The sequence below is a fragment of the Streptomyces akebiae genome, from assembly GCF_019599145.1.
Classification (GTDB): Bacteria; Actinomycetota; Actinomycetes; order Streptomycetales; family Streptomycetaceae; genus Streptomyces; species Streptomyces akebiae.
In genome coordinates this window covers 6,427,704-6,484,247 of sequence record NZ_CP080647.1, presented here as the reverse complement: position 1 = coordinate 6,484,247, position 56,544 = coordinate 6,427,704, and the positions used below count along the sequence as shown (strand labels likewise).

Sequence of the window (56,544 nt, the reverse complement as noted above, 5' to 3'; positions counted from 1 at the left end):
CGCGACGATCTTCGAACGGATCGAGGCGGACCTGAAATACCGGGCGGTCGCACCGCCGGAGCTCACGCTCAGGCAGCTGCGCCGCATCGTCTACGGCTGAAACGGGATACGTATATATGTGCGGGATTGTCGGTTACATCGGCAAGCGCGACGTGGCGCCGCTGCTCCTGGAGGGCCTGCAGCGCCTGGAGTACCGGGGCTACGACTCCGCGGGCATAGTCGTCACCTCGCCCAAGACGGCCGGCCTGAAGATGGTCAAGGCCAAGGGCCGGGTCCGGGACCTGGAGGCCAAGGTCCCCGCGCGCTTCAAGGGCACCACCGGCATCGCCCACACCCGCTGGGCGACCCACGGCGCCCCGTCCGACGTGAACGCCCACCCGCACATGTCGGCCGACAACAAGGTCGCCGTCGTCCACAACGGCATCATCGACAACGCCTCCGACCTGCGGAAGAAGCTCGAAGCGGACGGCGTCGAGTTCCTCTCCGAGACCGACACCGAGGTCCTCACCCACCTCATCGCCCGCTCCCAGGCCACCACCCTGGAGGAGAAGGTCCGCCAGGCGGTGCGCATCGTCGAGGGCACGTACGGCATCGCCGTCATGCACGCCGACTTCAACGACCGCATCGTCGTGGCCCGCAACGGCTCCCCGGTCGTCCTCGGCATCGGCGAGAAGGAGATGTTCGTCGCCTCGGACATAGCCGCTCTGGTCGCCCACACCCGCCAGATCGTCACCCTCGACGACGGCGAGATGGCCACCCTCAAGGCCGACGACTTCCGCACCTACACCACGGAGGGCACCCGCACCACGGCGGAGCCCACCACCGTGGAGTGGGAGGCCGCCTCGTACGACATGGGCGGCCACGACACCTACATGCACAAGGAGATCCACGAGCAGGCCGACGCCGTGGACCGCGTCCTGCGCGGCCGGATCGACGACCGCTTCTCCACCGTGCACCTCGGCGGCCTCAACCTGGACGCCCGCGAGGCGCGCCAGATCCGCCGCGTCAAGATCCTCGGCTGCGGCACCTCGTACCACGCGGGCATGATCGGCGCCCAGATGATCGAGGAGCTGGCCCGCATCCCCGCGGACGCCGAGCCGGCGTCGGAGTTCCGCTACCGCAACGCGGTCGTCGACCCCGACACCCTCTACATCGCCGTCTCCCAGTCCGGCGAGACCTACGACGTGCTGGCGGCCGTCCAGGAGCTGAAGCGCAAGGGCGCCCGTGTCCTCGGCGTGGTGAACGTCGTCGGCTCGGCGATCGCCCGCGAGGCGGACGGCGGCATCTACGTGCACGCGGGCCCCGAGGTCTGCGTCGTCTCCACCAAGTGCTTCACCAACACCACGGTCGCCTTCGCCCTGTTGGCGCTGCACCTGGGCCGCACCCGTGACCTCTCCGTCCGCGACGGCAAGCGGATCATCGCGGGCCTGCGCAAGCTCCCCGCCCAGATCTCCGAGATGCTGGAGCAGGAGGAGGAGATCAAGAAGCTGGCCGAGCAGTACGCCGAGGCCCGCTCGATGCTCTTCATCGGCCGCGTGCGGGGCTACCCGGTGGCCCGCGAGGCCTCCCTGAAGCTCAAGGAGGTCTCCTACATCCACGCGGAGGCCTACCCCGCCTCCGAGCTCAAGCACGGCCCGCTGGCCCTCATCGAGCCCGCCCTCCCGACGGTCGCCATCGTCCCCGACGACGACCTGCTGGAGAAGAACCGCGCCGCACTGGAGGAGATCAAGGCCCGCAGCGGCAAGATCCTCGCCGTCGCCCACCAGGAGCAGGAGAAGGCCGACCAGACGATCGTCGTCCCCAAGAACGAGGACGAGCTGGACCCGATCCTCATGGGCATCCCGCTCCAACTCCTCGCCTACCACACGGCCCTGTCCCTGGGCCGCGACATCGACAAGCCCAGGAACCTCGCCAAGTCGGTCACGGTCGAGTAGGGACACACCCCGGTCTCAAGAGGACGGACCCCCGCGTGATGCCAACCATCACGCGGGGGTCCGTTCGGTACGCCGGGGTCGCCCAACCCCGACGCCGCTGCCAACTACCCGTGGCCGTCACACCACTCCGTCCGGCATCACGCGGGTTATGCCCTTCACAAAGACACAAACACCCCTACGCGCCAGTAGACTTACGCGTTTCCGAAAGCGGCGCGGACCGCCCGGAAAGGCGGCGGGGGATGCGCGAGGGAACGACGACGACCGGCCGCCGCGCGGTCAGGGAATGACGATGACCGGCCGCTGCGCCCGCTTGGCGAGGCGCCCGGCGACGGACCCGAAGATCCGCCCGACGATCCCGTGCGTCGACCCGACGACGATCGCGTCGGCCTCGTACTCCCGGCCCACCTCTTCGAGTTCGTGGCAGATGTCACCACCGCGCTCGACGAGGATCCAGGGCACTTCGACGAGATAGTCGGCGCAGGCGAGCTCCAGTCCGAGGACCTCGGTGCGGTGATCGGGGACGTCGACGAAGACGGGCGGCTCACAGCCGGCCCAGACGGTCGTGGGCAGCCGGTTGGCGACGTGCACGATGATCAGGCCCGAACCGGAGCGGCGGGCCATGCCGATGGCGTACGCGAGGGCACGCTCACTGGACGTGGAACCGTCGAAGCCGACGACGACGCCGTGCTTGAAGGCGGGGTCGCAGGAGGGGCGTGCCTCTTCCGCCGCAAGGGGCTCTGCCGCCGCGTGATCGGCGACGGGCCGCCGCTTGCGGTCCGCGGAGTCGAAGAATTCGTGACCGGCCATGGGTGTCTCGGCGTTCGGATCCTCGTGGATGGGACGACGTGGATGGGACGTCGGTGCGCGGCGGAGCCGTGTCCGGGAATCATCTTCCCAACCCCATACCCCCAAGGGTACGACCGCACGCCTCCTCCGCCCAGATCCCGCACCGGCTGCGCGGGGTTCCAGGGAGCATGCACGAGCACCGCCCCGTAACGCAATGGTTGCTGCCACGTACAGCCGGTTTCCACAGGAAGGTGGGCCGGGCCGCCCCGGAGGGCGGCACGACAGCACTCCAGGACCGCACCCCCACGGCAACCCGATCAAGCAGCACCAGTGACCGACGGGTCGAACACGCGTTGAACCCCCGTAAGCCGATCCCGAGGGAGCCAGGAGGGAGCCCGCAGTGCCCGCCCACCGCACAGCACACCGGACCGCACCCCGCACAGCACCCCGCACCGCGCCCCCGTCCGACTCCGCCCCCGCCCCCACCCCCGCCCTCGAAGCCGCACCCGACAACATCCCCCCGGCCACGCCCCCGCCCCCGACGCCCGCCGACACCGCCACGGACGTGGTTCGCTGGGCGGCGTTCAGCTGCGTCCTCGTCCCGATCGTCCTCGTCTGGTACGGCACCTCGCTCGCCGGCGCCACCGGCGCGGCCCTCGGTCTCGCCGCGGTCACCGGCGTCTGCCGCGTCCTGCTCCGCCAGTCCGAGCGCGGAGCGGCCCGCGCCACCGCCGCCCGTTCGATGGCCGAAGATCGCGCCTCCTCGCGCGGCCGGCGCGGACGCTCCCCCTCCGGGGCGCACGGGGGCGGACGGAACTCCGGCCCGAGTACGCCGGTCGACTGACCGGTTTCCGCGCACACCCCCGTATCTTTTCAGCCAACTTCGGCCACCTGCACGTCCCTTGGTCGAACACCCCTCCACCCCCCGTTCGACCTGCACTGAAAGGGGTCCAGAGCCCGCGCGCACCCTACGTGGACCGGCCACTGGGACAAGGCGCACTTCCCTGCACGGCCCACGAGTGCAACGCTTCGTGATCGAATGCTTTACGCCAAGTTGCCATGTCGACAATGTGCCGGTTGGCGATCTGGTCACGCCGGCACCACGGGACACAGTAGATTCGATCATGACTGTCTTACGGCGGGGGACTCGTGCAGGACCAAGGGGAAACGTGCAGGAGCGACACAACCGAGGAGCCGCGACCACCGAGGGGGGCTTAGCAGTATGAGCCACGACTCCACCGCCGCGCCGGAAGCCGCGGCCCGGAAGCTGTCCGGGCGACGCCGCAAGGAGATCGTCGCGGTGCTGCTGTTCAGCGGCGGCCCCATCTTCGAGAGTTCCATACCACTGTCGGTGTTCGGGATCGACCGCCAGGACGCCGGCGTACCGCGCTACCGCTTGCTGGTGTGCGCGGGCGAGGAAGGCCCGCTGCGGACCACAGGGGGCCTGGAACTCACCGCACCGAACGGCCTGGAGGCGATCTCGCGTGCGGGCACGGTGGTCGTGCCCGCATGGCGTTCGATCACCTCACCGCCACCGGAGGAAGCGCTCGACGCACTGCGCCGAGCGCACGAAGAGGGTGCCCGCATCGTCGGCCTGTGCACCGGCGCGTTCGTGCTGGCCGCCGCGGGCCTGCTGGACGGCCGGCCCGCGACGACACACTGGATGTACGCGCCGACGCTGGCCAAGCGCTATCCGTCCGTCCACGTCGACCCACGAGAACTCTTCGTGGACGACGGGGACGTACTCACCTCGGCCGGCACCGCGGCCGGAATCGATCTCTGTCTGCACATCGTGCGGACGGACCACGGCAACGAGGCGGCAGGGGCCCTGGCCCGGCGTCTCGTCGTGCCACCACGTCGATCGGGCGGCCAGGAGCGCTACCTCGATCGGTCTTTACCCGAGGAGATCGGCGCCGACCCGCTCGCCGAGGTCGTCGCCTGGGCGCTGGAGCACCTCCACGAGCAGTTCGACGTGGAGACGCTCGCGGCACGGGCGTACATGAGCCGTCGTACGTTCGACCGCCGGTTCCGCTCGCTCACCGGGAGCGCTCCCCTGCAGTGGCTGATCACTCAGCGCGTACTGCAGGCGCAGCGTCTCCTGGAGACGTCGGACTACTCGGTGGACGAGGTCGCGGGGCGGTGCGGCTTCCGTTCGCCGGTGGCGCTGCGCGGGCACTTCCGGCGGCAGCTGGGTTCGTCCCCGGCCGCCTACCGGGCGGCGTACCGGGCACGGCGGCCGCAGGGCGACAAGCCCGGTGACCACCACGACGGCCCGCACGGTGTGCCGGGGCCGTCCCCGATGGCGCCGGAGCACGCGCCGGTGCCGCTCCAGGCCCGACGCACGGCCGCGGCGAGCGCCCTGGCGCCGTCGGCGTCCCTCTCCACGGAGGGCGCCAAGCCGGAGCTGTACGCGACGGGCCGCCTGCCGGGCCAGCGCAGCGCGCCGTAGCGGTGTAGTGCTCACGGCTCGTACCGGCCCTGCGGCCCGGTCCCGCACCTGATCACCCCGTGATCACCCTGGTGCAGGACCGGGCCGTACGGCTGTCACGGGCCGTAAGGTGAGACACATGAACGATCGCATGGTGTGGATCGACTGCGAGATGACCGGCCTCTCGCTGTCGGACGACGCGCTCATCGAGGTGGCCGCCCTCGTCACCGACTCCGAGCTGAACGTGCTCGGCGAAGGAGTCGACATCGTCGTCCGCCCGCCGGACTCGGCGCTGGAGACGATGCCGGAGGTGGTGCGCGAGATGCACACCGCGTCCGGCCTGCTCGACGTGCTGGCCGGCGGCACGACGCTCGCCGACGCCGAGGAGCAGGTCCTGGCGTATGTACGGGAACACGTGAAGGAACCGCGCAAGGCTCCGCTGTGCGGCAACTCGGTGGGCACGGACCGGGGATTCCTCCTGCGGGACATGCCGGCGCTGGAGGAGTACCTCCACTACCGCATCGTGGACGTCTCCTCGATCAAGGAGCTGGCCCGCCGCTGGTACCCGAGGGCGTACTTCAACAGCCCGGAGAAGAACGGCAACCACCGGGCCCTCGCCGACATCCGCGAATCCATCGCCGAACTCCGCTACTACCGCGAGGCGATCTTCGTCCCGCAGCCCGGCCCCGACTCGGACACGGCCCGCACGATCGCCGCGAAGCACGTCCTGCCCGCGGGGTAGCCCGCGCCCCGGGGCCCGTCCGGCCCCGGAACCGCCCCCACCGAAACGTGTGCGCGGGCACCCCTCAGGACCCTGTACACTTTTTCTCGGCCGGTCGGTGAAACCTTCGGATGAACCGCCGGTCATGGTGGGTGTAGCTCAGCTGGTAGAGCACCTGGTTGTGGTCCAGGATGCCGCGGGTTCGAGTCCCGTCACTCACCCTGAGGAACAAGCCCCGATCTGGGAACAGATCGGGGCTTGTTCGTGTGCGGTCGGTCACCCGCCGCGGGCTCAGCAGTCGTCGTAGCGCCAGACCCTCGCCTCACGGGTCCACGGCTCCTGTTTCTGGATCTCGAACCGCTTCACGTCCTTCGGCTCGGAGTCCCCGATGGCCCGCCCGGTCTGCTCGGCCCGTTCGGTCAGCACGGCCATGCCGGCGCGCGTGATCTGCTTCCGGCAGCGCGCGGACAGCATCCCGAAGGTGGTGTCGGGCTCGTCCGCGAAGTACGCGGCGGGCCTGGCCCCCGACTCCCTCACGGCGAAGGACCTCAGCTACGCAGCCACGCTCCCCTGAACTCCCTCACGCCGGCGAAGCGTTGAGCCGGGTCGGGGTGCGTGGCCCGCTCCAGGACCGCCAGTTGGGCCGCCGTACCCCGCCAGGCGCTCTCCTCGTCGCCCGCGTCGAGCAGCAGCCGTGCGGTGCGGCCCAGCGCGTGGACCGTGGTGCGGGAGTCGATGGTCGCACCGCGTTCGAACTCCTCCGGCGCCATGAAGCGCGTGGAGCCCGGCAACCGCTCGGCGTCCAGCACGAAGGGGCCGGGACGGTACTCGTCGAGGTCGACCAGACGCATCTTCGCCGCCGCGAAGTCGTACAGCAGGGCCCCGTCGTAGAGGTCCACGGCGACGTACCCGGCGGCCTCGACAGCGAGATGGGCGTTCAGGACGTCAGCGAAGGCCGCCTCGATCCGGTCGACGGGCAGGGAGCGGAAGCGTGCCATCGGGCTGCCGGGGCTCGTACGGTCCCCTCGGCCGCGCTCCGCCGGGTCGTACAGCACCTCGCCGTCCCGCCAGGGCATGACCACGGCCGTCCCGTCCCGCAGGGCGATCCGATGCACCTGCGGGACGATCACCGGGTGCCGCACGGCCCGGTGGAAGCCCCACGCCCGCTCCAGCGACCGTCGGCCCACGGCAGCGATCGCCGTCTTCACGAACCACCGCTCGCCGCGGTCCGGCAGCCGCACACCGTAGGCCACGCACCCCGAGTCCTGTTTGCCGAACACCCGGAAGACGTCGCCGATCCGGGCCAGGTACGCCCCCAGGGGCTCCTCGACCCGGTCGACGTTCAACAGCGGATGACCGCCCGCGCTTTCCCCACCACCGAGCTGCTCCATGAAGGCCAGGCTGCCGGACGCACGGCCCGGCGTGCGAGGCCGCCGCTACAACTGCTCCCCTCTCGACCGTGCGTTGCTCCGGGCGACGCCTTCCCTCAGCGCCTCGGACCGAGTCACCGGCCTGAGCCCTTCCAGCAGGGCGTCCCATTCCCGGCCGCCGCCGACCGGCCGCAGTTGGACGTACGGGCCGACGAAGCCCATCACCCTGCCGATCCGCCCGCTTCGCGCGTCCCGAACGGTGTCACCGAGGTCCACCCCCAGCGGGTCGGGGCGGCGGGGAGGTTCACAGACGCTCATCACGCCACCGCCTTCGCCACCGCGCCGACCACATGCTCATCGAGGTCGATACCGAAGTCCGCCGCGAGCACCAGGGCGAGCCGCCGCCGGGACTGCCGGGCCTGTTCCCGCTCGGACTCGACGACGTAAGGCCGGACCATGACGGTGGCGCCGCCGTCGAGCGGTCCGTGGAGGCCGTACGGGGATCGCTGGGCCGGGAGTCGTCGCGGGGCAGGGGGCGACGCATCCGTTCGTGGGGGCGGAGGGGATCCGGCGGTGCCGCCGGGAAGCACGGCCCGGCGCCTGCCGGTGCCGGGGGCGAGTACGCCCAGGGCCCACCGCAGGAACGCGTGGATAATGCTCACTGTCGTCAGCTCCTTCGAAGCTGGTGGCCACGCCCCCGGACGTTCGCCGCGTCGCGGGGGTCGTTTCGTGTCACACCCGACGTTAGCGCAACCTGGTCATGCCCTGCCATGGCATGACACAGAAGAACCCTGTTTTGCATGGGCACATACGGTCTAGCCATGGTGGACATCCCCAAGGGCTACGGCCCGGACGACGAGCTGGATCCGGAAGCGGCCGACCCGCTGTACCTGCAGCTCGCGGCAGTGCTCATCTCCCGGATCGGCAACGGCACCTACGCACTGGGCCGCGCGGTGCCCGGCGTCGACCGGCTGATGCAGGAGTTCGGGATCGCCCGCGGAACGGCCCGCAAGACCTTGGTGCTGCTGGCCGAGATGGGTTACGTACGGACGGTCGTCGGCAAGGGCTCGTTCGTCATCGAGCGCGCGGTCGCCGAGTCAGCCGACGACGCCGAATCCGCCGGTTGACACAACGTCGTCACCAGCCCCGTTCGAGCAGCCCGCAAGCGGGGCGCGCCCCGCGCCCGCGCTCAGGAGGAATCCCGCTCCACCAGCTCCGTGGGCAGCACGACCTGCCGCCGCTCCAACCCCCGCGACACCGCCGGGCGGCGGTCCGCGATCTCGTCGAGGAGGAGGTCGATCATGGCCCGGCCCATCTCCACTATGGGCTGGCGAACGCTCGTCAGCGGGGGATCCATGTGGCGGGCGATCGCCGAGTCGTCGTAGCCGACGAGGGCGACGTCGTCAGGTATGCGCAGGCCCGCCTCGCGCAGGACCTGGCGGGCGCCCGCCGCCATGACGTCGGACTCGACGAAGACCGCGTCGAGGTCCGGGCAGCGGGCCAGGAGTTCCCGCATCGCCCTGCGGCCGCCCTCCTCCGTGAAGTCACCGGGGGCGATCAGGCGCTCGTCGACCTCGCGGCCCGCGTCCTCCAGGGCGTCGCGGTAGCCCTCGATGCGCCGCTGGGCACCGTAGACGTCGAGGCGCCCGGTGATCGTGGCGATGCGGGTGCGGCCCCGCGCGATCAGGTGCTCCACCGCCGAGCGGCCGCCGCCGTAGTTGTCGGAGTCGACGGAGGGGAGCGTCTCGTGCTCCGAGCGCGGGCCGCTGATCACCGCCGGAATTTCCAGTTGCGACAGCAGATCGGGAAGCGGGTCGTCCGCGTGCACCGAGACCAGGAGGACACCGTCGACGCGGTGCGCGGCGAGGTACTGGGCCAGCCGGCGGCGCTCCCGGTCGCTGCCCGCGAAGATCAGCAGGAGCTGCATCTCCGTGTCGGACAGCTGGGCGCCCACGCCCTTGAGGATGTCGGAGAAGTACGGTTCCGCGAAGAAGCGGGTCTCCGGCTCGGGCACGACCATCGCGATCGCGTCCGTGCGGTTCGCCGCGAGCGCGCGGGCCGCCGTGTTGGGGACGTAGCCGAGTTCCGCGACGGCCGCCTCGACCGCCGCACGGGTCGCGTCACTGACCCTGGGCGAGCCGTTGATCACCCGGGACACCGTCCCCCGGCCCACACCGGCCCGTGCGGCGACCTCTTCCAACGTCGGCCGCCCACCGCTCCGGCCTCGTGCTCCGTGGCCTGCCACCATGGTCGCCTCCCGTTCACACCGCGCTGGCGTGGAATCTAACAGTCCTGATCCTCGTACGACGTACGGGAAGTGCTCGGCCGGGTCACGGCGCCGTCGGTGACACCGGCCCGGCTCCCGCGCCGACCGCCTCGCCGACTCCCCGGCGGCCTCCCGTCCGCGACGAACGGCCGGCAGGCCGCCGACCGGACACCGACCGGATACCGATCGGCCGCCGACGGCCGGTTACACGAGTCCAACAGTGCCGCCGCCCCGGAACCCGGCGGTCCGGTGCGGGTCCGGTGCGGGTCCGGCGTGGACCCGGGGGCGGTCCGACGCCGCCGGCCCGTCCGTCCGTACCTGCCCGAACACCCCGCGCCCGGACCTTTCACGCCGATCCCAGAAGCCCCGCGCGGGCCGACCCGGCCGATTTCGGACATGACCGGCCGCCGGCACCGGGTTAGTTAACAGCCCGATAACCGAAGACATCTCTCCGCGCTCGCTCCCTTGACACCCCCGCACGAACCGACGACCCTTCAACACATCACTCGTGGGAGCGCTCCCACAGTACCTGGCACTTACACAACCCGCACGTTCCCCGCCCGAGCCGCAGCATGAACTAACGGGCCCAACAACGCCGTTGGCCGGGGGGTCGGCACGTCAGGGCATCAGGAGGACGCAATGCGAGCACGTACCCGAACCGCCCGCAACACGGTGGTCCTGGCAGCCGTCGCCGCCCTGGGCGCCGGGCTGCTGGCCGGCTGTTCCGAGGACCCGGACGACGGCACGTCGAACGAGGGCGGCGGCAGCACCGACGGCAAGATCACGCTGACGGTCGGCACCTTCGGCGTCTTCGGCTACAAGCAGGCCGGCCTGTACGACGAGTACATGAAGCAGAACCCGGACATCGTCATCAAGGAGAACGTCACCACCAAGACCTCGGTCTACTGGCCCAAGACGCTCACCCGGCTGCAGGCCGGCTCCGGCACCGACGACATCCAGGCGATCGAGATCGGCAACGTGACCGAGGCCGTCCAGACGCAGGGCGACAAGTTCGTCGACCTCGGCAAGGAGGTCGACAAGTCGCAGTGGCTGGACTGGAAGAACCAGCAGGCCACGACCAAGGACGGCAAGCTCATCGGTCTGGGCACCGACATCGGTCCGATGGCGATCTGCTACCGCAAGGACCTGTTCGAGAAGGCCGGCCTGGAGACCGACCGCACCAAGCTCGCCGAGCAGTGGAAGGGCGACTGGAGCAAGTACGTCGCCCTGGGCGAGGAGTACATGAAGAAGGCGCCTTCGGGCACCAAGTACGTGGACTCGGCCTCCTCGGTCTACAACGCGGCCCTCGGCGGTGCCACCGAGCGCTACTACGACAAGGACGGCAACCCCATCTGGGACAACTCCAAGGGTGTCAAGGACGCCTGGGACGCCGCCATGTCCGTGGCGACCAGCGACATGTCGGCGAAGCTGAAGCAGTTCGAGACGCCCTGGGACCAGGGGTACGCCAAGGGCACCTTCGCCACGGTGGCCTGCCCGGCGTGGATGATCGGCTACATCCAGGAGAAGTCGGGTGACGCCGGCAAGGGCAAGTGGGACGTGGCGGCGGCGCCGACCGCGGCCAACTGGGGCGGCGCGTTCATCGGTGTGCCGACGGCGAGCAAGCACCAGAAGGAGGCCGTCGCGCTGGCGAAGTGGCTGACCGCTCCCGAGCAGCAGGCCAAGGTCTTCGCCAAGCAGGCCAGCTTCCCGTCGACCCCGTCGGCGTACCCGTCCCTCAAGCCGAGCCCCGACACCACCGCGTACTTCTCCGACGCGCCGCTGACGCAGATCTTCTCCGACTCGGCGAAGACGATCCCGGTGCAGCACTTCGGCACCAAGGACCAGCCGATCGGCACCGCGATCGCCGACATCGGCATCGTGCAGGTCGAGCAGAAGGGCAAGAGCCCTGAGGAGGGCTGGGACGCCGCCAGCAAGGAGATCAAGGACGTGCTCGGCCAGTGACCAGCTCCAAAGAGGCACTCGCGCATTCCGCGGCGAGCGCCGAGACCGCGCCCGGCGATGAGCCGGGCGCGGTCCGGGGCGCTCAGGTTCGCGGTACGCCGCCGGCGGCCACCCACTCGTGGCGCAGCCGGCTGTACCGCTGGGACATGAAGGCCTCCCCGTACGTCTTCATCTCCCCCTTCTTCCTGATCTTCGGGGCGTTCTCGCTCGTCCCGCTGCTCTACACCGGCTGGTACTCGCTGCACAACGTGCAGCTGTCCGACCTGGACAACCAGACCTGGGTGGGCCTGGACAACTACCAGAACCTGCTGTCCTCGGACTTCTTCTGGAACTCCCTGTGGGTCACCTTCACCATCGGCGTGATCGCGACCGTCCCCCAGCTGCTGGTGGCGATCGGCATCGCGCACCTGCTCAACTACCGGCTGCGCGGCTCGACCGTGTGGCGGGTCATCATGCTCACCCCGTACGCCACGTCGGTGGCGGCGGCCACGCTGGTCTTCGTGCTGCTGTTCTCCTGGGACGGCGGCATGATCAACTGGCTGCTCGACTTCGTCGGGATCGACCCCGTCAACTGGCGGGAGTCCAACTGGGGTTCGAAGTTCGCGGTCTCCACGATCGTGATCTGGCGGTGGACCGGCTACAACGCGCTGATCTACCTCGCGGCGATGCAGGCGATCCCCGCCGACCTGTACGAGTCGGCGTCCATCGACGGAGCGAACCGCTGGCAGCAGTTCGTCCACGTGACGATCCCGCAGTTGCGCCCGACGATCCTGTTCACGGCGGTCGTCTCCACGATCGGCGCGACCCAGCTGTTCGGTGAGCCCCTGCTGTTCGGCGGGGCCGACGGCTCCAAGGGCGGCTCCGAGCACCAGTACCAGACGCTCGGTCTGTACATGTACGACCAGGGATTCATGATCGGAAACCTGGGCAAGGCGTCCGCCATCGCCTGGTCGATGTTCCTGATCCTGCTGATCGTGGCCGCGATCAACCTGCTGCTCACCCGACGGCTGAGGAAGACCCCATGACCACGAGCGAACTGACCCGTCCCCGGGCACCGGAGCGGGCCCCGGAGTCGAAGGCATCTCGCCGCCGGGTGATGGGCGCGGGCAAGCAGATGCACGCGGGGCCGCTCACCTACGTCGTCCTGACGGTCTTCGCCGTGGGCTCGCTCGCACCGCTGGTGTGGACGGCGATCGCGGCCTCGCGCACCAGCCAGCGCCTCGCCGAGGCGCCGCCGCCGCTGTGGTTCGGCGGGAACCTGTTCAAGAACCTGGAGACCGCCTGGGAACAGGCCGGGCTCGGCACCGCGATGCTCAACACGACGCTCGTGGCCGGGACGATCACCGTCGGTACGGTGCTGTTCTCCACGCTCGCCGGGTTCGCCTTCGCCAAGCTGCGGTTCCGGTTCTCCAGCGTCCTGCTGCTGCTGACCATCGGCACGATGATGATCCCGCCGCAACTGGCCGTGGTCCCGCTGTATCTGTGGATGAGCGACCTGAACTGGTCCAACCAGCTGCAGACGGTCATCCTGCCCACGCTGGTCAGCGCCTTCGGTACGTTCTTCATGCGGCAGTACCTGGTCCAGGCGCTGCCCTCCGAGCTGATCGAGGCGGCGCGGGTCGACGGCGCGAGCAGTGTGCGGATCGTGTGGCACGTCGTCTTCCCGGCCGCACGGCCGGCGATGGCGGTGCTCGGGCTGCTGACCTTCGTGATGGCCTGGAACGACTTCCTGTGGCCGATCCTCGCGCTGAACCAGCAGAACCCGACGGTCCAGGTGGCCCTCAACGCCCTCGGCACCGGCTACATCCCCGACCAGTCGGTGATCATGGCGGGTGCGCTGCTCGGCACGTTGCCGCTGCTGATCGCCTTCCTCCTGTTCGGCAAGCAGATCGTGGGCGGCATCATGCAGGGCGCGATCAAGGGGTGACCCGGCTCGCGCCGACCGCTTCACCGCGGAAACCCCCCTCGGGGGCTGGGCCACCGCCGTCCCGGCCCCCTCTTCTCTCCTCCCCCCACCCACCACTGTCGGTCTCCACGACCACTATGGGAGCGCTTCCATGCCTGAACCCATGAACCCGGCCACCCCGGTGACCTTTCCTCCCGCCTTCCTCTGGGGCGCGGCCACCTCCGCCTACCAGATCGAGGGGGCGGTGCGGGAGGACGGCCGTACGCCCTCCATCTGGGACACCTTCAGCCATACGCCGGGCAAGACCGCCGGTGGCGAGACCGGTGACATCGCTGTCGACCACTACCACCGCTACCGCGACGACGTGGCGATGATGGCCGACCTGGGCCTCAACTCGTACCGCTTCTCCATCTCCTGGTCGCGGGTGCAGCCGACGGGCCGGGGCCCGGCGATCCAGCGCGGCCTGGACTTCTACCGGCGGCTGGTCGACGAACTGCTGGAGAAGGGCATCAAGCCGGCCGTGACCCTCTACCACTGGGACCTCCCCCAGGAGTTGGAGGACGCGGGCGGCTGGCCCGAACGGGACATCGTGCACCGCTTCGCCGAGTACGCGCGGATCGTCGGCGAGGCGCTGGGCGACCGGGTCGAGCAGTGGATCACGCTCAACGAGCCGTGGTGCACCGCGTTCCTGGGCTACGGCTCCGGGGTGCACGCGCCGGGCCGTACGGACCCGGTGGCGTCGCTGCGCGCGGCCCACCATCTGAACGTGGCGCACGGGCTGGGCGTCGCCGCGCTCCGCTCGGCGATGCCCGCCCGCAACTCGATCGCGGTGAGCCTGAACTCGTCGGTGGTGCGGCCGATCACGAACTCCCCCGAGGACGTGGCGGCGGCGAAGCGGATCGACGACCTCGCGAACGGTGTCTTCCACGGCCCCATGCTGCACGGGGCGTACCCGGAGAGCCTGTTCGCCGCGACCGCGTCGGTGACGGACTGGTCGTTCGTGCAGGACGGTGACGTGGCGACGGCCAACCAGCCGCTGGACGCGCTGGGGTTGAACTACTACACACCCACACTGGTGGGCGCGGCCGACGCCGACCTGAAGGGCCCCCGGGCGGACGGCCACGGGGCGAGCGAGCACTCGCCGTGGCCGGGCGCGGACGACGTCCTGTTCCACCAGACCCCGGGCGAGCGCACGGAGATGGGCTGGACCATCGACCCGACGGGCCTGCACGAGCTGATCATGCGGTACGCGCGGGAGGCTCCGGGGCTGCCGATGTACGTGACCGAGAACGGGGCCGCGTACGACGACAAGATGGACTCGGACGGCCGCGTCCACGACCCCGAGCGCATCGCCTACCTCCACGGCCACCTGCGCGCGGTCCGCCGCGCGATCGCCGAGGGGGCGGATGTGCGGGGCTACTACCTGTGGTCCTTGATGGACAACTTCGAGTGGGCCTACGGATACGGGAAGCGGTTCGGGGCGGTGTACGTGGACTACGCGACGCTCGCCCGTACGCCCAAGTCGAGCGCGTACTGGTACGCCCAGGCGGCCAGGACGGGCGCGCTGCCGCCGCTGGTGACGACCTCGGCGTAACGGACCACGGGGCCGGGGGCCGGGGAGCCCCCTGGGGGAACGGGGGAGCGGGGGTCCGGGGCGCGGCGCGTATAGGGGAGCGCCGCGCCCCGGGCATGGGTCAGAGAGTGCCCGGGGATGCCAGCCACTGGGTCTGCTAGGTGAGTCGTGCCGGGTCGTCCTGGACGAACGTTCGGATGAGCATGGAGGGACCTCTCGGTGGCTTCGTGGCTGAGGGGAGCGGGGCACGACTGACCCACCGATCACGTGGGACGTGTCGGTGGGCCGATCCTCAGTGGCGGGTACGCCAGGAAGCGAAGCACTCCATAGGCGGCATGCTAGCGACCTACGAAAGGACAGGTCATATGACTTTGCTGGTCGCCGCCGTCATCGTCCACGACCGGGCCGCGGGCCGGGTCGTCCTCCTCCAGCGGGGCGAGAACGCCAGGTTCGCCCGGGGCCGGTGGCACCTGCCCATCGGGAAGAACGAGCCCGGGGAGCCCGTCACCGCGACCGCCGTGCGCGAGCTGTACGAGGAGACCGGGCTGACCGTGAAACCGGAGGCGCTGGAGGTCGTGCACCTCGTCCACGCGGCCCGGGGCGTCGACGCCCCCGACGGCTTCCTCACCGTCGTCTTCGTCACCCACGAATGGACCGGCGAGCCCGGGAACCGGGAACCGCACAAGCACTCCCAGGTCCGCTGGTTCGCCACCGACTCCCTCCCCGAGGACTTCGTGGAGGGAGACGCCGACGCGTTGCGCGGCTACCTCGCCGACGGTCCCCGGATGTCCCTGTACGGCTGGGAGTGACTTCTCGGGTGGTGGGCGCCGGCCCGCCACCCCCACGGCGCCCTGGAGCGACGCCCTACACGGCGACCAGCCGCACCCGCTCCCCGCAGAGCTTCGCCATGTCGTCGATGTCCGAGGTGAGCATGACCACCGGACGGCGCTGCCGCAGGGCCGTCTCGGCCACGGCGGCGTCGATCGCGTACTTGTGGCCGTGCAGACCGGCCCCGATCAGCGTGGTCGAGGCGGCCTTGGCCTCCTCGTCCCCGATGGGCACGATCCGCATGCCGGACAGCACCCACGCGAGCCGCGCCCGGTCCGTCCGCCGGTGAACCGCCTCAATGATCGTCAGAGCACTGATGGCCACCTCCATGCCCCTCTTACGCGCCTCGGCGACCAGCGCGACGACAGGCTCGTCATCACCGACCAGCTTGGACAGGCCCTCGCAGTCCAGGACGAGGGTGCCCTCGTGACTCAGTTCGCGGCGGGCCACTGCCCCTCCTCGGCGAACACCTCGTCGAAGACGCGACGCGCCCGCTCCTGCGCCTCGGTGGAGATCGGCCCCTTGCGCTGTTCGTAGTCGGCCAGATACTCGTCCAGGATCTGGCCGCGCAGCTCACGCTCCACCGCTTCGGTGATGAACGCGGAGAACTCACGCTTGCCGACTCGCTGCCGGATCGCCTCCGCCGTGCCCTCCGGAAGAGAGAGGCTGACCCTGGTGGCAGGGCCTTCGCCGATGCTGTACGGGGTGTCACTCACGAAGCCGGATTATCAAACGAGTAGGAATCTCCCCGCGTCCTGCTGACGACCCGCCCGAGGCTCGCCCTGGCAGGCTGATGAATAGGCAGGGCCGCGCCCCCGAAGGAAACCGCGGCCCTGCGTCGTCGTGATCGGGGAAGGTCAGCGGGGTTCGCGGACGACCGCCACGTCCCCGGCCGGTACCGGCAAGGACGCCGGGGCGTCGGTCGTGGTGACGGTCTTGCCCGTCAGCAGTTCGACAGACCCGGCGGCCACCTCGACCTCGGCATCCCGTTCGCCGTGGTTGATCAGGAAGAGGTAGTCCGCGTCCGGCCCCCGGCGCAGTACCGCCTCCACCCCCTCGGGGGTCGTGCGCACCGAGCGCACTCCCGCTTCCTCGCTGATGCGGTTCAGGAGAGAGGCCAGGGTCGTCGGGTCCGGGCGGGTGGCCAGGTACCAGGCCGTGCCCGTGCCGTGGGTGTGGCGGGTGACGGCCGGGACCCCGCTCAGGGGGCCGGAGGTGTACGTCGTGATCGGCTCGGCGCCCGCCGGGGCGAGCCGTTCCGACCAGAGGGACGCCGTACCGCCGTCGCTCAGTCCCACCGACTCCCCCGGCAGCAGGGGGAAGAGTTCGTCCGTGCGGACGCCCAGGGCCTCGCGGAAGGCGCCCGGGTAACCGCCCAGCCGGACATGGGCGTTCTCGTCCACCGCGCCGCTGTGGAAGCCGACGGCCAGGGTGCCCCCGGCCTCCGCGAAACCGGTGAGGTTCGCCGCGCCCGCGTCGTCCACCAGGTACAGGCTGGGGGCCAGCACCAGTTTGTAGGCGGAGAGGTCTGCGTCGGGGCGTACGAAGTCCACCGCGACGCCCGAGCGCCACAGCGGCTCGTACCAGGCGCGGACCAGTTCCTGGAAGCGGAGTTCACCGCTCGGCTGGGACGGGAGTTCCAGCGCCCACCAGGCGCTCCAGTCCCAGACGATCGCCACCTCGGCGACGCCCGTGCTGCCCCGTACCTCCGCCAACGACCGCAGATCCGCGCCCAGTCGGACGACGTCCCGCCAGATCTGGCTGTCGGTGCCCGCGTGCGGCAGCATCGCGGAGTGCCACTGCTCGGCGCCCGCCTTGGCGGCCCGCCACTGGAAGTAGGCGATGCCGTCGGCGCCCCGCGCCACGTGGGAGAGCGCGTTGCGGCGCAGTTCGCCCGCCGTCTTGGCCCGGTTGACGGGCTGCCAGTTGACCGCGCCGGTGGAGTGTTCCATCAGCAGCCACGGGCTGCCGCCCGCCAGGGACCGCACCAGGTCGCCGCTCAGCGCGATGTCGATCTGCGACTCGGGGTCCGCCGACTGGAGGTAGTGGTCGTTGGAGACGATGTCCAGCTCCGGCGCCCAGCGCCAGTAGTCCAGCTTGTCGAAGTTGAACATCACCATGAAGTTGGTGGTGGCGGGCGTGGAGGGGGCCGCCTCCAGCAGCACCTCCCGCTCCGCCCTGCACAGCGACAGCAGCGCGTCGCTGCAGAAGCGGCGCCAGTCCAGCTGGTGGGTCGGGTTCGGGACCGCGCCCGTCGCGCGGGGCGGGATGATCTCGTCCCAGTCGTAGTACCACTGGCTCCAGAACGTCGTGCCCCAGGCGTCGTTCAGCGCCGCCAGGTCGTCGCCGTACTTCTCCCGCAGCCAGACGCGGAACGCCGCCGCGCTCGTGTCGCAGTGGCACTCGCCGTTGTGGCAGCCGTACTCGTTGTGGACGTGCCACATGACGACGGCCGGGTGGTCGGCGTACCGCTCGCCGAGGACGCGGGCGATCCGCAGGGCCGCCTCGCGGTAGGCGGGACTCGACGGGCAGAAGGTCTGGCGGCTGCCGTACGAGAGGGTGCGGCCGTCCCGGTCGACGGGCAGCGCCTCCGGATGCTCGACGAAGAACCAGGCCGGCGGGGCCGCCGTCGGGGTCGCCAGGTCGGCGGCGATGCCGTTCTCGTGGAGCAGGGCGAGGATCTTGTCGAGGCGGGTGAAGTCGTACTCGCCCTCGCGCGGCTCCAGCAGCGCCCACGAGAAGATGTTGACGCTGACCATGTTCACGCCCGCCTCGCGCATGAGGCGTACGTCCTCGGCCCAGACCTCCTCGGGCCACTGCTCGGGGTTGTAGTCCCCGCCGTAGGCGATGCCGGGGACCTTCAGTTCACGCTTCATTCGGAGGCCTCCGCGCCCTTCGTCAGCAGTCGGCGCGTGGTCTCCACGCCCCAGGTGTCCAGTGAGAGCAGCCGGTCGCTCGACGCCATCAGGCCGCCCGTCGCCTCGACGTGGGCCGCCCAGCGCTCGCGTGTCTCCACGGCGGGGCGGGCCATCAGGCAGTCGGGGTCGTTCACCCAGAGGCGGCCGTGCTGCCACTGGCGGCCCACGCCGGTGAACTCGGCGGGGTCCTGGCCGGGCTGGCTGTAGTCGTCCGCCTCGGGGCGGCGGTGCGGGGCCGTGTCGGGGCTGACCCGCATCGCGTCGAACAGGCCGATGGAGGGGAGGATCGGAGCCCCGCAGCCCAGGAGGTAGGCCTCGGGGCCGATGGCGGAGCGGATCAGCTCGATGCCCTGGCGGTACGCCGTGATGGCGTCCACGGAGGCGTGGCGTACGCCGTCCAGCGCGCCCGCGTAGAGGAAGTCGACCTTGAAGTAGTCGTAGCCCTCGGCGCGCAGGGTGGTGAAGACCTCGGTGAGGTACGCCGCCGCGTCGGGGTGGGTGGTGTCGAGGACGTACAGGTCGTGGCCCCAGTTGCGGCCGGCGTGCGTGAAGCCGCCGGTCTCGTCGCGCACCAGCCACTCGGGGTGCTCGGCGGCCAGGGCGCTGGACGGGTCCACGAGGAAGGGGGCCGTCCAGATGCCGGCGCGCCGGCCCCTGGCCCGGATCACCTCCGCGATGCCCGCGCGGGAGCGGAAGCGGCCGGAGAGGCTGAGCCAGTCGCCCAGGGCCTTCTGGTAGCCGTCGTCGATCTGGACGACGTCGACGGGGAGGTCGAGGGTGTCCATCGCACGGAGGTTCTCGTGGATGTCGTCCTCGGTGACGGAGGTGAAGTACTCGTACCAGGAGCACCAGACGGTGGGGGCCGGGCGGGGGGCCGCGAGGCCGAGGGTGTCGGCCCAGTCGGCCAGGGCTCCCTGGATGCCGCCGGGGCCCGGGTACGTCCAGTGGTCCACCTTGCCGTCGGCGGTGACCTCGGCGCGGCCGTCCCGCGCGACGAGCCGGATGGACGGCACCTCGCTCTGCGGGTCGGCCGCCGCGAAGAGCCACACCGGGCCCTCGTCGCCCTTCGGGGCGAGCGCCAGCAGGCCCTCCCCCTGGAAGGTGCCCTCGGGGACGGGGACCCCCGGGCGGTAGCAGACGGTCGCCCAGTTGGGGTTCGTCGGGCGGTGCGGGGTGTCACCGAGGGCGTAGGAGCCGCTGGGGCTCCAGGACTGCCAGCCCTCCTCGTGGACCCGCGCGGTGCGGGGGTCCACGGGCACGGAGGCGACCGGCGTGAACGGGTGGGGCACGGTGGTTCTCTTTCGAACGGGGCCGGTGTCAGCCCTTGTTGGCGCCGAGCGTCAGACCGCTGACGAACTGCCGCTGGAGCGCGAAGTACACGATCAGCGTGGGGATCGCGGTGAGCAGGGCGCCGGCGGCGACCAGGTTGGGGTCGGTGAAGTACTGGCCGGAGAGGTTGTTCAGGGCCGAGGTGATCGGCATGTTCTCGCCGGTGGAGATCAGTACGAGGGCCCAGAAGAAGTCGTTGTAGATCCAGATGGAGAGCAGGGTCGCCAGGGCGGCCATCGCGGGCTTGCACAGCGGCAGCACGATCTGCCAGTACAGGCGCCACACGGACGCGCCGTCGACGAGCGCGGCCTCGGTCAGCTCGTGCGGCAGGGAGCGCATGTAGTTGCTGAGTACGAAGGCGCAGAAGCCGGACTGGAAGGCCACGTGGATGAGGACCAGGCCGAGCGCGGAGTCGTAGAGCTTGCCGCTCATCGTGATGCCGGGGATGTCGATGAGCAGGTACAGGCGGTACAGCGGGGTGATGATGACCTGCTGCGGCAGCAGGTTGCCCGCCGTGAAGACCAGGAGCAGGAAGAGGTTGATCCGGAAGTCGAAGCGGCTGACGTAGAAGGCCACCATCGACGACAGGAACAGCGTCAGCAGCACCGCCGGGACGGCGATGATCAGGGTGTTCACGAAGTAGTGCGTCATGTCCGACTGGGTGAACGCGTTCGTGAAGTTCTCGAAGCTCAGCTTGTCGGGCCAGGAGACGTAGCCCTTCTCGCTGGTCTCGCCGTACGGGCGCATGGCCGCGTACAGGGCCCACAGCAGGGGCGCGAGCCACGCCAGCGCGGCGCCGGCGAGGAAGACGTGCAGCAGGACCCGGACGGGGCGGACGGGCGTGCGCTTCTTGAGGTCGCCGTGGAGGTCGCTCTTGAGGCCGCCGGTCGCGGCGTTGGTGTCGACGGTGGTGCTCATGCGCGCCGCTCCTTCCGGAAGGTCGCGATCAGGTACGGGATGATCACGGCGAGGGAGATGACCAGGAGGACGACGGCGATGGCCGATCCGTAGCCGATACGGCTGGACTCTCCGATGATGTTGTTGGTGACGAGGATGGAGAGCAGTTCCGTGCCCTCGGCACCCTTGTTGAAGACGAAGACGAGGTCGAAGGCGCGCAGGGCCTCGATGATGGTGACGACCAGCACGACGGTGTTCGTCGGGCGCAGGGTCGGGAAGATGACGTTCTTGAACGTCTGCCACTCGTTGGCGCCGTCCAGGGCGGAGGCCTCCCGCAGGGAGGGGTCGACGCCCTTCAGGCCGGCCAGGTAAAGGATCATCATGTAGCCGGTGTGGCGCCAGGAGGCGGCGATGAGGATGGCCCAGAGGTTGAGGTCCGGGTCGCCGATCCAGTCGATGTAGCGGCCGGGCTCGTTGGCGCCGATGATGCTGTTGATCAGGCCCGTGTCCGGGTTGTAGATCAGCTGCCAGACGAAGCCGATGACCGCGAGCGACATCACGACGGGCAGGAAGAACGCCGTCTGGTAGACGCGGCTGAACCGGATGTTCTTGTCCAGCTGCACGGCGAGGAACAGGCCGAGCGGCGTGGGGATCAGGATGAGCACGACGAACCAGACGATGTTGTGCTCGACGGCGGGCCAGAACTGCGGGTTGTTGGTGAACAGCTCCTTGAAGTTGTCCAGCCCGACCCACTTGATCGAGTCGAAGCCGATGCCGTCCCAGGTGGTGAAGGCCAGCGCGATCGAGGCGAGGGCCGTCACCCAGACGAGGGCGACGTGCAGGAACGTCGGCAGACCCGCCATCAGGCCCAGCGTGAGCCGGTCGCGGCGGGTGAGGAGCCGCCGGTGTCCCTGGGACACCTTGGTGGCGGTCCTGGCGGTGTTTGCGGCAGGGCCGGAGCCCGGAGGCGGCGTGGCCGCCTCCGGGCTCTCGGTGGGGGTGGTCGTCATGTCAGGAGGTCATCCAGTCGTGAGGACGGTCGGTCGTCAGGACGGTCGGTCGTCAGGACGGTCGGTCGTCAGGACGCGAAGATCGTCTTCTTCTGCCGCTCGATGGACGAGAGCAGGCTGTCGACGCCCTTGGGGTCGCGGATGAACTTCTGCAGCGCCGGCTGCATCACCGTGGAGGTGAAGTCGGGGCGGCTGTCGCGGTCCATGAACTGGGTGAGGCTCTTGGCGCCCGAGATCATCTCGTACGCCTTCTTCTGCAGCGGCGTGTACGAGGAGGTGTCGGCCTTGGTGGAGGCGGCCACCACGTTCGGGTCGGCCTTGAGGTAGATCTGCTCCGCCTCGGGGGTGCCGAGGAACTCCATGAGCTTGACCGCGCCGGACTTGTTCTTCGGGGCCTTGCTCATCATGAAGCCGTCGGTGGGGGCCTCGACGGTGTCCTGGCCGTACGCCGGGTCGATCTCCGGGAAGGCGAAGAAGTCGAGGTCGTCCAGGTCCGCCTTGTTGGAGAACTGCTGGCCCACGAACGAGCCCAGCAGGTACATGCCCGCCTTCTTCGACACCAGCGTCTGCGCCGCGTCCTGCCAGGTGCGGCCGACCGCGCCCTCCTGGTGGTACGGCAGCAGCTCGGTCCACAGGTCGAACGTCTTGCGGACCTTGGCGTCCGTCCAGGCGACCTTGCCCGCCATCAGCTCGACGTGGAAGTCGTAGCCGTTGGTACGGAAGTTGAGCTGGTCGAAGGTGCCCATCGCCGGCCAGGCGTCCTTGTCACCGAAGGCGATCGGGACGAGCTTGTCCTTCTGCATCTGCTTGCACAGAGCGATCAGCTGGTCCCACGTGGTGGGAACCTCGTAGCCCTTCTCCTGGAAGACGCTCTTGCGGTAGAAGAGCGCCCAGGGGTACGTGTACAGCGGGACGAAGTAGGACTTGCCGTCCTCGCCCTGGCTGAGCTTCTTCATCGCCTCGGGGAAGTTGCCGCCGATCTTGTCCCACACGTCGTCGATCGGGGTGGCGAGGCCCTTGGCCGCGAAGAACTGCATGCGGTAGCCGGCGAACCAGTGGAACACGTCGTCCGGGGTGCCCTGGAGGTAGGAGTTGATCTGCTCCTGGAACGTGTTGTGGTCCTTGGTGTTCACGTCGACCGTGAGCCCGGACTGCTTCTTGAAGGCCGCGTAGATCTCGGCGAACGCCTTCTTCGGCACCGCGTCCGACGCGTTGGAGCCGACGGTGACGGTCTTCGAGTCGGCGGCGCCGCCACCGCTGCCGCCACAGGCGCTGAGCAGGGGGACTCCAGCGCCGAGTGCCGCGGCCCCGCCTATGCCGCGCAGCAGGGTGCGGCGGCTCGTGCCGGGGACGGAGAGACCGGAAGGTGTGAGATGCATGTACGGCTCCCTGGGGGACAGGTGGTTCGGTCGCAATGGCCCTCGCCGGCTACTGATCGAAAACAATCAGAAACCAACTCGACCGAACACGGTGGCCGCCATAACAGCTCTATGTCATGTCATGAGTCAAGACTTCTTGTCCCCCTTTGTTGAAACGTAATCCCTGGTTGTCGAAACGTGACCGACACAGACGGCGGTCACCCCACCCGCGGGGGTTACGCATGTACGACACAGCGACTACACAAGATCGGCCGAACAGAGCAGGCAGTCCGCTCAGACCGCCGGGTGCAGCGTCGCGTCGCCCAGGACCCGGATGCCGGTCTCGTCGCCCGGCCGCACCGGCAGCGGGCCCGCGACACGGATGTCGACCGGGGTGTCGTGCCCGTCGACGGCGACGGTGACCATGGCGTCGTGGCCGTAGAAGCGGACGTCGGTGACCGTGCCCCGCACCGTTCCCTCGGCGGTCGGCCCGGTGAGGGCGAGCTGTTCCGGGCGGAGCAGGACCGTACCGGCGCGAAGGCCCGGCGGCGGGACGGTGAGCGGGACGGCGCCGAGCGCGGTGTGGGCCGTGCCGTCACCGTTCACGGTGGCGGGGAGCACTACCGCGTCGCCGACGAAGCCCGCGACCCAGGGGTCGACGGGGCGCCGGTAGAGATCCTGCGGGGTGTCGCACTGGGCGACCCGGCCGTCCCGGACGACGGCGACGAGGTCGGCGGTGGAGAGGGCTTCCTGCTGGTCGTGGGTGACGAGGAGCGCCGTGGCCCCGGTCGCCCGAAGCGCGGCCCGTACGTCGGCCCGGACCCCGGCCCGCAGCGCGCTGTCGAGGGCGTTGAACGGCTCGTCCAGCAGCACGAGCCGGGGGCGGGGGGCGAGAGCCCGGGCGAGGGCCACGCGCTGCTGCTGGCCGCCGGAGAGTTCGTGCGGCATCCGGTCGCCGTATCCGGCCAGGCCGACCAGTTCCAGGAGTTCCTCGGTACGGTGCCGCCGTTCACCCCGGGCCAGGCCCGTGAGCCCGAAGGCGACGTTCCGCGCCACACTCAGGTGCGGGAAGAGGGCCCCCTCCTGCGGCACGATCCCGATGCGGCGCCGCTCGGGCGGCAGGTGGACACCGGGACCGGTCAGGACCCGGCCGCCGAGCCTGATGGTTCCCGCGTCGGCCGGCAGGAACCCGGCGACGATGCGCAGCAGGGTCGTCTTACCGCATCCGGAAGGGCCGAGGACGGCCGCCAGCGCGCCTGCGGGGACGGTGAGCCGGAGGCCACGCAGGACCGGGTCTCCGGCCGCGTAGGACTTCGTGAGCCCCTCGACGTACAGCTCGTTGGCGTGCGGCTCGTCGGCGTGCGGCTCGGCCGCCCGTGTCTCGGCCGGCTGTGTCTCGGCCGCCTGTGTCTCGGTCGTATGCGGCTTGTTCATGTTCGGTGCCTCCCCAGCAGGTACGAAGGCACGGCGGCCAACAGGATGAGTGCGGCGGCGTACGGGGCGGCCGCCGCGAAGGAACCCGCTCCGGTTTCGGTCCAGAGGCGGGTGGCGAGGGTGTCCATGCCGGTGGGGCGCAGGAGCAGGGTCGCCGGGAGTTCCTTCATGCAGACGACGAAGGTGAGCGCGGCCCCGGCGGCGACACCGGGCGCGGCCAGCGGGACGGTGACCTCGCGCAGGACCTGCCAGGGGCGACGGCCGAGCGAGCGGGCCACGTCGTCCAGGACGGGCGGGGCCTGCAGTACGGCGGCCCGGGTGGCGGCCACCGCGATCGGGAGGAAGAGGACCGCGTACGCACAGACCAGCAGGGGGAGTCGCTGGTAGAGGGGGTAGGCGTAGCGGACGGCGAAGAAGACCAGGGAGAGGGCGACCGTGATGCCGGGGAGGGCGTGCCCCGCGTACGCGGCCTGTTCCAGGAGCCGGGCGCCGCGTCCCCGGTGCCGGGCGGCGATCACGCCGACGGGCAGGGCGAGGGCGGTGGTGAGGGCGGCGCCCGCCGCCGCTACGCCGAGTGTGGCCCAAGCCGTTTCGGTGAGGCCGCCGAGGTCCCAGGTGGCCGAGGAGCCGACGGTGAGCCAGTAGCCGAGGGTCCCCAGCGGGAAGGCGACGGCCACGGCGACCACCGCGCCGCACCACAGCAGGGCGAGCGACTTCCAGCGGCCCAGCGGCACGGGGGCGGCCGGGCGGGCGGTCCCGCCGCCGGTCCTGGCGTGTCCCGCACGGCCGCGCGTACGGGCCTCGGCGGCGACCAGGGCCACCGTCATCACCACCAGGACGACGCTGAGAGCGGCTGCGGGGGTGCGGTCGAAGGAGGCGCGGTAGGAGGTGTGGATGGCCCGGGTGAAGGTGTCGTACCGCATGAGGGAGACCGCGCCGAAGTCGGAGAGCACGTACAGCGCGACGAGCAGCGCCCCGCCCGCCGCCGCCGGGCGAAGCTGCGGGAGGGTGACCCGGAGGAACGTACGGAGTGGGCCGTGCCCGAGGGAGCGTGCGGCTTCCTCCTGCGCCGGGTCGATGCCCCTGAGCGCTGCCGCGACCGGCAGCTGCACGTACGGGAAGCTGACCAGCGTCAGGGCGAGCGCGGCGCCGCCGAACCCGGCAAGGTCCGGTTCGGCCGACAGCCAGGTGAAGGCGGCCACATAGCTGGGCACGGCCAGCGGCAGCGTGGTGGCGATCGACCAGGCGCGGGCGCCCGGCAGCGCCGTACGCACGGTCAGCCAGGCCATCGAGACACCCAGCACCCCACACGCCACCACGACCACCGCGGTCAGGCCCAGGCTGCGGCCGAGCAGGTGGAGCGTCCGCTCGTCGGCGACGACCTTCCACGCGAAGGCGGGGCCCCGTTCGAGCGCGCGGACGGCGAGGTAGCCGAGCGGGAGCAGCGCGAAAAGGGCTGCCGCACAGGCGGGGACGAGCAGGATGAGGGGTGGTCTGCGGTCCGCCCCGCGGGCGGCGAAGCCTGTCGCGGGACGCGAGGTGGCTCCCGGACGCGGGGTGGCTCCCGGACGCGGGGTGGCTCCCGGACGCGGGGTGGCTTCAGGCGTATTCACTGCCGGTCAGACCAGCCCGACGTCCTGCAGCATCGCCAGCGTCTCCTGGAGGGACTCCAGCCTGCCGAGGTCGATGTCGGGCGATTCGAGCGACTCGAACGGCGGCAGCCCCTCGACGGTGCTGGTGACGCCCGCGGCCAGCGGATACTCCTTCGTCGTGTCCGCGAAGTAGGTCTGCGCCTTCTCGGACAGCAGGTAGTCCACGGCCTTCCGGGCGGTCGCGTTCTGCTCACCGCTGTCGGCGAGGATGCCGGCGCCGGCCACGTTGATCAGCGCGCCGGGGTCCCCGCCGGGCAGGAAGTGCAGCTTGGCGTCGACCTCGTCCTCGCCCTTCTCGGCGACCCGCTCGTACCAGTAGTAGTGGTTGACCAGGCCGAGGGAGACCTCACCGGCCTCGACGGCGTCGAGGGTGGCGAGGTTGTTGGCGTAGGTCTTGGCCCCGTTGGCCTTCAGGTCCTCCAGCCACGTCCGGGTCGCGTCGTCGCCCTCCAGGACGCGCATGCCGGTGACGAACGCCTGGAAGGAGGCGTTGGTGGGCGCGAAGCCGACCTTGCCCTTCCACTCGGGCTTCACCACGTCGTGGACGCTGTCCGGGACCTCGTCCGCGGCCACGTCGTCCGGGTTGTACGCGATGACGCGGACGCGCCCCGACAGGCCCACCCAGTCGCCCTCGCCGCTCCGGTAGGCCTTGTCGACCTTGTCGAGGGTGGCCTGCGGCAGCTTCGCCAGCATGCCCTCCCTGGAGAGCGCGCCGAGCGCCCCGGCGTCCTGGGAGAAGAACAGCCCGGCCTTGGTGCGGTCACCCTCCTCCAGGATCTGCGCGGCGAGCTCCGCGCTGTCGCCGTAGCGGACCTCCACATCGGCGCCGACGGCCTTCTCCAACTGGTCCAGGATCGGCTTGACCAGCTTCTCGTTGCGGCCGGAGTAGATGACGAGGGCGGCGTCACCATCGCCCCCCGATCCACTGCCGTCGTTGTCGTCGGAACCGCACGCGGCGAGTGCGGGGAGCAGCAGACCGGCCGCGAGGAGCGCGGTGATCCGGCCAGCCAGAGGGCGTGGCATGTGGGTGCCTTCCTGCGTAGCTCGCCGCTACGCCGCAGATCGCGCCGTCGGTCAGCGAGTGGCGTAGTGACGCTTTTTAGCCAACTATGAACATGCTATGAATAAGGTAAAGCTTGCCTAAGCGTCAAGGGAAACGTGCTACCCGCGGACGCCGTCGCGGAAAGGCCGCGCCCTGTGATCCACTCCACCGGACCCGTTCGGGTCCCGTCCGGTCCCTCGGCTCTCCACCCCACCCCGATACCGTTCCCGAGGTCGCCCGTGCGACCGCGTGCGGTGCCCTTCGCCCGCGACCTCGCGGCGCACGGCGACCGTGTCGCCCTCCACACCCCCGCGGGTGAGGTCACCTACCGGGCCCTCGCCGAGCGCGTCGCGGCCACCGCCGTACGACTCGGCCCCGTACGACGGCTGGTGCTGCTGGCCGGGGCCAACCGTGCGGGCGCGCTGGTCACCCACCTGGCCGCCCTCTCCGCAGGCCACCCGGTGCTCCTCGTCCCCGGCGACAGCGACCACGCCGTCGCCTCCCTCACGGCCGCGTACGCCCCGGACGTGGTGGCACGTCCGGACGCCGACGGCGCCTGGACGCTCGACGAGCGCCACCCCGGCACCGCCCACACCCTCCATCCGGATCTCGCCCTCCTGCTGAGCACCTCCGGGTCGACGGGCGCACCCAAACTCGTACGGCTCTCGCACGAGAACGTGCAGGCCAACGCCGAGTCCATCGCCGCCTACCTCGGCATCACCCACACCGATCGGGCGGCCACCACCCTCCCGATGCACTACTGCTACGGCCTCTCCGTCATCCACAGCCATCTGCTGCGCGGCGCCGGACTGCTCCTCACCGAGCGGTCGGTCGCGGACGACGCCTTCTGGACCGAGTTCCGCGCCGCCCGTGCCACCTCGCTCGCCGGGGTGCCGTACACCTTCGACCTCCTCGACCGGATCGGCTTCGACCGGATGGAGCTGCCGCACCTGCGCCGGGTCACCCAGGCCGGGGGGCGACTCGCACCCGAACGCGTCGCCCGGTACGCCGAGTTGGGACACCGCTCCGGCTGGGACCTGTTCGCCATGTACGGCCAGACGGAGGCGACGGCCCGCATGGCCTACCTCCCGCCCCACCTCGCCGCCACCCGCCCGGAGGCCGTCGGAATCCCGATACCCGGCGGCTCTTTCCGCCTGGATCCGCTCCGCGACGACGGATCGGGCGTGGGAGACGCGGGAGAGGTGGGTGACGCCGACCACGGCCCGGATGTGGGCGAGCTGGTGTACTCGGGCCCCAACGTGATGCTCGGCTATGCCGAGAGCCCCGCCGATCTCTCCCTCGGCCGCACCATCACCGAACTCCACACCGGTGACCTCGCCCGGCGGGCCTCCGACGGCCTCTACGAGATCGTCGGCCGCCGCAGCCGCTTCGCGAAGATCCGCGGCCTGCGCATCGACCCCCAGCGCGTCGAAGCGGCACTGGAACGGCACGGCGTGCGGGCATACTGCACCGGCGACGGTGACGAGTTGGCGATCACCGCCACCGGCACCACCGCCGACGAGCCCCGCCTCCGGCGCCTGGCGGCGGAGTCCTGCGGCATCCCACCCCGGGCCGTCCGCCTCCGCGCCCTCCCCGAAACCGAACTCCCCCGTCTGTCGACCGGCAAGCCCGACTACGCGGCGGTACGCCACCTGACCCGCCCGACGACACCGGCGTCCAGGACGGCGACCGAGTCCGCGACAGCACTGGCGCACCCAGCGGACCGCGGGCGCACCAGGGGCGACGTGCGCCCTACGGACGACTTGCGCGCCCTCTACGCCGAGATCCTCGACCGCACCGACGTCACCGAGGACAGCACCTTCGTCGGCCTGGGCGGCGACTCCCTCGGCTACGTCGAGATGTCCCTCCGCCTGGAGCAGGCACTCGGCACCCTCCCACCCGACTGGCACACCCGCCCGATCCGCGACCTGCGCCCGCCGACGCCCTCTACCTCGGCCTCGGCCGAGCAGCAGCGGGCTCCCTCCCCCGGCCGAACCCGCCGCACGCTGGAAACCGGCATCGCCCTGCGCGCCATCGGCATCGTCCTGGTCGTCGGCTCCCACATCCAGCTCTTCACCCTCCAGGGAGCCGCCCACATCCTCATCGGCGTCGCGGGCCACAACTTCGCCCGCTTCCACCTCACCGACGCCGAACACCGTCGGCGCGTACGACACTTGTGGCGAAGCATCGCCCGTATCGCCGTCCCGAGCGCGGCGTGGATCACCGGCGCGGTCGTCGTGACCGGTCTCTACGACCCCGCCAACGCCCTCCTCCTCAACAGCCTCGTCGACCAGGGCCCCGAGCGCCACGAGTGGCACTACTGGTTCATCGAGGCGCTCCTGTACTTCCTGATCGCCCTGGCCGTGCTGATGGCCTTCCCCCTGCTGGACCGCGTGGAGCGCCGTCGCACGTTCGGCGTGCCCCTCGCCCTGCTGGCCATCGGCCTCCTCGGCCGCTACGACCTGCCCGATCTGGCCCCCGCCCGCTTCCACCTCGGCCCCACGGTGGTCTTCTGGCTCTTCGCCCTGGGCTGGGCGGCGGCCCGGGCGAGCACAGCCTGGCAACGCGGGCTCCTGACGGCGACCCTCCTGCTCGCCACCCCCGGACTCTTCCCGCCGGACCAACACCTGCGAACGGCCCTGGTGATCACCGGTATGACCCTGCTGATCTGGGTCCCCACCCTCCCCAGCCTCGGGCCCCTCAACCGCCTCGCCGGCCTCCTCGCGGGCAGCTCCCTCTACATCTACCTGACCCACTTCCAGGTCTACCCCTACCTCCAGCACGACTTCCCCGTCCTCGCCCTCCTCGCCTCCCTCGCGGTGGGCATCGGATACGCGGCGGTGGCGACGCGGGGGATGCGGGCGGTGCGCTGGTTGTGACCGGACGCGGCACCGACGACCGGACGCCTACTTGAAGGCCGAGGCCAACCCGGTGTGTCTGCGCCCACGGTGCCCCCTGCGCGCTGTCGCCCGCCCGTCCTCACCGCCCAGTTGGATCCAGATCCGCACCTCGGTCCCGCCCAGCACCGACGACCCGATGCGCACATCGCCGCCGGTCGACTCGGCGAGGCGGCGCACGATGTCGAGGCCCAGACCGGTCGAGCCGTCGCTGCCGGAGCCCCGGCCCCGGGCCATCGCGGCCTCGGGATCGGCGATGCCCGGACCGGCGTCGGAGACGAGAACGATCACCGCGTCCTCGCCGTTGTGAACGTCGACCGCGAACGCCGTGCCCTGCGCCGTGTGCCGGAAGACATTGCCGAGGAGCGCGTCCAGGGCGGTGGCGAGGTCGGTCCGGGCCACGGGTATGCGGGCCGGGCGCTCGACCCCGGCCACCCGCCACTTGCGGCCCTCGTCCTCGGCGAGCGCCGACCAGAACGCCATCCGCTCCCGGACCACCTCGGCCGCGTCGCACCCGGCGCCGGGCCCCGCCACCACCGTCTGCGGCTTGGCCTCCCGTGCCGTACGGATGATCGTGTCGACCTCCCGCTCCAGCTGCTCGACCGCCGCCCGTGTCTGCTCGGCGGCCGGCCCGTCGCCGAGCGAGGCCGCGTTGAGGCGCAGCACGGTCAGTGGTGTGCGCAGCCGGTGCGACAGGTCCGCCGCCAGCTCCCGTTCGTTCGCCAGCAGCCCCACCACCTGGTCCGCCATCGCGTTGAACGCCACCGCCGCCAGCCGCAGCTCCTTCGGCCCCTTCTCCGGCACCCGTGCGCCCAGTCGCCCCTCCCCCAGTTCCCCCGCGCTCTCGACCAACCGCTGCGCGGGCCGGACCATCCGCACCCCGAGCCGGTCGGCCACCGCGACCGAGCCGACGATCAGCAGCGCGCCCACTCCCGCGAGCAGCGCCCACGCCGTGGCGACCCCGTGGCTCACCTCCGACTCGGGCACATACACCTCGACGACCGCTATCTCCCCGGAGCTGAGCGCGGTGGGCTGCAGCAGCGTGGACCCGCCCGGCACCTCGGTGGTGGAGGCACGGCCCAGCTTCCGCACGGTCGCGATGTCCTCGTCCGAGGCGCGCTGCCGGCCCAGGTCGAGCGGGGCGGACCCCGCGCCGTCCGCCGGCAGGTGCACCGCCATCCCGTCGTCCGACCCGGCCGAGGCGACGACCCGCTCCAACTGCTCCCGGTCGGTGGTGATGGAGAGCGCCGGGGCGATCGCGGCCGCCTCCCGCTCGGCGCCGGAGAACGCCCGGTCCCGCGCCATCTCCTTGACGACCAGCCCGAGCGGCACCGCGAAGGCCACCACGACCATCGCCGTCACCGCCACACACACCTTGACCAGCGCCCACCTCATGGCCGCGCCCCCGCCCCCGGCGGCTCCAGCTTCACCCCGACACCCCGCAGCGTGTGCAGATAGCGGGGCTGCGCCGCCGTCTCCCCCAACTTCCGGCGCAGCCAGGACAGATGCACATCGATGGTCTGGTCGTCGCCGTACGACTGCTGCCAGACCTCCGCCAACAGCTCCTTGCGCGCGACGACGACACCGGGCCGGCCGGCGAGGAACGCGAGCAGGTCGAACTCGCGCCGGGTGAGGTCGAGTCGTACGCCGTCCAGCTCGGCCCGGCGGCGCAGCGGGTCGATCGCGAGGCCGCCGACCCGGAGCACCGTGGACGGGGGCGCCTCGCCGCCGGAGGCGCGGGAGCGGCGCAGCACGGCCGCCATCCGGGCGGACAGGTGCTCGACCGAGAACGGCTTGGTCAGGTAGTCGTCCGCGCCCGCGTTCAGCAGACGGACGATCTCCGACTCGTCGTCCCGCGCGGTCGCGATGATCACCGGGACGTCCGTGATGCCGCGCAGCATCTTCAGTGCCTCCGAGCCGTCGAGGTCGGGCAGCCCGAGGTCGAGGATGACCACGTCGAAGCGGACATGCGCGACCTCGCGCAGCGCCTCCAGCGCCGTACCGACGCTGCGCACGGTGTGGGCGGCGTCCGTCAGATGCCTGATCAGCGCCGAGCGTACGAACTGGTCGTCCTCGACCACGAGCACACTTGCCATGCGCCGCACCGTACGCCAAACGGGAGAGGCCGGTCGGGGCCTGTGGACAACTCGTCCGCCCGCGACACCACCGGGACGCGTGGGGCAGTATGGCCCCGATGCGCAGAGGACTCCTACACGTACTGGCCTGGCTGCTCGCCACGGGCGCGGCGGTCACGGTGACGTGGTGGGGCGTCCACACGGTGATGGCCGGCACCGCCTACGACCCGCCTCGCGCGCTGCCCATCACGGCCGCCGACGCCCAGGCCCAGGGCGGGCCCGCGCCGGTCACGCCGTCCGCGCTCCCGGAGCCGTCGCGGAGCGCCGGGGCACGGAAGGAGAGCGGCGGCGACGAGCCGTCCCCCACGCCGTCCGAACCCGCGAAGTCCGCGAAGCCCGGCCCCCGTCCGGGCACCGACGCCCCGGCCGACTCGGTCGGCGGCTCGGCCGACTCCGGTGGCTCGGGTGAGGTAAAGGCCTACGACACCGAGGGCGGCCGGGTGGTCTTCTCGCTCGGCGAGGAGTACGCGACCCTCGTGTCGGCGACGCCCGGCTCGGGTTGGTCGATGCAGGTGTGGAAGACCGAGACGTGGATCCGGGTCGACTTCGCGGCCGGTTCGGACCGGGTGTCGGTGTTCTGCACCTGGCACGACAGCGCGCCCCGGGTGGACGTCCAGAACTTCTGAGGGTCTCGGCAAGCGGTGCTCTCAGCGGAACACCGACGACGGCGGCGCCGGTGAGGCGGTCGCCGCCGCGTCCGTCACCGGCACCGCTCCGCCCGTGAAGTCGGCGAGCGCGCGGCCGTGTTCGACCCGGCCGGGGTGCGGGTCGGAGGCGGCACGGCGGGTCAGCTCGGCGATCGGGAGCGGTTGGTCGGAGGCGACGAGGACCGCGTTGCCGAATCGTTTGCCCCGCAGCACGGTCGGGTCGGCGACCAGGGCCAGTTCGGGGAAGACGACGGCCGCGGTGGCGATCTGGGCGCGCAGATGGGCGAGCGGCGGGCCGTCGGCGAGGTTGGCCGCGTAGCAACCGCCGGGCTTCACCACCCGCCGTACGTCCGTGAGGAACTCCGTCGACGTCAGGTGCGCCGGGGTGCGCGCCGCGCTGAACACGTCCGCGATCACCAGGTCCGCCCATCCGTCGGGCACCTTGGCGAGCCCCTCGCGCGCGTCCGTCGACCGCACCCGTATCCGCGCGTTCGGGTCCAACGGCAGCTCTCGCCGGACGAGTTGAACGAGCGTCGCGTCGCGCTCGACGACCTGCTGGGTGGAGCGGGGGCGGGTGGCGGCGACGTACCGGGCGAGGGTGAAGGCGCCTCCGCCGAGGTGCACGGCGTGCACGGGCCGTCCGGGCGGGGCGACCAGATCGATCACATGCCCGAGCCGCCGCTGGTACTCGAAGGACAGATACGCCGGATCGTCGAGATCCACGTGCGACTGCGGCGCCCCGTCGACCAGCAGCGTCCAGGCCCGGGAGCGCTCCCGGTCCGGAAGCAGCTCGGCGAGTCCCCCGTCCACCTGCTCGACCACGGCGTCGGCATCCTGTCCGCGCCGCCCGCGCCCCTTCTTCGACCTGCCCACTCACCCATTATCGGCCCGGCCGGAGACCGCCGCGCCACATCGCCGGCACCCTACGGCGAAGGGCGCACCTCACCGGCACCTCACCGGCACCTCACCGGCAATTGTCCGCGGCCTCGATCAACCGCGCCGCCTCGCCGAGCGCGGCCCGCAGCACCGTCGGATCGGTCGCGAGGTCCGCCTCCCCCGGCGGCAGCAGCCAGCCCGCACCCTCCGCGGGAGCCAGCACGGCCCCCCGGCCGTCGCTCTGCGTGCACGTGCTCCCCGGCACGTCCCACGCGTCCGCGGTACCGGGCGGCACCAGGAACCCGAGCGTGTCGCACGCGTCGTCGTGCAGAACGGGCCCGACCGTCATGACGGGCCCCACCGCGTCGAGGGCGCCCCGGCGGAGGATGTCGACCGCCTCCAGCCCCTGCCGCGCGGACACGGTCACCAGGTCGCAATCGGAACGGGCTTCGATGTGCTTCATCCGGGCCTCCCACGCCTACCAGCGCCCTGCCCAACGCGCCGCCCTGTCAACGGCTACGGCGAAACTGCGCCGCAAAGGATGGCAGTTCATGGCAGATCAAGGATGAGATATCCGGTTTGTAGCCAAACCTCGCGTGGGGGCACCGATGGGGCGGGTACGTTCTTGCCCCGCCGGACACAGCGGAACCAACCGTGCACCACGCATACAAGTCCTACTGAATCCGGCATGGTTCGACGGTTCGCGAGAGAGGGCCCGGCCATGACGTCGTCATCGGTGACCTCGTCCCAGTCCCCCCGTCCACAACGGCCGAATCTCGTCTTCAGGCAGCTGCGCGGGCAGCGCTCGCCGGGCGAGTTCGCCGCTGCGGTACGGCGGGCCGCGCGTGAGATCGGCGAGCGGGTGAGCTGCGACGCGCGGTACGTCGGACGGGTCGAGGCGGGCGAGATCCGCTGCCCCAACTACGCGTACGAACGGGTGTTCCTGCATATGTTTCCCGGCCGCACGCTGACCGACCTCGGTTTCGCGCCCCGCGCGGAGGTACGCGGTCGGGGGGCGCGCCCCACCGACGAGGCGCCCTCCCCTCGCAACGAGAGCCGCTCGCACTCCTCATACGGAACGGGGGGTGAGACGGAAGGGGCGTACGAGCCGTATGACACGCAAGAGATGTACGACATGCAGGACCCGCGGGGCGACACGGGCTATGTGCGCGGCCGGCGGGGCACGCACCAGGCGTACCAGAACGACGAGGAGAGCGACGTGCAACGTCGCGCGTTCATGACCGGAGGTACCGCCGCGATGGCGGCCGCCTCGTTCGGCCCCTTCGCCCTCGGTGGCGCGGCCTCGGCCGCGACCCGGCCCGTGCACCGGGCGGGCACGGGCGAGGCGGGGGCCCTCGAAGCGGCCGTGCGCAAGATCCGGCTGCTCGACGACCGCCACGGCGCGGACGGGCTGTACCGCAGGGCCTCGGCGCCGTTGCGCGCCGCGTACGCCCTGCTCGACGCGGGCACCACCCGGCAGACCACCGCCGACCGGCTGTACGCGGGGGCGGGCGAACTGGCCATCTCCGTGGGCTGGCTGGCCCATGACTCGGGGCGGTTCGACGACGCCCGCTCGCACTACGCGGAGGCGCTCGCCACGGCCCGGATGTCCGGGGACCCGGGCCTTGAGGCGCACGCGTTCTGCAACACGGCGTTCCTGGCGCGCGACGCGGGCCGGCCGCGTGAGGCGGTCCGGGCGGCGCAGGCCGCGCAGCGGGTCGCCCGACCGCTGGGATCACCTCGCCTGATGTCCCTGCTGGCGCTGCGGGAGGCGGGCGGCTGGGCGGGGCTCGCCGACCGCACCGGCTGCGAGCAGGCGCTGGCCCGGGCGCACGCCCTGTTCGGGCGGGGCGCCTCCGAGGCCGACCCGGAGTGGATGAGCTTCTACGGGGAGGCCGAGCTGGAGGGCCTGGAGGCGCAGTGCTGGTCCACGCTGGGCGACTGGCCCCGGGCCGCCCGGCACGCGCGCCGGGCGGCCGGTCTGCAGAACCCGCACTTCACCCGGAACATCGCGCTCTACACCGCCGAGCTCGCCGACGACCTCGCGCGCGGGGGGCGTCCCGACGAGGCCGCGGCCGCCGGTATGCGGGTCCTCGACCTCCTCGACGAGGTCCAGTCCTCCCGCGTCCAGCAGATGCTGGCCGGTACGGCACGGGTGCTGCTGCCGCACCGGCGGGCGTCGGGGGTGTCGGCGTTCCTGGAACGGCACGCGGGGGTCGCGCGGACGGCCTAGGCGCCCGCGGCTGACGGCAGGTCGCCGATGATCAGCCCGCCAGGTGCCCCGTGTCGTTCCAGGACTCGATCGCCGGGTCGCCGTAGGCCCAGCCGAGGACCGACAGGGACGTCGGGTTGAGGCGGACGCGCGCGGCGAAGCCGAGGTCCAGTCCGAGCCAGCGGGCGGCTATGGAGCGCAGCACATGGCCGTGGGCGAAGACGAGCACGTCGCGCTCGGCGGACCGCGCCCAGGCGACCACCTCGTCCGCGCGCGCGGAGAGCTGCCGCAGGGTCTCGCCCTCGGGGACGCCGTCGCGCCACATCAGCCAGCCCGGCCGGAAGGCCTGGATCTCGGCGGGGGTGAGTCCCTCGTACGCCCCGTAGTCCACCTCCATGAGCGTGTCCCACTCGGTGGCGCGGTCACCGAAGCCGGCCAGATCGCAGGTCTCACGCGCGCGGGAGAGGGGACTCGTACGGACGTCGACACCGGGCAGCCCGTCCAGGGGCGCCCGGTGCAGGCGCTCCCCGAGGAGCTTGGCGCCGCGCCGGCCCTCTTCGAGGAGCGGGATGTCCGTCCTGCCGGTGTGCTTTCCGAGCAGGGACCATTCCGTCTGTCCGTGCCGGGCCAGCAGGATGCGCGGTGCCATGAGCGACCTTTCCGGGGTCCTTCGGCGAGAAGGGAGAAATCGGAGGCGGATGCCTCCATCATCGCTCACGCTGTCGTGGGGCAACCCGACAGGCGATCCCAGCGTCTTGGACATCGTCTTGCTCAAGGGTCACACCAGCACCACACACAGATGAACATCGACGCATCGACGCGCACAGACGGGGGAGGACGTTCGGATGCCGCAGACCGAGGCGACCGAGGCACCGGTTACCAGAAGGACCGGCGCACCGGTTACCGAGGCGACGCCGGTCACGCGGCTCCGCTGGTGGACCGAGCTACCGCTGATCCTGCTGGTGTACGGGGCGTACTCGGCGGGCCGGCTGCTCGCCCGCGGCGACACCTCCCACGCGATCGACCACGGGCTGGCGATCCTGCGGATCGAGAAGGCGTTCCTGCTCAACGCCGAGCATCCGCTGAACCGTCTGTTCACCCGTGAACCCTGGATCGGGATACCCGCCGACTTCTGGTACGCGTCGCTGCACTACCTGGTCACCCCCGCGCTCCTGGTGTGGCTCTTCAGGTCCCGCGCCGTGCGCTACCGCGCGGCCCGCACCTGGCTGCTGACCTCCACCTTCATCGGCCTCATCGGCTTCACCCTGCTGCCCACCTGCCCGCCTCGGCTGCTCGACCCGGCCCACGGCTTCGTCGACACCATGGCCCACTACAGCTCGTGGGGCTGGTGGGGCGGCGAGGCCAGCGCGCCCCGGGGCCTGGGCGGCATGACGAACCAGTACGCGGCGATGCCGAGCCTGCACGTCGGCTGGGCCCTGTGGTGCGGGGTGATCCTGTGGCGGTTCGCGGGCGGCTCACGGCTCGTGCGGACCGCCGCCGTCGCGTACCCGCTGATCACCACGATCGTGGTGATGGGCACCGCGAACCACTACTTCCTCGACGCGGTGGCGGGCGCCGCCGTGATGGGGGCGGGCCTGCTGCTGACCCCGCTGGTGCTGCGGCTCGCGGACCAGTGGCGCCTCTCGCTCGGCCTCGGCACGTCGGCCGTCGGCCGGTTCGACGGCGGCGGCCGACGGCCCGTGGCGGAACTCACCGCCCCTGCCACGACCGCCACTCGGGCCTCGGTTTCCCCGATTGTCAGTGCCGAGTGCCAGACTTCCCCGGGTGAGCGAATTCCACGGCAGCGGATCACCGAACCCGAGCCGGGTGCCAGCCCCTCGCAGACAGGGGACGGCGCTGCGGCAGCGGCTCGCTGAGCTGCGCGGACCCGAGGTCCCACCCAAGGCGCTGGACGCGCGCGCCCTCGCCGCGCTCGCGGCCAACCCGGGCTGCGAGCGCCGCGCGCTGCTGGACGGCGCGGGTGTGAACAAGGCGGTCCTGGCGGGCGCGCTCGGCTCGCCCTCCGCCTTCGGCCAGTCCCAGTTCGCCTTCATGCGGGGCAACGCCTTCGAGGCCCGGGTCAAGGCGGACGGCGGCGCCGAACTGCTGCGGCTGGTGCACGAGAGACTGGACCCCGGTGCCGAGCCGCCGGCCACGGCCTCGGTCCCCGACCTCGCCGCCGTCGGCCCCGAGGGCCGCGCCGCCCGTACGGCACTGGCGTTGCGCGAGGCCACGGACACCGGCGGCTGGACGCTGCTCGACCACCCCATGCTCGCGCTCGACGTCGCGGGCTCCCCCGCGTTCCTGGAGCCGGACGCGGTGGTAATCCACCCGGACGGCACCTGGTCGGTCGTCGAGATCAAGTCCTTCCCGATGCTGGACGGTTCGGCGGACCCGGCGAAGGTGGGCGCCGCCGCCCGCCAGTCCGCGGTGTACGTGCTGGCGCTGGAGGAGGTCGCCGCCCGGCTCGGCGGCGAGGCCCGCGGCGGCACCCCCGCGCCCGAGGTGCGCCACCGGGTGCTCCTGGTCTGCCCCAAGGACTTCACCAACCTCCCGACGGCCGCGGCGGTGGACATCCGCAAGCAACGGGCGGTCACCCGGCGCCAGTTGACCCGGCTGACCCGCATCGAGGAGATCGCGGAAGACCTCCCCGAGGGCACCTGTTTCGCCCCGGACCTGCCGCGGGAGCAGCTGACGACGGCCGTCGAGGCGCTCTCCGCGACCTACGCCCCCGAGTGCCTCGCCGCCTGCGAGCTGGCCTTCCACTGCCGGGGCCGCTCCCGTTCGGAGGGCGCGGTGACGTCCCTGGGCCGGGCCGCACGCGCGGAGCTGGGCGGTCTCACGACCGTCGACGACGTGCTGGCGGCGGCCCACGGCCTCGCCGGCGACCCGGACGACCCGGCCGTGGCCGCGCTGCGCAGAGCGGCGGAGCTCAGGGCCGAGGCGCTGGGAGCCGCCGCCGGGCGCGGGGCCGTCGGCGCGCTGCCCGGCTCGGCGCCGCGGGAGGTTCCATGTCGCTGATCACCACCCTCGCCCGGCTCGAAGCCGTCAGCACGGGCCGCGCCCAGCCCGCCGCCACCGTCCTGCACCGGCATCTGACCGCCCACCCCCTCGTCCTCGTGCCGCTCACCACCGCCGGTGAGGCCGGTGCGCCGCTCGGCGCGCTCGTCGGCACCGACCGGGACGCGCCCCGCCTGCTGGTGGTGCCCCAGCCCCGCGACCGTGACCTGCGCTTCGCGTTCCTCGCCGAGCTGGCGGACATCGTCCTGCCGTACGTGGACGGCTACGCCGACGTGGTGGAGGCCGCCGAGCGCAACGAGACCGACCCGGAGACCGGCAAACGCGTCAAGGTCGAGGTCGAACTGTGCGCGGACGCCCCGCAGTTGATCCTGCCGAGCCGGACGGGCATCGACTTCGTACGGCTCCTCGGGCGCTCCATGCGGTTCCGGCGCACCGCCGAGCAGGACCCGGAGGCGCCCCATCCGGCACCGCCGCGCGTGCCGTTGCTCGGGCGGTGGCTCACGCACTTCGGGGAGCGGGCGCGGGTGCCGGGCTCCTCGCTGCTGCTCGCGCTCACCGACCTGCTGTCGCGGCACTGGGCCACCGGCCAGTCCGGGGTGGAGGACCAGCACCTGGGGTCGCTGCTCGCCTGGATCGACCCGCCGGAGGGGGAGTCGGGCGAGGCGGCGGCGCGGCGGGCCGAGCTGGCGCGGGACGCCGAGGGCCAGTTGCTGTGCCCGCCCGCAGGTCCCGCGACCGATCCGGCGTTCGACAACAAGCTGCTGGCCCCGGCCATCGAGCGGTACGACCGGGCGCGGCTCGCGCTGGCCGCCGCCGAGGACGGCCTGGAGGCCGACGACCGGCTGGGGGCGCTGACCGCCGCCGAGCAGGAGATCCGCGCCCTGGTCGAGAGCCGCACCCGGCCCACCTGGGACGCGGTCTGGCACGGCCTGGATCTGCTGCGTGCCCTGCCGGAGGGCGCCCACGCGGCCGACCGGTGGACCCGCGACCGCTGGTCCTTCACCGGCCACCGGGACCGGATCGCCGCCGGGGAGCCCCCGCAGCCGCGCGTCGACGACGCGGTCACCGCCGCGAACAAGCTGGCCGCGCGCGAGCGTGAGCAGGCCCGCCTCGACGCCCAGGAGGCTCTGGACGACCCCCTCGTCATGGCCGGGCGACGGCTGGCCGGGGAAGCGTTCGCCGGTGAGGTCGTGGACGTCGTGATGGCGTACAGCGAGGGCAAGCGCCCCAGCCCGCGGCCGCTGGTCACCGTACGGACGCGGGACCGGCCGCATCTCGGGGAGCGGGCGAAGGTGTACCGCTCGCTGGGCGGGAAGCCGCAGACGGCGGAGTTCGTGGGGCACGGGCCGGACGAGGCGCTCGACGGGGGCGAGAGCCTGCTGGTGCTGCGGATCATGGACAAGATGGGGCGGGGCAAGGAGCCGGAGGTGGGTTCGGTCCCCGAGAAGGGGGACCTGCTCTGCTTCACCCTCTTCGAACACGACCAGCGGGGCGGGGCGAAGCTGCCGGACCCCGAGGAGACACCGTGGACGCACGGTGGGCCGCCGGGTGAGCCCGACGCCGTACCCCTGCCGGACCCGGTGACCGAGGAGGACGTCCTGTGACCGCCACCGAGGCCGTCCTCGACCCCGGGGCGGCGGCCGGCCGCGCCACCGACGCGATCCTGCGCGACACGTTGCACGGTCAGGCGCGCGGCGTCGTCGTCGACTCGCCGCCCGGCGCCGGCAAGTCGACGCTCGTCGTCCGCGCCGCGCTCGAACTCGCCTCGGCCGGGCGCCCGCTGATGGTCATCGCGCAGACGAACGCGCAGGTCGACGATCTGGTGCTCCGGCTCGCGGAGAAGGACCCGGAACTCCCGGTCGGCCGGCTGCACAGCAGCGACAGCGACCCGTACGACAAGGCGCTGGACGCCCTGTCGAACGTAAGGAAGTCGACGAAGGCGGCCGATCTCGCCGGGCTGGACGTGGTGATCTCCACGGCCGCGAAGTGGGCGCACGTCAAGGGCGTCGAGCCGTGGCGGCACGCGATCGTCGACGAGGCGTACCAGATGCGGTCGGACGCGCTGCTGGCGGTGGCGGGGCTCTTCGAACGCGCGCTGTTCGTGGGTGACCCGGGGCAGCTGGACCCGTTCGCGATCGTGGGCAGCGAGCAGTGGGCGGGGCTGTCGTACGACCCGTCGGCCTCGGCGGTGACGACGCTGCTGGCCCACAACCCCGAGCTGCCGCAGCACCGGCTGCCGGTGTCGTGGCGGCTCCCGGCGTCGGCGGCGCCCCTGGTCTCCGACGCGTTCTATCCCTTCACCCCGTTCCGCAGCGGCACGGACCACGGGGACCGGCGGCTCGGGTTCGCGGTGCCTTCGGACGGCTCCGGCCCGGACCGGGTCATCGACGAGGCGGCCGAGTCCGGGTGGGGCCTGCTGGAACTGCCGGCCCGGCACACCCCCCGCACGGATCCCGAGGCGGTACGGGCCGTCGCGCGGGTCGTACGGCGGCTCCTCGACCGGGGTGGGGCGGCGACCTCGGAGCGGTCCGAGGAGCCCGTGCCGCTGACCGCCGACCGGATCGCCGTCGGCACGGCCCACCGCGACCAGGCGGCCGCCGTGCGCTCCGCACTGGCCGAGCTGGGGGTCGCGGACGTGGTCGTGGACACGGCGAATCGGCTCCAGGGGAGGGAGTACGACGTCACGGTCGTCCTCCATCCGCTCTCCGGGCGCCCCGACGCGACGGCGTTCCACCTGGAGACCGGGCGCCTGTGCGTCCTCGCCTCCCGGCACCGGCACGCGTGCATCGTGGTGTGCCGGGCGGGCGTGACCGACCTGCTCGACGACCATCCGTCCACCGAGCCGGTCCAGCTGGGGGTGACCGTGAAGTTCCCGGACGGCTGGGAGGCGAACCACGCGGTGCTCGCGACGCTGGCGGAGCACCGCGTGGCGTGGGGGCCCTGAGGCCGGGATCCGTTCGGCGGCAGGCGGGACGGTGCGTTTTCGGGGGCGTGGGTGTGTGCGGGGTGGTGCGCGGGGCGCCGGGTGGGCTCGATGCCCACTTGCGCGGTCACGAGAGAATGGACGGTGGCCCTCCTCCCGGGACGCCCCCGGGAACCGGCCAACTGAACCGTCGTACGAGGAGGAGAAGACATGGCGGAGCCCACGTCGCGTCGGAACGAACCGCGGCTGCGGCCCGCGCCCCTGCTCTTCGAGCCGGCGGAGGCGGCCGGCGACCCCGAGCACTTCTTCGATCTGGAGTCGATCGACGATCCGCGGGCGCTGCTGTCGCGGGCGACGGAGCTGGCGCAGGCGTTCCGGGCGGCGGCGGACCGGGCCGTGGAGTTCCAGGCGATCGCCGCGGCCCAGCTCGCCGATCCCCGGCGTTTCGATCGGCTGACCTTGGCGGACATCGCGGAGCGGGCGGAGTGGACCGAGGACTACGCCAAGAAGATGGTGGAGTTCGGGCGGGATCTGCTGCGTGGGCGGGACGTGAGTGGGCCGGAGTCCCTCTGACCAGGCGCATGAAACAGCGTTTGGCATATGCCGGGCGGGCAAGATACCCCACTTGCCCATCTCGTGTACCGGTTTCCGGTAACTGCTCGGGGGCGGGTGGTCACGGGCGGTAGATCTAGAGCCATGAGCGGTGGAGTGGGGACGGGCAGGTATCCGGAGGACGGGATCGATGTCGCCGGGGTCACGGTGGAAGGGGCCGCGTGGCTCGCCTCGGCAGGAACGTATCCGCGCAGCACGCTGACGCTGTGGGAGGAACGGCCGACGGCACCGGTGGTACTGCCGTGCGGCACCGTCTTCGACGTCGTCAGCGTGCCTGCGCTCTTCGGGCGGCGGATGCTCGACCGGTTATGGGCCGAGGGCCCCGGCTCCGGACCGGTCGCCGTCTACCGCGGGCGCGTGCTCCTGTTCGCCGCCCCCGGCACCGCCCACCGGCTGCCCACCCTCCTGGAGTGGGAGGAGTGGGGCTCCCCCGGCCGCACCGGCGCGGTCCCGCCCCTCCTGTGTCACGGCACCGGCGACGCGGTCACCGTCCCAGCCGTGCTCGCCCCCGAGGACTCCGGCGGAACCGACGGCTCCGCAACCTCCGCCACCCCCGGTGTCACCCGCCTCGGGTCCCGTTGGCTGGTCGCTCCGGACACCCGGCGACCTTGGCTTCCGGGGCCCGACGTACTGCTCTGGGCGGCCGTGCGCGCGGCCCGGTCGGGCGCCTCCGCGACCGTGCGCGTATCGATTTTTCCTCCCGCCGATCAGGGTGCTAAGGTCTACGACGTCAGCAGGCGCCGCTAGCTCAGTTGGTTAGAGCAGCTGACTCTTAATCAGCGGGTCCGGGGTTCGAGTCCCTGGCGGCGCACGACACGAAAGAAGCCCCTCGCGGAAGCGAGGGGCTTCTTTCGTACGCCGACCCGCCGGCCGCCCTCCCCATCACCCCCCCTCACCCCATCACCACCCCCCTCACCGCCCCGTCGTGATCCGCACGGTCCACGCCCCGGACGCCGTACGCCCTTCCACGTCCACCCGCACGGCCTCCCCCGGCACCGTGAAGCTCTCGCCCACGCTCACCGGCGCGTCCGCGAGGGGCGGGTAGACGGACTCCGCCCAGCAGGCCTCGGTGCGCGGGTGGGCGTCGAGGACCTCCATGGGGCCGCCGCCGGACTCGGCCCCGCTGCGGATGCGGTAGACGAGGATGCCCTGCGTACAGACGGCAGCGTCGTTCCCGACCGCACCCCGCGCCTCGATACCGAGCGCGCTGTCGGGCCCCGTACGGACGACCGCCAGCTTCGTACCCCGGCCGGCACCGAACCCCCGCACCCCGGCCGCGACCCCGGCAACGCCGCCGCTCACGCCGACGGCCTCTACCTCGGCCTCGGCACCGGCGTCCGCACGGGCAGCGGCACCGGCACCGGCACCGGCGACACGCCGCCCCCCGCCGCCCGCGTGGCCCACCTCGCCGTCACCGGTCTCCGCACCCTCCTCCGACTCCCCCTCGTACGCCCCTCTCGGTCCCGCCCCCACCGCCTCCAGCGTCAGGCGGGTGGTCCCGGCGCCGCGGACGCACGTCACCTGGCGGGGTTCCAGCCAGCCCAGCTTCCACTTGTGCCAGGCGAACAGGTCCGGGGCAAGGGCGAACTGGCTGCCCATGAGGTCCCAGTCGCCGACATGGGTGTCCCAGTCGCCCTTGCCGTCGGCGGGGCGGTGGTAGAGGTCGGGGAGGTCGAAGACATGGCCGGTCTCGTGGGCGAGGACGAGACGGTCCGGAGGGTGCCGCTCGAACACGGTGACGACCCGGCGCAGACCCGTGCCGTCGACCTCCAGCGGAGTCTGCAGGTTCACCACCTTCGTCGCGTCCGAGTCGACACCGGGCGCGTGCGGATCGGCCACGAAGTACACGATGTCGAAGCGGGAGAAGTCGACGTGCGGGTCGGCCGTGGCGAGGGCGTCCCTCAGGTAGGCGGCCCGATGCGTCGCGTTCCAGTCACGTCGTATGGCGTACGCCGTCGACGGCTGGGGCATCTCCAGCCACTCGCGGCGGGGATGGGGGCGGAGGGCGAACTTGCCGTACGACGCGCGTTCGAAGAACTCGCTGGTGGCCGGAAAGTGATCCGCGGTCAGCTCGGCCGGTGTGGTGAGAGGGGCCGCGTCCGGGAATGACAAGAATACGAGTACGGCGTCGAGGTCGCGGGTGGGGCGTGGATACGCGGAATTCCAGGTGTCGAGACCCTCCGAATGGTGTGCCTGGGTGCGCCGCAGCGTGCACGGCTCCGAGAGCGGTACGGCGGAGGGAGCCGCGATCAGGGAGGTCGCGGCGAGCGCGGTGAGGGAGGTGAGCATGGCCGCTGTACTGCGCAGTATGGGCGCCCGGTCGCCGAGGAGTTCCTTCCAGGGGAGCGGACGCTGCACGGGGACCTCCGGATGCGGATCTTGGGAACACCGCGTCCAGATTTTCGGAATTCGTAGTACTTTGCCCTGTTTGTCTGCACCAGAAGGGTGAAGGGCCATAGATCGACCCCGCCCGCCCGCACCTCCGGGCACGGCTACCGACACCCCGCGCGCTCACGGAACGTCACAAGCGATCCACGGAAAGGGGAAGCCGATCAGCTCGGGGCAGAAACGATCTGTCAGATCTGGTCGTTGTTCAGGGAGACTGGAGAGTGGCTAGAACGCCCTGGGGTCAGCCTCTATGATCGGCACACTTTCCTGCACGGACACGGCTTGAGCGCCCTTACGTACCAGGTTCGGCCGCTCCGACGAGACATATGAGATCCGTACGAAAACGAGTGCACTGCGGGAGCGAACGGTGAGCGGAACGTCCCAAGGGCCGGCGCCCGCGGCAGACCTCGTCCGGCCGGCGATTACAGAGCGTCACGCCAATGCGTCAGTTCAGTCGTCTGAGCCGCCCCAGCCGTCTCAGTCGCCCCAGGCACCCCAGCCGTCCCAGTCGTCCCAGTCGTCGGAGGAGAGTCCCACGACACCCGCCGCCTTCTCCCTCGCGCCGCTCGCCATGGCCGTGGTCGACCGGGACGGGCTGGTCGTCACCGCCAACGGGGCGATGGGGGCCCTGCTCGCGACAGGCTCCGAACCGCTTGTCGGGCGGGTCGCCGCCGACCTGGTGGACCTGACCTCGGACACCCGCACCTGGCACGCGTACCGCGAGGTGCTGCGCGGACGGCAGGCCCGGCTGCGCTGTACACGACGGCTGAAACAGCCGGACGGGACCTGGCTGTGGGTACAGGTCTCGGTGGCACCGCTGCCCGAGGAGGAGCGGGCGGTCCTGCTCTCGGTCACCGACATCAGCGCGAACCGTCAGCTTCAGGCCAGGCTCCGTCACTTGCAGATGCACGACCCGGTGACCCGCCTCCCCAACCGCACCCTCTTCTTCGAACAGCTCTCCGCCGCCCTCGAACGCGAGGCGTACGACGAGGTCGGCACCGGCCGCATCGGCCTGGTCTATCTGGACCTGGACGGGTTCAAGGCGGTCAACGACACCCTGGGCCACCGCGCCGGCGACCGGCTCCTCACGGCCGTCGCCGAGCGGCTCACCCGCTGCGCCGACGAGGCCGCGCTCCTGCGCACGGCCGGAACGGCGGCCGGGGCGCCGCTGGTGGCCAGACTCGGCGGTGACGAGTTCGCGCTGCTCGTGGAGGACTCGACCGGCACGGAGCAACTCGCCGATCTGGCCGACTCGGTCCTCAAGGCGCTGCAGGCGCCCTTCGACCTGGCCGGTCAGCGGCTGTCCGTCTCCGCCTCGATCGGCGTCGTCGAACGGCAGTCGGCGAGCACGACGGCCACGGGGCTGATGCAGGCCGCCGACACCACGCTGTACTGGGCGAAGGCCGACGGCAGGGCCCGCTGGACGCTGTTCGACCCGGAGCGCAACGCCCACCGGATGACCCGTCAGGCCCTGTCGTCCACGCTGCGGGCGGCCGTCGGGCGGGGCGAGTTCGTCCTGGAGTACCAGCCGCTGGTGGGCATGGCGGAGGGCGAGGTGCGCGGGGTCGAGGCACTGGTGCGCTGGCATCACCCGCAGTTCGGCCTGTTGACGCCGAATCGGTTCATCTCACTGGCCGAGGAGGACGGCTCGATCGTCCAGCTCGGACGGTGGATTCTGGCCACCGCCTGTCGGCAGGCGCGCCGCTGGCAGACCGACCACCCCGACCGGGCCCCGATCTTCGTCAGCGTGAACGTGGCCGTCCGCCAGGTCTGGGACTCCGACCTGGTCGCCGATGTCGCCGAGATCCTCGCGGAGACCGGCCTCGCCCCGCACCTCCTCCAGCTGGAACTCACCGAGTCCGCGCTCATGGGCTCGGCCGGACGCCCCCTCCAGGCTCTCAAGGCCCTCAGCGACATGGGCGTCCGCATCGCCATCGACGACTTCGGCACCGGGTACTCCAACCTCGCGTACCTCAGCCGCCTGCCCGTGTCGGTGTTGAAGCTGGACGGGGCGTTCGTACGGGGGTTCCAGTACGAGGACGGCGAGGACGGAGAGGAGGGCGGGGCTCTCGGCGGGGCCGGGGTCGCCGCTGCCGCCGCCGGTGACGTCGGTGACGTCGGTGACGCCGGACAGCCCAGCCCCGCCGACGAGATCATCGTCGAGGCACTCGTCCAACTCGCCCACCGGCTCGGGCTGTCCGTCACGGCGGAGGGGGTGGAGACCGACGCGCAGGCCTCACGGCTGCGCCGGCTCGGCTGCGACACCGGGCAGGGGTGGCTGTACTCCCGCGCGGTGTCGCCGGAACGGATCGCGGAACTGCTGGGGGCGGCGGCCTGCCCTCAGGCCTGACAGCCGTCCCCTTCAGGCCTGACAGACGCCCCCCTCAGGCCTGGGGGTCGCCCTCCGCGGAAGGGGCGCGCGGCAGGTCGTAGGCGTCCGCGATCAGGTCGTACGAGCGCAGGCGCACGTCGGCGCTGTGGGCGTGGGTGGTGAGCATCAACTCGTCGGCGCCGGTGCGCTTGTGGAGGTCGTCGAGGCGGGTGCGGACCTCGTCGACGGTGCCGTGGACGACGTCCGCGTTCCAGGAGTCGACGAAGTCCTCTTCGACCACGCTGAACTCGTACGCCTCCGCCTCCTCCGGCGTCGGGACGAGACCGGGGCGGCCGGTGCGCAGCCGGACCATGTTGAGCGCGGCGGCCCTGACCTGGCGGCGGGCCTCCTTCTCCTCGTCGGCGGCGAGGGCGGAGACGCCGATCAGCGCGTACGGGGCGTCCAGGACCGGCGAGGGGCGGAACGACTCGCGGTACAGGTCGAGCGCCGGGATCGTGTTGCGCGCGGAGAAGTGGTGGGCGAAGGCGAAGGGCAGGCCGAGGGAGCCGGCCAGGCGGGCACTGAAGCCGGAGGAGCCGAGCAGCCAGATCGGCGGGCGGTGCGGGGACTGGACGCCGCCGGGCGAGGTGGCCTGGACGGGTCCCGGGACCGCGTGGATACGGCGGTAGGGGTGGCCGTCGGGGAAGTCGTCGTCCAGGAAGCGGGTGAGCTCCGCGAGTTGCTCGGGGAAGTCGTCGGCGCCCTCGTTCAGGCGGGTGGAGCGGCGCAGGGCGGCGGCGGTGGCGCCGTCCGTGCCGGGGGCGCGGCCGAGGCCGAGGTCGACACGGCCGGGGGCCATGGCTTCGAGGGTGCCGAACTGCTCCGCGATGACCAGCGGGGCGTGGTTGGGGAGCATCACGCCGCCCGAGCCGAGGCGGATGCGGGTGGTGTGGGCGGCGAGGTGGGCGAGGATCACGGCCGGGGAGGAGGAGGCCACGCCGGGCATGGAGTGGTGTTCGGCGACCCAGTAGCGGTGGAAGCCGCGGGCTTCCGTCCGGCGGGCGAGGGTGACGCTGGTGCGCAGGGCGTCTGTGGCGGTGCGGCCGGCGCCGACGGTGACCAGGTCGAGGACGGAGAGGGGGAACGGGGCGGTGCCCTTGGTTTCGCCTCGTATCTCGTCTGTGGTCACGGTGGGGCCTCCTGGGGGTGGGTGCCTTGCGGCTCGGGGGTACGGGGTGGGTTAACAGGAGGGTGGCTCCGGTTATTCCCTCGCCCCCGCCGCCGTGCCCATCCCGTCCTCAAGGGGCTGCGCCCCTTTGACCCCGGCCTCGTGTCTTGCTGCGGGCCCGGTGGGGGTACTCGCGCAGTTCCCCACGCCCCTGAAAAGGTTGGCCTGCGGGCCTCTTTTTCAGGGGCGCGGGGCTCTCCCGGTGGCTACGCCTGCACGATCGGTTCGCGGGTGAAGAGGGTGCCCAGTTCCGGGGCGTTGACGCGCCTGTCGGCCAGCCTCAGGGCCTCCCAGACCGTGACCTGGTTGGCGGTGAGGACCGGTTTGCCGAGTTCCTTCTCCAGGGTGGGGATGTGGGAGGCGGTGTGCAGGGCCGTGTCCGGCAGCAGGAGGGCGTCGGCGTCGGGGTGGTCGGCCGAGCGGGCGAGCGTGAGGACGTCGTCCAGGGTCCAGGTGCCCACCTCCGCCGCCGTGATGATGCCGGCCCCCCGTACGGAGAGGACCTCGATGCCGGCCGCCGCCAGGAAGTCGACGAAGAGGCGGGCCACGTCGTCGGGGTAGGTCGCCGCGACCGCGACCTTGGTGGCGCCCACCTCCCGGGCCGCGTGGGCGAAGGCGAAGGAGGTGGAGGAGGCGGGGAGGCCGGCGGTGCGGGCGAGTGCGCGGATCTGGTCCTGCGCTCCTTCGTAGCCGTGGACGAAGCTGCCGCTGGTGCAGGCCCAGACGATGGCTTCCGCGCCGGACAGGCGGAGGGCCTCGCAGCCGGCGGCGAGCCGTTCGGGGGCACCCATCTCACGCAGGGCGTCCACGCGGTGGGCGTCCTCGCCGATGTCGGTGTGCACCACGTCCACCCGGATGTCGCTGCCGAGCAGTTGCTCCATGCGCGGATAGTCGTCCTCGGCGGAGTGGCCCGGGTAGAGGAAACCGAGTGCGGTCATGCCCAACCTTCCTGTTCTTCCGGCAGTACCGGCGGTGGCGGAACAGGTCCCGCACCGAACGTCTGCCTGGCCGACTCGTCGAGCAGAGCCTGGTACGGACCCACCGCCCGAGTACCCAGCTGACGCAGCGCCGCCCATATCGTCACCTGGTTGGCCGAGATGACGGGCATCCGCAGTTCCGCTTCCAGCTGGGGGATGACGTCGTACGTGGGGAGGTTGGTGCAGGAGATGAAGAGGGCGTCCGGTGTGGTCGTCCGGACCGCGCGGTGGGCCATGGCGACCACCTCGTGGTACGGGACCTTCCAGATGTGCCGGACCAGGCCGAGCGAGGCGCGGCCGGTGACCAGGATGCCCGCCTCGGCGAGGTACTCCTCCAGGGACTGGGTGACCGAGACGGTGTACGGGGTGACCAGGGCGATGCGGTGCGCGTTCAGCTCGGCCAGGGCGGCGAGCATCGCGCCGGAGGTGGTGACGGCGTGCGCGGCGCCCGCGCGGGTCATCGCCTCGCCCATCGCGCGCTCCCCCGCGACCCCGCCGACGAAGCTGCCGCTGGTGCAGGCGTAGGCCACGACCTCGGGCGCGACCTCGTTCAGCGCCCGGACCGCCTCGTGCAGCGTCTCGTGCTCGGAGACCAGCCGGGCCAGGTCGAGACTCACCTCGACGGGCACGTACGGGGTCCGGGTGAGGTGCAGGGAGACGTCGTCCGGGACCCAGCGCCACAGCTCACGGTCGAGGGCGAAGTCGAACGGGGCGATGACACCCACGCCGCGCTGCGGACGGGGTCCACCGAGGAAGGAGACGTTCATGACAGCCACCGGCCTCACGGAGAGAGATGTGCGGACGACAGAACGTGCGCAAGTCCGTGTTGACGAAGGTAGGTTCGGGTGCGAGCGTGGTCAATCAGTGCATGTCACACACATCTCGTGGGGCCGGTAGAGCCGCTTTTCGATTGTGAGGGGTTGCTTTCGCCCATGACCTCGAATCCCCGACCGACCCTCCTCGTCCTCGACGCCGAACCGCGCCCCCGGCTCGGGCGGCTCACCGGGCGGGCGACGGTCGAGTACGCCGACGCCTCGACGCTGGCCGCGCGGCTGCCGTACGCCGATGTGCTGCTGGTGTGGGACTTCACCTCCCACGCGGTGCGGGACGCCTGGCCGGGTGGCGGGCCCCGGCCGCGCTGGGTGCACACGGCGAGCGCGGGCGTCGACCATCTGCTCTGCCCCGAGCTGGTCGCCGCCGAGGACACCGTGGTGACGAACGCGCGCGGGGTGTTCGAGGCGCCGATCGCCGAGTACGTCGCCGCGCTCGTCCTCGCCATGGCCAAGGATCTGCCGCGCAGCTGGGAGTTGCAGGGGCGGCGGGAGTGGCGGCACCGGGAAGCGCTGCGGGTGGCGGGGGGCCGGGCGTGTGTGGTGGGGTCCGGACCGATCGGGCGGGCGATCGCGCGCTGCCTCAAGGCTCTCGGCCTGCACACGGCCCTGGTGGGGCGGACCGCGCGGCCCGGTGTGCACGGCCCGGAGGAACTCGACCGGTTGCTGGCCCGCGCCGACTGGGTGATCGCGGCCGCGCCGCTGACGGAGGCGACGTACGGCATGTTCGACGCCCGGCGGTTCGGGGTCATGCAGCCGTCCGCGCGGTTCGTCAATGTGGGGCGCGGGCAGCTCGTGGTGGAGGACGCGCTCGTCGAGGCGCTGCGCAAGCGGTGGATCGCGGGGGCGGCGCTGGATGTCTTCGAGCGCGAGCCGCTGGGCCCGGACGACCCGCTGTGGGACGTTCCCGGGCTGATCGTCTCGCCCCACATGAGCGGGAACACGGTGGGGTGGCGGGACGAACTCGGCGCCCAGTTCGTGGAGTTGTTCGAGCTGTGGGAGGCGGACAAACCGCTGCCCAACGTGGTCGACAAGCAGCGCGGGTACGTGCCCGGGCACTGAACTCCCCTGGGAGGGGCCGGATGTCGGAGCTCACGGAACTGTCCGCCGTACGACTGGTCGAGGGGTACCGCAAGGGCGAGTTCAGCCCGGTGGACGTCACGCGCGAGGCTCTCGAACAGGCCGAGCGCGTGCAGCCGGAGGTGAACGCCTTCGTCCGGATCGACACCGAGCCGGCCCTCGCACAGGCGCGGGAGTCGGAGGGGCGCTGGCGGCGCGGGGAGCCGGCCGGGGCGGTGGACGGGGTGCCGGTCACGGTGAAGGACATCCTGCTGGTGCGCGGTGGGCCGACCCTGAAGGGCTCCAGGACCATTGCGGAGAAGGGGAGTTGGGACGAGGACGCGCCCTCCGTGGCCCGGCTGCGGGAGCACGGAGCCGTCTTCCTGGGGAAGACCACGACACCCGAGTTCGGCTGGAAGGGCGTCACGGACTCCCCGCTCAGCGGGGTGACCCGGAACCCGTACGACCTCTCGCGTACGGCCGGGGGGTCCAGCGGGGGCGCGGCGGCGGCGGTCGCGCTCGGGGTGGGGCCGCTGGCGCTGGGCACGGACGGGGGTGGCAGCGTGCGGATCCCGGCCGCCTTCTGCGGGGTGTTCGGGTTGAAGCCGACGTACGGGCGGGTGCCGCTGTATCCCGCGAGCGCGTTCGGCACGCTGTCGCACGTGGGGCCGTTGACCCGGGACGCGGCGGACGCCGCGCTGATGCTGGACGTGATCTCCGGGCCCGACGCGCGGGACTGGTCGGGGCTGGGGCCGGTCTCCGGGTCCTTCCTGGACGCGCTCGCGGGCGGGGTGCGGGGGCTACGGGTCGCCTACTCGGCGTCGCTGGGTGGGCAGGTCGCCGTGCAGCCGGGTGTCGCTTCCGCGGTGCGGCACGCGGTGGAGGGGCTCGCCGGGCTCGGCGCGTACGTCAGTGAGGCCGACCCCGACTTCGGTGATCCCGTGAGGGCGTTCCACACGCTGTGGTTCAGCGGGGCGGCGCGCGTGACGCAGCGGCTGGGGGCGGAGCAGCTGGCCGTTCTGGATCCCGGGTTGCGGGAGATCCGGGAGGCCGGGGCGCGGCTGTCCGCGCTGGAGTATCTGGCCGCGGTGGATGTGCGGATGGACCTCGGGCGGCGGATGGGGGCGTTCCATGAGCGGTACGACGTGCTGGTCACGCCCGCGTTGCCGGTGACCGCGTTCGAGGCGGGGGTGGAGGTACCGGGGGGCTCCGGGCATCGGCGGTGGACGGGGTGGACGCCGTTCACGTATCCGTTCAACCTGACGCAGCAGCCGGCGGCGAGTGTGCCGGTGGGGGTGGACGGGAGTGGGCTGCCGGTGGGGCTTCAGGTGGTGGCCGCTCGGCATCGGGACGATCTGGTGCTGCGGGTGGGGCATGCGTTGTACGGGGCGGGGGTTGCGGGGGCGGGTGGGTTGTCGGGTGCGGGTGCGGGTGCGGGTGCGTGGGGCTTCTCGCGCAGTTCCCCGCGCCCCTGAAGGCCCAAGCCCTGAAGGCCCAAGCCCTGCGGGCCTGAAAGACCACGGCGCCGCGGGCTTGAAAAGCACGGGCGCAGCCCCTGCTTTTCAGGGGCGCGGGGAACTGCGCGAGAAGCCCCACCGGGCCCGCGGCCGCCGACGCACCCGCACCCCCGAGCTCCCAGGCGCCCTCACACCCTGCGGAACCGCAGCGTCTCCCCCGCCGCCCCCGTCCGCCACAGGTCGTTGCACGCGTCGGCCATCTCCTCCAACCCCTCGACCACCTGGCCCCACACGATCCCCGGTACCCAGCCCACGTCGCCGTTGAGGAGCAGGTTGTTGCGTTCGTAGAAGAGGGCGAGGTCCACGAGGGTGGTGTCGGGGCGGACCTGCTCGTCGTAGCCGTACGCGTGCGTGGCGAGTTCCGTGCCGGCGAAGGAGAAGTAGCAGAGGTCGCCGGGGATGGGGGTGACGGTGGGGTTCTCCAGCGGTGGCTCGTGGGGGGCGAAGGGCGGGAAGAGCGCGTAGATCTCGTTGCGGGCGTATTTGGCGTGGTAGACGTCCCCGGACAGCGGCAGGGCGTCCCAGACGGCGGCGCACGTGCGCGGCGCGCGGTCGTCCAGGAGCTTCGCCCGGCACACGACCTGACGCTTGAGCAGGGAGATCTCCAGATGGCGGTCTGTCCTGTCACTCATGTCTTCCATGGTGCCGCCGAGGTCAAGGGCGCCTTGCGGGTGTGTGCGGGGGTCTTGACTGCTCCCCTCCCTGAAGGGAGGGGATTCCTGGCTCAGGCCGCCTCCTGGAGCAGCGCTCCAGGAGGCCTTACGCCCTCAACACCAGCCGGGGTCAGACCAGCCCGGAGGAGCATCACGCGGGCGGAGTTCTTGTCCCTGGGGGACACGGCTCCGCACGCGGTGCAGGTGTAGGTGCGTTCCGACAGCGGAAGTGCGTGCTTGGTTCTCGCTCCGCACGATGCGCAGTCCATGGTGGTGTGCGCGGGATGTACGAGACGGACGTCACGTCCGTGCTTGCGGCCCATCTCTGGCAGAGCCTTCTTCGTGGCACCGATCGCGGCGTCCGCCGCCTTGCGCGCCATCGAGGACTTGGCGAGGAACTTCGGTTTGAAGTCCTCCACAGCGATGGCGTCGTGGTCGGCCACGACCTTCTTCGCCCACTTGCGGCCGGTGTCCTGCCGCTGCCGGGCGACCTTCTTGCACGCCTTCGCGCGCAGCTTCTTGGCCTCGCGGTAGCCCTTGGAGGCCGCCTGCCCTTTCGCAGGTCTGCGGCGGGCCATCATCCGGTCGTACCGCGACAGCTTCGCCTGCGCCTTGTGCCCGTGTCGCGGGTGGGGAAGGTCGTGGGCGCCGGATGTAGTGGTGGCGGTCTCCTTCACGCCCCAGTCGATGCCGATCACCGCGCCGGCGGCGGGGAGTGGCTGGACTTCGGCGGGGACGACGAAGGAGGCATACCAGTGGCCGAGGCTGTCGCGGTACACACGCACACTGGACGGGGCGGCGGGCAGCTCGCGGGACCACACCACGGTCAGCACGATGCCGCCCGCGAGGTGCAGGCGGCCGTCCTTCAGCCGGAAGCCGCGCCGGGTGTAGTTCAGCGTCGGGTCGGCCTCCCGCTTCTTCTTCCAGCCGGGCATCCCGGCCCGCTGCTTGAGGGGCAGGCGGTCCTTGATGTCCTTGTGCGCCTTCGTCCGGGAGATGCCGAAGTCCCGGATGATCTGCTGCTGCGGCACCAAGCTGCCTTCGCGCAGCCATGGCGTGCGCGCGCGGGCCTCGGTCAGCATCTTGTCGAGCTGGACCGGGCCGCACGTCAGCTTGTCCTCGGGGTGGGCCTTGTTGTACGCCTGCACGGCCTTGGACTTAGCCACGCACTCGTTCCACCGAGACCGTATGTGCGACACACGCACACCCGTGCCCGTATCCCGCCGCAGTCACCACAACCAGCGAACACAGGCACGCACGTTCGCTTCCCCCTGCCTTGCCGGCGATCTTGCGGGCGCTCCGCGCCCAGGAAACCAGACACCGCGACGCCCACGTCGCAGTTCCAGGATGCGATTCCTCCCCGGCGCGAACGCCGGGGAGGAATCGCAAGAAACAGGTGAAGGGCGCCGCGGTGGTGTGAATACATCGCATCGGGTCGGGTAGCCGCGCGCCCATGGCTCCAGCAACGAAGACCTCCGGGAGAACCGGCACGACACGCGACCCCAGCCGCCGGGCGCTGCTCGTCGGCGCCTCCGCCCTCGCCACCGCGGGTGCGCTGGGCGCCGCCGGGTGCAGCAGGGTGGCCACGGCCTCCGGCACGGAGGGGGGTGAGCTGCTGGACCGGCTGCGCGCGCAGGGCGTCGTACGGCTCGGTATCGCGGGCGAGATCCCGTTCGGCTACATCGACACCGATGGTGAGCTGACCGGCGAGGGGCCGGAAGTGGCCCGGGTCGTCTTCAAGCGGCTGGGCGTGGAACGGGTCCAGCCGGTGCCCACCGAGTTCGGGTCGCTCATACCCGGGCTGAACTCCCAGCAGTTCGATGTCGTGTCCGCCGGGATGTACATCAACCCCGAGCGCTGTGCGGAGGTCATCTTCTCCGAGCCCGACCACCAGATGCTGGACGCGTTCGTGGTGAAGAAGGGCAACCCGAAGGGGCTCAACGACTACGCGGACGTGATCCGGGCCAAGGCGAAGTTCGCCACGGGGTCGGGGTACGCGCAGATCGCGCACGCCGTCGAGGCCGGGTACAAGGAGAGCGACATCGTCATCGTGCCCGACCAGGTGGCCGGGCTGAACGCCGTGGAGGCGGGCCGGGTCGACGTGTTCGCGGGGACGTCGCTGACCACCCGCGAGGTGGTCAAGAAGTCCCGGACGACGGAGGCGACCAAGCCGTTCGCCGCGCTCGTCGACGGCAAGCCCCGGGTGGACGGCGCGGGCTTCGCGTTCCGGCCGGCCGAGACCCGGCTGCGGGACGCCTTCAACGTCGAGCTGCGGAAGATGAAGGAGAGCGGCGAACTGCTGCGTGTGCTGCGGCCCTTCGGGTTCACCAAGGTCGAGATGACCGACCTGACCACGAAGGAGCTCTGTCGCGCATGACACCAGGACTCTGGGAACTCGTACTGCGCGGCGTCTGGGTCACCCTCCAACTGCTGGTGTTCGGCGCGCTGCTGGCCGCCGCCGTCTCCTTCGTGGTCGGGATCGCGCGCACCCACCGGCGGTGGATCGTCCGCTTCGTCGCGGGCCTCTACACCGAGGTGTTCCGCGGCACCTCCGCGCTGATCATGATCTTCTGGGTGTACTTCGTGCTGCCGTTGGCCTTCGGCTGGCAGCTGGTCCCGATGTGGGCGGGCGTCCTCGCCCTCGGACTGACGTACGGGGCGTACGGCGCCGAGATCGTGCGCGGCGCCCTGACCGCCGTGGATCCGGCGCAGCGTGAGGGCGGTATCGCGCTGAGCTTCACCCCGTGGCAGCGGATGCGGCTGATCCTGCTGCCGCAGGCGGTCCCGGAGATGATCCCTCCCTTCGCCAACCTGGTGGTCGAACTGCTCAAGGGCACGGCGCTG

The 56,544-nt window shown here is 71.6% G+C and carries 51 protein-coding genes, 2 tRNA genes and 1 pseudogene (2 of these 54 running past the window's edge); 27 read left to right on the top strand and 27 right to left on the bottom strand.

Annotated features, from left to right (window positions below; translation table 11 throughout):
* Together K1J60_RS27990 and glmS are read left to right on the top strand one after the other, a co-directional pair.
* Positions 1-100, top strand: the final stretch of a protein-coding gene (locus K1J60_RS27990; protein WP_220648604.1) for a hypothetical protein. The gene continues 158 nt to the left of window position 1, outside the view; only the last 100 of its 258 coding nucleotides appear in the window; its start codon lies off the left edge, out of view; its stop codon occupies positions 98-100.
* Positions 101-116: 16 nt separating this feature from the next.
* Positions 117-1,934, top strand: a complete 1,818-nt coding sequence (gene glmS / locus K1J60_RS27985) for a glutamine--fructose-6-phosphate transaminase (isomerizing) (protein WP_220648603.1) — start codon at positions 117-119, stop codon at positions 1,932-1,934.
* A gap of 276 nt (positions 1,935-2,210) precedes the next feature.
* Here the strand turns inward: glmS and K1J60_RS27980 are convergent, their stop codons facing one another.
* On the bottom strand, positions 2,211-2,741 hold the full coding sequence (locus tag K1J60_RS27980; RefSeq protein WP_033531240.1) for a universal stress protein: 531 nt from the start codon (positions 2,739-2,741) through the stop codon (positions 2,211-2,213).
* A 493-nt stretch (positions 2,742-3,234) separates the two neighbouring features.
* On the opposite strand from K1J60_RS27980, the gene K1J60_RS27975 reads away from it, so the two are divergent.
* From K1J60_RS27975 to K1J60_RS27960, 4 genes are all read left to right on the top strand, one after another.
* Entirely contained in the window at positions 3,235-3,564 is a 330-nt protein-coding gene (locus K1J60_RS27975; RefSeq protein WP_220651733.1) for a hypothetical protein, read from the top strand.
* Between the two features lie 378 nt (positions 3,565-3,942).
* Positions 3,943-5,169: a helix-turn-helix domain-containing protein gene (locus K1J60_RS27970; RefSeq protein WP_033531239.1), complete on the top strand. Its 1,227-nt coding sequence runs from the start codon at positions 3,943-3,945 to the stop codon at positions 5,167-5,169.
* Positions 5,170-5,287: 118 nt separating this feature from the next.
* Positions 5,288-5,890 (top strand): oligoribonuclease, encoded by a 603-nt coding sequence (gene orn / locus K1J60_RS27965; RefSeq protein WP_220648602.1) that lies wholly within the window; start codon positions 5,288-5,290, stop codon positions 5,888-5,890.
* Between the two features lie 127 nt (positions 5,891-6,017).
* Positions 6,018-6,090 (top strand) — tRNA-His (locus K1J60_RS27960).
* Positions 6,091-6,160: 70 nt separating this feature from the next.
* Here the strand turns inward: K1J60_RS27960 and K1J60_RS27955 are convergent.
* From K1J60_RS27955 to K1J60_RS27940, 4 genes are read right to left on the bottom strand one after another with little or no spacing between them, the layout of a single operon-like run.
* Positions 6,161-6,406 (bottom strand): hypothetical protein, encoded by a 246-nt coding sequence (locus K1J60_RS27955; protein WP_259407946.1) that lies wholly within the window; start codon positions 6,404-6,406, stop codon positions 6,161-6,163.
* Between the two features lie 11 nt (positions 6,407-6,417).
* The gene (locus K1J60_RS27950) at positions 6,418-7,260 is read right to left on the bottom strand and encodes a serine/threonine protein kinase (protein ID WP_220648601.1); all 843 of its coding nucleotides are present in this window, start codon (positions 7,258-7,260) and stop codon (positions 6,418-6,420) included.
* 45 nt (positions 7,261-7,305) lie between these two features.
* Entirely contained in the window at positions 7,306-7,557 is a 252-nt protein-coding gene (locus K1J60_RS27945) for a hypothetical protein (RefSeq protein WP_259407945.1), read from the bottom strand.
* Positions 7,557-7,901, bottom strand: a complete 345-nt coding sequence (locus K1J60_RS27940) for a hypothetical protein (RefSeq protein WP_220648600.1) — start codon at positions 7,899-7,901, stop codon at positions 7,557-7,559. Before K1J60_RS27940 ends, K1J60_RS27945 begins: the two co-directional genes overlap by 1 nt.
* A 159-nt stretch (positions 7,902-8,060) precedes the next feature.
* Between K1J60_RS27940 and K1J60_RS27935 the strand changes: the two genes are divergently transcribed.
* Positions 8,061-8,366 carry a GntR family transcriptional regulator gene (locus tag K1J60_RS27935; protein ID WP_220648599.1) on the top strand — a complete coding sequence of 102 codons (306 nt, stop codon included), beginning with the start codon at positions 8,061-8,063 and terminating at the stop codon, positions 8,364-8,366.
* A 62-nt stretch (positions 8,367-8,428) separates the two neighbouring features.
* On the opposite strand, the gene K1J60_RS27930 is transcribed toward K1J60_RS27935, so the two are convergent.
* The gene (locus K1J60_RS27930) at positions 8,429-9,484 is read right to left on the bottom strand and encodes a LacI family DNA-binding transcriptional regulator (RefSeq protein WP_220651731.1); all 1,056 of its coding nucleotides are present in this window, start codon (positions 9,482-9,484) and stop codon (positions 8,429-8,431) included.
* A gap of 660 nt (positions 9,485-10,144) precedes the next feature.
* Here K1J60_RS27930 and K1J60_RS27925 point away from each other — a divergent pair.
* The 5 genes from K1J60_RS27925 to K1J60_RS27905 all read left to right on the top strand — a co-directional run bounded on the left by K1J60_RS27925 (position 10,145) and on the right by K1J60_RS27905 (position 15,755).
* Positions 10,145-11,467 (top strand): ABC transporter substrate-binding protein, encoded by a 1,323-nt coding sequence (locus K1J60_RS27925; RefSeq protein ID WP_220648598.1) that lies wholly within the window; start codon positions 10,145-10,147, stop codon positions 11,465-11,467.
* A complete protein-coding gene (locus K1J60_RS27920; RefSeq protein ID WP_220648597.1) occupies positions 11,464-12,492 on the top strand; it encodes a carbohydrate ABC transporter permease in 1,029 nt (342 codons plus the stop codon). Before K1J60_RS27925 ends, K1J60_RS27920 begins: the two co-directional genes overlap by 4 nt.
* A complete protein-coding gene (locus K1J60_RS27915) occupies positions 12,489-13,394 on the top strand; it encodes a carbohydrate ABC transporter permease (protein WP_220648596.1) in 906 nt (301 codons plus the stop codon). Before K1J60_RS27920 ends, K1J60_RS27915 begins: the two co-directional genes overlap by 4 nt.
* 130 nt (positions 13,395-13,524) lie before the next feature.
* Positions 13,525-14,967: a GH1 family beta-glucosidase gene (locus K1J60_RS27910; RefSeq protein WP_220648595.1), complete on the top strand. Its 1,443-nt coding sequence runs from the start codon at positions 13,525-13,527 to the stop codon at positions 14,965-14,967.
* A 344-nt stretch (positions 14,968-15,311) separates the two neighbouring features.
* Positions 15,312-15,755 carry an NUDIX domain-containing protein gene (locus tag K1J60_RS27905; protein ID WP_220648594.1) on the top strand — a complete coding sequence of 148 codons (444 nt, stop codon included), beginning with the start codon at positions 15,312-15,314 and terminating at the stop codon, positions 15,753-15,755.
* 55 nt (positions 15,756-15,810) lie between these two features.
* Here K1J60_RS27905 and K1J60_RS27900 read toward each other — a convergent pair whose 3' ends face one another.
* From K1J60_RS27900 to K1J60_RS27855, 10 genes are all read right to left on the bottom strand, one after another.
* Positions 15,811-16,224, bottom strand: a complete 414-nt coding sequence (locus K1J60_RS27900) for a DNA-binding protein (protein ID WP_220648593.1) — start codon at positions 16,222-16,224, stop codon at positions 15,811-15,813.
* Positions 16,206-16,490: a hypothetical protein gene (locus tag K1J60_RS27895; protein ID WP_220648592.1), complete on the bottom strand. Its 285-nt coding sequence runs from the start codon at positions 16,488-16,490 to the stop codon at positions 16,206-16,208. The genes K1J60_RS27900 and K1J60_RS27895 overlap by 19 nt, the downstream gene beginning before the upstream one ends.
* Before the next feature lie 141 nt (positions 16,491-16,631).
* Entirely contained in the window at positions 16,632-18,650 is a 2,019-nt protein-coding gene (locus K1J60_RS27890) for a beta-galactosidase (RefSeq protein ID WP_220648591.1), read from the bottom strand.
* Positions 18,647-19,981: a glycoside hydrolase family 36 protein gene (locus K1J60_RS27885; RefSeq protein WP_220648590.1), complete on the bottom strand. Its 1,335-nt coding sequence runs from the start codon at positions 19,979-19,981 to the stop codon at positions 18,647-18,649. Before K1J60_RS27885 ends, K1J60_RS27890 begins: the two co-directional genes overlap by 4 nt.
* Before the next feature lie 28 nt (positions 19,982-20,009).
* Positions 20,010-20,939: a carbohydrate ABC transporter permease gene (locus K1J60_RS27880; RefSeq protein ID WP_259407944.1), complete on the bottom strand. Its 930-nt coding sequence runs from the start codon at positions 20,937-20,939 to the stop codon at positions 20,010-20,012.
* Positions 20,936-21,928, bottom strand: a complete 993-nt coding sequence (locus K1J60_RS27875; protein ID WP_220648589.1) for a carbohydrate ABC transporter permease — start codon at positions 21,926-21,928, stop codon at positions 20,936-20,938. The genes K1J60_RS27880 and K1J60_RS27875 overlap by 4 nt, the downstream gene beginning before the upstream one ends.
* 68 nt (positions 21,929-21,996) lie before the next feature.
* Entirely contained in the window at positions 21,997-23,307 is a 1,311-nt protein-coding gene (locus tag K1J60_RS27870) for an ABC transporter substrate-binding protein (protein WP_220648588.1), read from the bottom strand.
* Between the two features lie 273 nt (positions 23,308-23,580).
* Entirely contained in the window at positions 23,581-24,720 is a 1,140-nt protein-coding gene (locus K1J60_RS27865; RefSeq protein ID WP_220648587.1) for an ABC transporter ATP-binding protein, read from the bottom strand.
* Entirely contained in the window at positions 24,717-26,333 is a 1,617-nt protein-coding gene (locus K1J60_RS27860; protein WP_220648586.1) for an ABC transporter permease, read from the bottom strand. Before K1J60_RS27860 ends, K1J60_RS27865 begins: the two co-directional genes overlap by 4 nt.
* A gap of 6 nt (positions 26,334-26,339) precedes the next feature.
* The gene (locus K1J60_RS27855; protein WP_220648585.1) at positions 26,340-27,395 is read right to left on the bottom strand and encodes an iron ABC transporter substrate-binding protein; all 1,056 of its coding nucleotides are present in this window, start codon (positions 27,393-27,395) and stop codon (positions 26,340-26,342) included.
* Positions 27,396-27,653: 258 nt separating this feature from the next.
* Here K1J60_RS27855 and K1J60_RS27850 point away from each other — a divergent pair, with 258 nt between their 5' ends.
* Positions 27,654-30,293, top strand: a complete 2,640-nt coding sequence (locus K1J60_RS27850) for an AMP-binding protein (protein WP_259407943.1) — start codon at positions 27,654-27,656, stop codon at positions 30,291-30,293.
* A 27-nt stretch (positions 30,294-30,320) separates the two neighbouring features.
* On the opposite strand, the gene K1J60_RS27845 is transcribed toward K1J60_RS27850, so the two are convergent.
* Positions 30,321-31,706 (bottom strand): sensor histidine kinase, encoded by a 1,386-nt coding sequence (locus tag K1J60_RS27845; protein ID WP_220648584.1) that lies wholly within the window; start codon positions 31,704-31,706, stop codon positions 30,321-30,323.
* Positions 31,703-32,407: a response regulator transcription factor gene (locus tag K1J60_RS27840; protein ID WP_220648583.1), complete on the bottom strand. Its 705-nt coding sequence runs from the start codon at positions 32,405-32,407 to the stop codon at positions 31,703-31,705. The genes K1J60_RS27845 and K1J60_RS27840 overlap by 4 nt, the downstream gene beginning before the upstream one ends.
* Before the next feature lie 89 nt (positions 32,408-32,496).
* Here K1J60_RS27840 and K1J60_RS27835 point away from each other — a divergent pair, with 89 nt between their 5' ends.
* Positions 32,497-33,072: a hypothetical protein gene (locus K1J60_RS27835; RefSeq protein ID WP_220648582.1), complete on the top strand. Its 576-nt coding sequence runs from the start codon at positions 32,497-32,499 to the stop codon at positions 33,070-33,072.
* A gap of 21 nt (positions 33,073-33,093) precedes the next feature.
* Here K1J60_RS27835 and K1J60_RS27830 read toward each other — a convergent pair whose 3' ends face one another.
* Both K1J60_RS27830 and K1J60_RS27825 read right to left on the bottom strand, forming a co-directional pair.
* The gene (locus K1J60_RS27830) at positions 33,094-33,966 is read right to left on the bottom strand and encodes a spermidine synthase (protein ID WP_220648581.1); all 873 of its coding nucleotides are present in this window, start codon (positions 33,964-33,966) and stop codon (positions 33,094-33,096) included.
* Positions 33,967-34,057: 91 nt separating this feature from the next.
* On the bottom strand, positions 34,058-34,432 hold the full coding sequence (locus K1J60_RS27825; protein ID WP_220648580.1) for a hypothetical protein: 375 nt from the start codon (positions 34,430-34,432) through the stop codon (positions 34,058-34,060).
* 258 nt (positions 34,433-34,690) lie between these two features.
* On the opposite strand from K1J60_RS27825, the gene K1J60_RS27820 reads away from it, so the two are divergent.
* Positions 34,691-36,202: a hypothetical protein gene (locus tag K1J60_RS27820; RefSeq protein ID WP_220648579.1), complete on the top strand. Its 1,512-nt coding sequence runs from the start codon at positions 34,691-34,693 to the stop codon at positions 36,200-36,202.
* Positions 36,203-36,233: 31 nt separating this feature from the next.
* On the opposite strand, the gene K1J60_RS27815 is transcribed toward K1J60_RS27820, so the two are convergent.
* Positions 36,234-36,830, bottom strand: a complete 597-nt coding sequence (locus K1J60_RS27815; protein WP_220648578.1) for a histidine phosphatase family protein — start codon at positions 36,828-36,830, stop codon at positions 36,234-36,236.
* A 196-nt stretch (positions 36,831-37,026) separates the two neighbouring features.
* Here K1J60_RS27815 and K1J60_RS27810 point away from each other — a divergent pair, with 196 nt between their 5' ends.
* From K1J60_RS27810 to K1J60_RS27780, 7 genes are all read left to right on the top strand, one after another.
* Entirely contained in the window at positions 37,027-38,058 is a 1,032-nt protein-coding gene (locus tag K1J60_RS27810; RefSeq protein WP_220648577.1) for a phosphatase PAP2 family protein, read from the top strand.
* Positions 38,009-39,202 carry a hypothetical protein gene (locus K1J60_RS27805; RefSeq protein ID WP_220651728.1) on the top strand — a complete coding sequence of 398 codons (1,194 nt, stop codon included), beginning with the start codon at positions 38,009-38,011 and terminating at the stop codon, positions 39,200-39,202. Before K1J60_RS27810 ends, K1J60_RS27805 begins: the two co-directional genes overlap by 50 nt.
* Entirely contained in the window at positions 39,193-40,806 is a 1,614-nt protein-coding gene (locus K1J60_RS27800; protein ID WP_220648576.1) for a hypothetical protein, read from the top strand. Before K1J60_RS27805 ends, K1J60_RS27800 begins: the two co-directional genes overlap by 10 nt.
* Entirely contained in the window at positions 40,803-42,146 is a 1,344-nt protein-coding gene (locus K1J60_RS27795) for an AAA domain-containing protein (RefSeq protein WP_220648575.1), read from the top strand. The genes K1J60_RS27800 and K1J60_RS27795 overlap by 4 nt, the downstream gene beginning before the upstream one ends.
* 189 nt (positions 42,147-42,335) lie before the next feature.
* Positions 42,336-42,698, top strand: a complete 363-nt coding sequence (locus K1J60_RS27790; protein ID WP_220648574.1) for a hypothetical protein — start codon at positions 42,336-42,338, stop codon at positions 42,696-42,698.
* Positions 42,699-42,821: 123 nt separating this feature from the next.
* Positions 42,822-43,484, top strand: coding sequence for a bifunctional DNA primase/polymerase (locus K1J60_RS27785; RefSeq protein WP_220648573.1), 663 nt, complete (start codon positions 42,822-42,824; stop codon positions 43,482-43,484).
* Positions 43,475-43,548, top strand: a tRNA-Lys gene (locus K1J60_RS27780). Before K1J60_RS27785 ends, K1J60_RS27780 begins: the two co-directional genes overlap by 10 nt.
* A 101-nt stretch (positions 43,549-43,649) precedes the next feature.
* On the opposite strand, the gene K1J60_RS27775 is transcribed toward K1J60_RS27780, so the two are convergent.
* Positions 43,650-45,095, bottom strand: coding sequence for a M6 family metalloprotease domain-containing protein (locus K1J60_RS27775; protein WP_220648572.1), 1,446 nt, complete (start codon positions 45,093-45,095; stop codon positions 43,650-43,652).
* A gap of 397 nt (positions 45,096-45,492) precedes the next feature.
* Between K1J60_RS27775 and K1J60_RS27770 the strand changes: the two genes are divergently transcribed.
* A complete protein-coding gene (locus K1J60_RS27770; protein WP_220648571.1) occupies positions 45,493-47,475 on the top strand; it encodes a putative bifunctional diguanylate cyclase/phosphodiesterase in 1,983 nt (660 codons plus the stop codon).
* 34 nt (positions 47,476-47,509) lie between these two features.
* Here K1J60_RS27770 and K1J60_RS27765 read toward each other — a convergent pair whose 3' ends face one another.
* From K1J60_RS27765 to K1J60_RS27755, 3 genes are all read right to left on the bottom strand, one after another.
* The gene (locus K1J60_RS27765) at positions 47,510-48,625 is read right to left on the bottom strand and encodes an LLM class flavin-dependent oxidoreductase (RefSeq protein ID WP_220648570.1); all 1,116 of its coding nucleotides are present in this window, start codon (positions 48,623-48,625) and stop codon (positions 47,510-47,512) included.
* Positions 48,626-48,870: 245 nt separating this feature from the next.
* Positions 48,871-49,602: a maleate cis-trans isomerase family protein gene (locus K1J60_RS27760; RefSeq protein ID WP_220648569.1), complete on the bottom strand. Its 732-nt coding sequence runs from the start codon at positions 49,600-49,602 to the stop codon at positions 48,871-48,873.
* Entirely contained in the window at positions 49,599-50,408 is an 810-nt protein-coding gene (locus tag K1J60_RS27755) for a maleate cis-trans isomerase family protein (RefSeq protein WP_220648568.1), read from the bottom strand. The genes K1J60_RS27760 and K1J60_RS27755 overlap by 4 nt, the downstream gene beginning before the upstream one ends.
* A gap of 165 nt (positions 50,409-50,573) precedes the next feature.
* Between K1J60_RS27755 and K1J60_RS27750 the strand changes: the two genes are divergently transcribed.
* Together K1J60_RS27750 and K1J60_RS27745 are read left to right on the top strand one after the other, a co-directional pair.
* Positions 50,574-51,533, top strand: coding sequence for a D-2-hydroxyacid dehydrogenase (locus tag K1J60_RS27750; RefSeq protein ID WP_220648567.1), 960 nt, complete (start codon positions 50,574-50,576; stop codon positions 51,531-51,533).
* Positions 51,534-51,553: 20 nt separating this feature from the next.
* Complete coding sequence (locus K1J60_RS27745; protein WP_220648566.1) at positions 51,554-53,005, top strand: amidase; 1,452 nt, start codon at positions 51,554-51,556, stop codon at positions 53,003-53,005.
* 170 nt (positions 53,006-53,175) lie between these two features.
* Here K1J60_RS27745 and K1J60_RS27740 read toward each other — a convergent pair whose 3' ends face one another.
* Positions 53,176-53,679 (bottom strand): DUF3830 family protein, encoded by a 504-nt coding sequence (locus K1J60_RS27740; protein ID WP_220648565.1) that lies wholly within the window; start codon positions 53,677-53,679, stop codon positions 53,176-53,178.
* A gap of 92 nt (positions 53,680-53,771) precedes the next feature.
* Positions 53,772-54,878: pseudogene (locus K1J60_RS27735) on the bottom strand (RNA-guided endonuclease InsQ/TnpB family protein); the annotation flags it as partial.
* A 275-nt stretch (positions 54,879-55,153) separates the two neighbouring features.
* Here K1J60_RS27735 and ehuB point away from each other — a divergent pair.
* Both ehuB and ehuC read left to right on the top strand, forming a co-directional pair.
* A complete protein-coding gene (gene ehuB / locus K1J60_RS27730) occupies positions 55,154-56,077 on the top strand; it encodes an ectoine/hydroxyectoine ABC transporter substrate-binding protein EhuB (RefSeq protein ID WP_220648564.1) in 924 nt (307 codons plus the stop codon).
* Positions 56,074-56,544, top strand: the 5' portion of a protein-coding gene (ehuC, locus tag K1J60_RS27725) for an ectoine/hydroxyectoine ABC transporter permease subunit EhuC (protein ID WP_220648563.1). It continues 246 nt past the right edge of the window; only the first 471 of its 717 coding nucleotides appear in the window; it begins with the start codon at positions 56,074-56,076; its stop codon lies off the right edge, out of view. Before ehuB ends, ehuC begins: the two co-directional genes overlap by 4 nt.

Excerpts from the sequence above, each read along its gene's own strand:
- glmS (WP_220648603.1), top strand. The coding sequence starts at position 117 with ATGTGCGGGATTGTCGGTTACATCGGCAAGCGCGACGTGGCGCCGCTG.
- K1J60_RS27980 (WP_033531240.1), bottom strand. The coding sequence starts at position 2,741 with ATGGCCGGTCACGAATTCTTCGACTCCGCGGACCGCAAGCGGCGGCCC.
- K1J60_RS27970 (WP_033531239.1), top strand. The coding sequence starts at position 3,943 with ATGAGCCACGACTCCACCGCCGCGCCGGAAGCCGCGGCCCGGAAGCTG.
- orn (WP_220648602.1), top strand. The coding sequence starts at position 5,288 with ATGAACGATCGCATGGTGTGGATCGACTGCGAGATGACCGGCCTCTCG.
- K1J60_RS27950 (WP_220648601.1), bottom strand. The coding sequence starts at position 7,260 with ATGGAGCAGCTCGGTGGTGGGGAAAGCGCGGGCGGTCATCCGCTGTTG.
- K1J60_RS27945 (WP_259407945.1), bottom strand. The coding sequence starts at position 7,557 with ATGAGCGTCTGTGAACCTCCCCGCCGCCCCGACCCGCTGGGGGTGGAC.
- K1J60_RS27935 (WP_220648599.1), top strand. The coding sequence starts at position 8,061 with ATGGTGGACATCCCCAAGGGCTACGGCCCGGACGACGAGCTGGATCCG.
- K1J60_RS27925 (WP_220648598.1), top strand. The coding sequence starts at position 10,145 with ATGCGAGCACGTACCCGAACCGCCCGCAACACGGTGGTCCTGGCAGCC.
- K1J60_RS27915 (WP_220648596.1), top strand. The coding sequence starts at position 12,489 with ATGACCACGAGCGAACTGACCCGTCCCCGGGCACCGGAGCGGGCCCCG.
- K1J60_RS27910 (WP_220648595.1), top strand. The coding sequence starts at position 13,525 with ATGCCTGAACCCATGAACCCGGCCACCCCGGTGACCTTTCCTCCCGCC.
- K1J60_RS27905 (WP_220648594.1), top strand. The coding sequence starts at position 15,312 with ATGACTTTGCTGGTCGCCGCCGTCATCGTCCACGACCGGGCCGCGGGC.
- K1J60_RS27890 (WP_220648591.1), bottom strand. The coding sequence starts at position 18,650 with ATGAAGCGTGAACTGAAGGTCCCCGGCATCGCCTACGGCGGGGACTAC.
- K1J60_RS27880 (WP_259407944.1), bottom strand. The coding sequence starts at position 20,939 with ATGAGCACCACCGTCGACACCAACGCCGCGACCGGCGGCCTCAAGAGC.
- K1J60_RS27875 (WP_220648589.1), bottom strand. The coding sequence starts at position 21,928 with ATGACGACCACCCCCACCGAGAGCCCGGAGGCGGCCACGCCGCCTCCG.
- K1J60_RS27870 (WP_220648588.1), bottom strand. The coding sequence starts at position 23,307 with ATGCATCTCACACCTTCCGGTCTCTCCGTCCCCGGCACGAGCCGCCGC.
- K1J60_RS27865 (WP_220648587.1), bottom strand. The coding sequence starts at position 24,720 with ATGAACAAGCCGCATACGACCGAGACACAGGCGGCCGAGACACAGCCG.
- K1J60_RS27855 (WP_220648585.1), bottom strand. The coding sequence starts at position 27,395 with ATGCCACGCCCTCTGGCTGGCCGGATCACCGCGCTCCTCGCGGCCGGT.
- K1J60_RS27845 (WP_220648584.1), bottom strand. The coding sequence starts at position 31,706 with ATGAGGTGGGCGCTGGTCAAGGTGTGTGTGGCGGTGACGGCGATGGTC.
- K1J60_RS27840 (WP_220648583.1), bottom strand. The coding sequence starts at position 32,407 with ATGGCAAGTGTGCTCGTGGTCGAGGACGACCAGTTCGTACGCTCGGCG.
- K1J60_RS27835 (WP_220648582.1), top strand. The coding sequence starts at position 32,497 with ATGGCCCCGATGCGCAGAGGACTCCTACACGTACTGGCCTGGCTGCTC.
- K1J60_RS27825 (WP_220648580.1), bottom strand. The coding sequence starts at position 34,432 with ATGAAGCACATCGAAGCCCGTTCCGATTGCGACCTGGTGACCGTGTCC.
- K1J60_RS27820 (WP_220648579.1), top strand. The coding sequence starts at position 34,691 with ATGACGTCGTCATCGGTGACCTCGTCCCAGTCCCCCCGTCCACAACGG.
- K1J60_RS27815 (WP_220648578.1), bottom strand. The coding sequence starts at position 36,830 with ATGGCACCGCGCATCCTGCTGGCCCGGCACGGACAGACGGAATGGTCC.
- K1J60_RS27810 (WP_220648577.1), top strand. The coding sequence starts at position 37,027 with ATGCCGCAGACCGAGGCGACCGAGGCACCGGTTACCAGAAGGACCGGC.
- K1J60_RS27800 (WP_220648576.1), top strand. The coding sequence starts at position 39,193 with ATGTCGCTGATCACCACCCTCGCCCGGCTCGAAGCCGTCAGCACGGGC.
- K1J60_RS27790 (WP_220648574.1), top strand. The coding sequence starts at position 42,336 with ATGGCGGAGCCCACGTCGCGTCGGAACGAACCGCGGCTGCGGCCCGCG.
- K1J60_RS27785 (WP_220648573.1), top strand. The coding sequence starts at position 42,822 with ATGAGCGGTGGAGTGGGGACGGGCAGGTATCCGGAGGACGGGATCGAT.
- K1J60_RS27760 (WP_220648569.1), bottom strand. The coding sequence starts at position 49,602 with ATGACCGCACTCGGTTTCCTCTACCCGGGCCACTCCGCCGAGGACGAC.
- K1J60_RS27755 (WP_220648568.1), bottom strand. The coding sequence starts at position 50,408 with ATGAACGTCTCCTTCCTCGGTGGACCCCGTCCGCAGCGCGGCGTGGGT.
- K1J60_RS27750 (WP_220648567.1), top strand. The coding sequence starts at position 50,574 with ATGACCTCGAATCCCCGACCGACCCTCCTCGTCCTCGACGCCGAACCG.
- K1J60_RS27745 (WP_220648566.1), top strand. The coding sequence starts at position 51,554 with ATGTCGGAGCTCACGGAACTGTCCGCCGTACGACTGGTCGAGGGGTAC.
- K1J60_RS27740 (WP_220648565.1), bottom strand. The coding sequence starts at position 53,679 with ATGAGTGACAGGACAGACCGCCATCTGGAGATCTCCCTGCTCAAGCGT.
- ehuB (WP_220648564.1), top strand. The coding sequence starts at position 55,154 with ATGGCTCCAGCAACGAAGACCTCCGGGAGAACCGGCACGACACGCGAC.